Source organism: Pseudomonas sp. RL (assembly GCF_000647775.1).
Classification (GTDB): Bacteria; Pseudomonadota; Gammaproteobacteria; order Pseudomonadales; family Pseudomonadaceae; genus Serpens; species Serpens flexibilis.
Genome location: NZ_JBOY01000050.1, coordinates 1 through 51,808, shown reverse-complemented (window position 1 = coordinate 51,808; position 51,808 = coordinate 1). Strand labels below are relative to the sequence as shown.

Annotated in this window: 49 protein-coding genes; 22 read left to right on the top strand and 27 right to left on the bottom strand. The window is 65.7% G+C overall.

Annotated features, from left to right (window positions below):
• Both AS93_RS0109155 and AS93_RS0109150 read left to right on the top strand, forming a co-directional pair.
• Positions 1 to 1,580, top strand: a 1,580-nt coding sequence (locus tag AS93_RS0109155) for an efflux RND transporter permease subunit (protein WP_027590338.1), incomplete at its 5' end; no start/stop codon positions are given.
• The gene (locus tag AS93_RS0109150; protein ID WP_027590337.1) at positions 1,580 to 3,013 is read left to right on the top strand and encodes an efflux transporter outer membrane subunit; all 1,434 of its coding nucleotides are present in this window, start codon (positions 1,580 to 1,582) and stop codon (positions 3,011 to 3,013) included. The genes AS93_RS0109155 and AS93_RS0109150, both read left to right, overlap by 1 nt.
• 106 nt (positions 3,014 to 3,119) lie before the next feature.
• Here the strand turns inward: AS93_RS0109150 and AS93_RS0109145 are convergent, their stop codons facing one another.
• The 4 genes from AS93_RS0109145 to AS93_RS0109130 form a co-directional block, all read right to left on the bottom strand.
• On the bottom strand, positions 3,120 to 4,112 hold the full coding sequence (locus tag AS93_RS0109145; RefSeq protein WP_027590336.1) for a DctP family TRAP transporter solute-binding subunit: 993 nt from the start codon (positions 4,110 to 4,112) through the stop codon (positions 3,120 to 3,122).
• 293 nt (positions 4,113 to 4,405) lie between these two features.
• On the bottom strand, positions 4,406 to 4,801 hold the full coding sequence (locus AS93_RS0109140; RefSeq protein WP_051587413.1) for a diacylglycerol kinase: 396 nt from the start codon (positions 4,799 to 4,801) through the stop codon (positions 4,406 to 4,408).
• A gap of 90 nt (positions 4,802 to 4,891) precedes the next feature.
• Positions 4,892 to 5,608 (bottom strand): PIG-L family deacetylase, encoded by a 717-nt coding sequence (locus AS93_RS19060; protein ID WP_162172922.1) that lies wholly within the window; start codon positions 5,606 to 5,608, stop codon positions 4,892 to 4,894.
• 230 nt (positions 5,609 to 5,838) lie between these two features.
• Complete coding sequence (locus AS93_RS0109130) at positions 5,839 to 6,834, bottom strand: D-cysteine desulfhydrase (RefSeq protein ID WP_027590334.1); 996 nt, start codon at positions 6,832 to 6,834, stop codon at positions 5,839 to 5,841.
• A gap of 142 nt (positions 6,835 to 6,976) precedes the next feature.
• On the opposite strand from AS93_RS0109130, the gene AS93_RS0109125 reads away from it, so the two are divergent.
• The 3 genes from AS93_RS0109125 to AS93_RS0109115 all read left to right on the top strand — a co-directional run bounded on the left by AS93_RS0109125 (position 6,977) and on the right by AS93_RS0109115 (position 9,357).
• The gene (locus tag AS93_RS0109125; protein WP_027590333.1) at positions 6,977 to 8,089 is read left to right on the top strand and encodes a DUF3182 family protein; all 1,113 of its coding nucleotides are present in this window, start codon (positions 6,977 to 6,979) and stop codon (positions 8,087 to 8,089) included.
• The gene (locus tag AS93_RS0109120; protein ID WP_027590332.1) at positions 8,073 to 8,825 is read left to right on the top strand and encodes an alpha/beta fold hydrolase; all 753 of its coding nucleotides are present in this window, start codon (positions 8,073 to 8,075) and stop codon (positions 8,823 to 8,825) included. Before AS93_RS0109125 ends, AS93_RS0109120 begins: the two co-directional genes overlap by 17 nt.
• A gap of 76 nt (positions 8,826 to 8,901) precedes the next feature.
• Positions 8,902 to 9,357 (top strand): PA2169 family four-helix-bundle protein, encoded by a 456-nt coding sequence (locus AS93_RS0109115; RefSeq protein WP_027590331.1) that lies wholly within the window; start codon positions 8,902 to 8,904, stop codon positions 9,355 to 9,357.
• Between the two features lie 33 nt (positions 9,358 to 9,390).
• Here AS93_RS0109115 and AS93_RS0109110 read toward each other — a convergent pair whose 3' ends face one another.
• From AS93_RS0109110 to AS93_RS19935, 5 genes are all read right to left on the bottom strand, one after another.
• Positions 9,391 to 9,834, bottom strand: coding sequence for a YetF domain-containing protein (locus AS93_RS0109110; RefSeq protein WP_027590330.1), 444 nt, complete (start codon positions 9,832 to 9,834; stop codon positions 9,391 to 9,393).
• An 11-nt stretch (positions 9,835 to 9,845) separates the two neighbouring features.
• Positions 9,846 to 10,367, bottom strand: a complete 522-nt coding sequence (locus AS93_RS0109105; RefSeq protein ID WP_027590329.1) for a hypothetical protein — start codon at positions 10,365 to 10,367, stop codon at positions 9,846 to 9,848.
• A gap of 98 nt (positions 10,368 to 10,465) precedes the next feature.
• A complete protein-coding gene (locus AS93_RS19055; RefSeq protein WP_051587411.1) occupies positions 10,466 to 10,753 on the bottom strand; it encodes a DUF3509 domain-containing protein in 288 nt (95 codons plus the stop codon).
• Positions 10,754 to 10,873: 120 nt separating this feature from the next.
• Entirely contained in the window at positions 10,874 to 11,368 is a 495-nt protein-coding gene (locus AS93_RS0109095) for a DUF4142 domain-containing protein (protein ID WP_037008781.1), read from the bottom strand.
• On the bottom strand, positions 11,365 to 12,024 hold the full coding sequence (locus AS93_RS19935) for a Yip1 family protein (protein WP_081798268.1): 660 nt from the start codon (positions 12,022 to 12,024) through the stop codon (positions 11,365 to 11,367). The genes AS93_RS0109095 and AS93_RS19935 overlap by 4 nt, the downstream gene beginning before the upstream one ends.
• Positions 12,025 to 12,183: 159 nt before the next feature.
• On the opposite strand from AS93_RS19935, the gene AS93_RS0109085 reads away from it, so the two are divergent.
• Entirely contained in the window at positions 12,184 to 12,639 is a 456-nt protein-coding gene (locus AS93_RS0109085; protein WP_027590327.1) for a hemerythrin domain-containing protein, read from the top strand.
• A 4-nt stretch (positions 12,640 to 12,643) separates the two neighbouring features.
• Here the strand turns inward: AS93_RS0109085 and AS93_RS20825 are convergent, their stop codons facing one another.
• A complete protein-coding gene (locus AS93_RS20825; RefSeq protein ID WP_081798266.1) occupies positions 12,644 to 14,326 on the bottom strand; it encodes a DNA-binding protein in 1,683 nt (560 codons plus the stop codon).
• Positions 14,327 to 14,496: 170 nt separating this feature from the next.
• Here AS93_RS20825 and AS93_RS19040 point away from each other — a divergent pair, with 170 nt between their 5' ends.
• Entirely contained in the window at positions 14,497 to 15,510 is a 1,014-nt protein-coding gene (locus tag AS93_RS19040) for a site-specific integrase (RefSeq protein ID WP_081798265.1), read from the top strand.
• Between the two features lie 46 nt (positions 15,511 to 15,556).
• On the opposite strand, the gene AS93_RS0109070 is transcribed toward AS93_RS19040, so the two are convergent.
• On the bottom strand, positions 15,557 to 16,504 hold the full coding sequence (locus tag AS93_RS0109070; protein WP_027590326.1) for a LysR substrate-binding domain-containing protein: 948 nt from the start codon (positions 16,502 to 16,504) through the stop codon (positions 15,557 to 15,559).
• 162 nt (positions 16,505 to 16,666) lie between these two features.
• Here AS93_RS0109070 and AS93_RS0109065 point away from each other — a divergent pair, with 162 nt between their 5' ends.
• Complete coding sequence (locus tag AS93_RS0109065; protein ID WP_027590325.1) at positions 16,667 to 17,293, top strand: hypothetical protein; 627 nt, start codon at positions 16,667 to 16,669, stop codon at positions 17,291 to 17,293.
• Here the strand turns inward: AS93_RS0109065 and AS93_RS0109060 are convergent.
• Positions 17,290 to 17,673: a Rho termination factor N-terminal domain-containing protein gene (locus AS93_RS0109060; protein ID WP_027590324.1), complete on the bottom strand. Its 384-nt coding sequence runs from the start codon at positions 17,671 to 17,673 to the stop codon at positions 17,290 to 17,292. The genes AS93_RS0109065 and AS93_RS0109060 overlap by 4 nt on opposite strands.
• 141 nt (positions 17,674 to 17,814) lie before the next feature.
• Between AS93_RS0109060 and AS93_RS0109055 the strand changes: the two genes are divergently transcribed.
• The 8 genes from AS93_RS0109055 to AS93_RS0109030 all read left to right on the top strand — a co-directional run bounded on the left by AS93_RS0109055 (position 17,815) and on the right by AS93_RS0109030 (position 26,274).
• A complete protein-coding gene (locus tag AS93_RS0109055; RefSeq protein WP_027590323.1) occupies positions 17,815 to 20,280 on the top strand; it encodes a glycogen/starch/alpha-glucan phosphorylase in 2,466 nt (821 codons plus the stop codon).
• 154 nt (positions 20,281 to 20,434) lie between these two features.
• The gene (locus AS93_RS20240; RefSeq protein WP_074467522.1) at positions 20,435 to 20,617 is read left to right on the top strand and encodes a general stress protein; all 183 of its coding nucleotides are present in this window, start codon (positions 20,435 to 20,437) and stop codon (positions 20,615 to 20,617) included.
• A gap of 143 nt (positions 20,618 to 20,760) precedes the next feature.
• The gene (locus AS93_RS21215; protein WP_139182030.1) at positions 20,761 to 20,898 is read left to right on the top strand and encodes a PSPA7_2676 family Cys-rich small protein; all 138 of its coding nucleotides are present in this window, start codon (positions 20,761 to 20,763) and stop codon (positions 20,896 to 20,898) included.
• 3 nt (positions 20,899 to 20,901) lie between these two features.
• Positions 20,902 to 21,390, top strand: coding sequence for an MgtC/SapB family protein (locus AS93_RS0109050; protein ID WP_027590322.1), 489 nt, complete (start codon positions 20,902 to 20,904; stop codon positions 21,388 to 21,390).
• Positions 21,391 to 21,432: 42 nt separating this feature from the next.
• Positions 21,433 to 22,323, top strand: coding sequence for a Ku protein (locus AS93_RS0109045; protein ID WP_027590321.1), 891 nt, complete (start codon positions 21,433 to 21,435; stop codon positions 22,321 to 22,323).
• Between the two features lie 30 nt (positions 22,324 to 22,353).
• Positions 22,354 to 24,858, top strand: coding sequence for a DNA ligase D (gene ligD, locus AS93_RS0109040; RefSeq protein ID WP_027590320.1), 2,505 nt, complete (start codon positions 22,354 to 22,356; stop codon positions 24,856 to 24,858).
• 155 nt (positions 24,859 to 25,013) lie between these two features.
• Complete coding sequence (locus AS93_RS0109035; protein ID WP_027590319.1) at positions 25,014 to 25,874, top strand: SDR family oxidoreductase; 861 nt, start codon at positions 25,014 to 25,016, stop codon at positions 25,872 to 25,874.
• The gene (locus tag AS93_RS0109030; RefSeq protein ID WP_027590318.1) at positions 25,867 to 26,274 is read left to right on the top strand and encodes a GFA family protein; all 408 of its coding nucleotides are present in this window, start codon (positions 25,867 to 25,869) and stop codon (positions 26,272 to 26,274) included. Before AS93_RS0109035 ends, AS93_RS0109030 begins: the two co-directional genes overlap by 8 nt.
• Positions 26,275 to 26,283: 9 nt before the next feature.
• Here AS93_RS0109030 and AS93_RS0109025 read toward each other — a convergent pair whose 3' ends face one another.
• The 4 genes from AS93_RS0109025 to AS93_RS0109010 form a co-directional block, all read right to left on the bottom strand.
• Complete coding sequence (locus AS93_RS0109025) at positions 26,284 to 27,042, bottom strand: class I SAM-dependent methyltransferase (protein WP_256214727.1); 759 nt, start codon at positions 27,040 to 27,042, stop codon at positions 26,284 to 26,286.
• On the bottom strand, positions 27,039 to 28,157 hold the full coding sequence (locus AS93_RS20585) for a hypothetical protein (RefSeq protein WP_139326683.1): 1,119 nt from the start codon (positions 28,155 to 28,157) through the stop codon (positions 27,039 to 27,041). The genes AS93_RS0109025 and AS93_RS20585 overlap by 4 nt, the downstream gene beginning before the upstream one ends.
• Positions 28,158 to 28,305: 148 nt before the next feature.
• Positions 28,306 to 29,007: an RES family NAD+ phosphorylase gene (locus tag AS93_RS0109015; RefSeq protein ID WP_027590315.1), complete on the bottom strand. Its 702-nt coding sequence runs from the start codon at positions 29,005 to 29,007 to the stop codon at positions 28,306 to 28,308.
• Positions 29,001 to 29,414, bottom strand: a complete 414-nt coding sequence (locus tag AS93_RS0109010; RefSeq protein WP_027590314.1) for an antitoxin Xre-like helix-turn-helix domain-containing protein — start codon at positions 29,412 to 29,414, stop codon at positions 29,001 to 29,003. The genes AS93_RS0109015 and AS93_RS0109010 overlap by 7 nt, the downstream gene beginning before the upstream one ends.
• A gap of 139 nt (positions 29,415 to 29,553) precedes the next feature.
• On the opposite strand from AS93_RS0109010, the gene AS93_RS0109005 reads away from it, so the two are divergent.
• Positions 29,554 to 30,042 carry a VOC family protein gene (locus AS93_RS0109005; protein ID WP_027590313.1) on the top strand — a complete coding sequence of 163 codons (489 nt, stop codon included), beginning with the start codon at positions 29,554 to 29,556 and terminating at the stop codon, positions 30,040 to 30,042.
• Between the two features lie 22 nt (positions 30,043 to 30,064).
• Here the strand turns inward: AS93_RS0109005 and AS93_RS0109000 are convergent, their stop codons facing one another.
• The gene (locus AS93_RS0109000) at positions 30,065 to 31,570 is read right to left on the bottom strand and encodes a 2Fe-2S iron-sulfur cluster-binding protein (RefSeq protein ID WP_027590312.1); all 1,506 of its coding nucleotides are present in this window, start codon (positions 31,568 to 31,570) and stop codon (positions 30,065 to 30,067) included.
• Positions 31,571 to 31,712: 142 nt separating this feature from the next.
• Between AS93_RS0109000 and AS93_RS0108995 the strand changes: the two genes are divergently transcribed.
• Both AS93_RS0108995 and AS93_RS0108990 read left to right on the top strand, forming a co-directional pair.
• The gene (locus tag AS93_RS0108995) at positions 31,713 to 32,117 is read left to right on the top strand and encodes a DUF1924 domain-containing protein (protein WP_027590311.1); all 405 of its coding nucleotides are present in this window, start codon (positions 31,713 to 31,715) and stop codon (positions 32,115 to 32,117) included.
• Between the two features lie 9 nt (positions 32,118 to 32,126).
• Entirely contained in the window at positions 32,127 to 32,648 is a 522-nt protein-coding gene (locus tag AS93_RS0108990; protein WP_027590310.1) for a diheme cytochrome c, read from the top strand.
• A gap of 9 nt (positions 32,649 to 32,657) precedes the next feature.
• On the opposite strand, the gene zapE is transcribed toward AS93_RS0108990, so the two are convergent.
• Positions 32,658 to 33,767 (bottom strand): cell division protein ZapE, encoded by a 1,110-nt coding sequence (gene zapE, locus AS93_RS0108985; protein ID WP_027590309.1) that lies wholly within the window; start codon positions 33,765 to 33,767, stop codon positions 32,658 to 32,660.
• A 144-nt stretch (positions 33,768 to 33,911) separates the two neighbouring features.
• On the opposite strand from zapE, the gene AS93_RS0108980 reads away from it, so the two are divergent.
• The 3 genes from AS93_RS0108980 to glgB are packed head-to-tail and all read left to right on the top strand — an operon-like array spanning position 33,912 to position 41,471.
• On the top strand, positions 33,912 to 35,921 hold the full coding sequence (locus tag AS93_RS0108980) for an alpha-1,4-glucan--maltose-1-phosphate maltosyltransferase (RefSeq protein ID WP_051587410.1): 2,010 nt from the start codon (positions 33,912 to 33,914) through the stop codon (positions 35,919 to 35,921).
• Positions 35,922 to 35,931: 10 nt separating this feature from the next.
• A complete protein-coding gene (treS, locus tag AS93_RS0108975; protein WP_027590307.1) occupies positions 35,932 to 39,240 on the top strand; it encodes a maltose alpha-D-glucosyltransferase in 3,309 nt (1,102 codons plus the stop codon).
• Complete coding sequence (gene glgB / locus AS93_RS0108970; RefSeq protein ID WP_027590306.1) at positions 39,237 to 41,471, top strand: 1,4-alpha-glucan branching protein GlgB; 2,235 nt, start codon at positions 39,237 to 39,239, stop codon at positions 41,469 to 41,471. Before treS ends, glgB begins: the two co-directional genes overlap by 4 nt.
• Positions 41,472 to 41,484: 13 nt before the next feature.
• Here glgB and AS93_RS0108965 read toward each other — a convergent pair whose 3' ends face one another.
• The 9 genes from AS93_RS0108965 to treY all read right to left on the bottom strand — a co-directional run.
• Entirely contained in the window at positions 41,485 to 42,444 is a 960-nt protein-coding gene (locus tag AS93_RS0108965) for a lysylphosphatidylglycerol synthase domain-containing protein (RefSeq protein ID WP_027590305.1), read from the bottom strand.
• Positions 42,441 to 43,649: a cardiolipin synthase ClsB gene (gene clsB / locus AS93_RS19035; RefSeq protein ID WP_051587409.1), complete on the bottom strand. Its 1,209-nt coding sequence runs from the start codon at positions 43,647 to 43,649 to the stop codon at positions 42,441 to 42,443. The genes AS93_RS0108965 and clsB overlap by 4 nt, the downstream gene beginning before the upstream one ends.
• Positions 43,646 to 44,422, bottom strand: coding sequence for an endonuclease/exonuclease/phosphatase family protein (locus AS93_RS0108955; protein ID WP_037008779.1), 777 nt, complete (start codon positions 44,420 to 44,422; stop codon positions 43,646 to 43,648). Before AS93_RS0108955 ends, clsB begins: the two co-directional genes overlap by 4 nt.
• The gene (locus AS93_RS0108950) at positions 44,419 to 45,333 is read right to left on the bottom strand and encodes a DUF72 domain-containing protein (protein ID WP_027590303.1); all 915 of its coding nucleotides are present in this window, start codon (positions 45,331 to 45,333) and stop codon (positions 44,419 to 44,421) included. The genes AS93_RS0108955 and AS93_RS0108950 overlap by 4 nt, the downstream gene beginning before the upstream one ends.
• A 3-nt stretch (positions 45,334 to 45,336) precedes the next feature.
• Positions 45,337 to 46,656, bottom strand: coding sequence for a zinc-dependent alcohol dehydrogenase (locus tag AS93_RS0108945; RefSeq protein WP_027590302.1), 1,320 nt, complete (start codon positions 46,654 to 46,656; stop codon positions 45,337 to 45,339).
• Positions 46,657 to 46,684: 28 nt separating this feature from the next.
• Positions 46,685 to 47,098: a CBS domain-containing protein gene (locus tag AS93_RS0108940; RefSeq protein WP_027590301.1), complete on the bottom strand. Its 414-nt coding sequence runs from the start codon at positions 47,096 to 47,098 to the stop codon at positions 46,685 to 46,687.
• Positions 47,099 to 47,229: 131 nt separating this feature from the next.
• Complete coding sequence (gene glgX / locus AS93_RS0108935) at positions 47,230 to 49,368, bottom strand: glycogen debranching protein GlgX (protein WP_027590300.1); 2,139 nt, start codon at positions 49,366 to 49,368, stop codon at positions 47,230 to 47,232.
• Positions 49,365 to 49,652, bottom strand: coding sequence for a DUF2934 domain-containing protein (locus tag AS93_RS19030; protein WP_037008778.1), 288 nt, complete (start codon positions 49,650 to 49,652; stop codon positions 49,365 to 49,367). The genes glgX and AS93_RS19030 overlap by 4 nt, the downstream gene beginning before the upstream one ends.
• Positions 49,645 to 51,808 (bottom strand): malto-oligosyltrehalose synthase (treY, locus tag AS93_RS0108925; RefSeq protein WP_027590299.1); only part of this gene is annotated, 2,164 nt, incomplete at its 5' end. The genes treY and AS93_RS19030, both read right to left, overlap by 8 nt.

The following is a 51,808-nucleotide window of genomic DNA, read 5'->3' as shown; positions in this document are numbered from 1 at the left end:
GTGCCGGCAAGCACCTGCAGGGCAGGGTGCTTGCCGGCTATGCGCGCAGCCTGGACTGGGCGTTGCGCCACACCCGTCTGATGCTGCTCCTGCTGCTGGGTACCATCGCGCTGAACGTCTATCTCTACGTGGCAGTGCCCAAGACCTTCCTGCCGCAGCAGGACACCGGCCTGCTGATGGGCATGATCCGCGGTGATGACGGCCTGTCCTTCCAGGTCATGCAGCCGAAGATGGAACTGTTTCGCCAGGCGGTGCTGACCGACCCGGCGGTGGAAAGCGTGGCCGGCTTCATCGGTGGCAGTGGCGGTATCAACAACGCCTTCATGATGGTGCGCCTCAAACCGCTGGCCGAACGGCGCATCGGCGCGCAGGCGGTGGTCGATCGCCTGCGTCGCGAGCTGCCGAAGATCCCCGGCGCGCGGCTGTTCATGATGGTCAACCAGGACCTGCAGATCGGCGGCCGCCAGCGCAGCACGGAAAACGAGTTCGTGCTGCTGGCCAGCGACCTGGATGACCTGCGTATCTGGCTGCCCCGGGTGCGCGAAGCCCTGCGCGCGCTGCCACAGCTCACCGATATCGATGCCAGCGAGGGCGAGGGCGCCCAGCAGATCACCCTGCAGGTGAATCGCGAAACCGCCAAGCGCCTGGGCGTGGACATGGCCATGGTGACCAGCGTGCTGAACAACGCCTTCAGCCAGCGGCAGATTTCCACCATCTACGACACCCTCAACCAGTACAGCGTGGTGATGGAGATCGATCCGCGCTATGCCCAGCATCCGGAAGCCCTGGACCGGGTGCAGGTGATCGCCGCCGATGGCAGCCGCGTGCCGCTGTCCGCGTTTTCGCGCTGGGAGCGCAGCCTGGAAGAGGACCGCGTCAGCCACCAGAGCCAGTTCGCCGCGGAGAGCATCGGCTACTCGGTGGCGCCGGGTTACAGCGCCGATCAGGCCGTGGCGGCAATCAACGAGGCGGTGGCGCGGGCCGGCCTGCCCACCGAGGTGCAGGGGTTGATCGGTGGCACCGGCGGCATGCTGCAGCAGACCCAGCAGGGCCAGCCGCTGATGATTCTCGGCGCCCTGGTGATCGTCTACATCGTGCTGGGCGTGCTCTACGAGAGCTACGTGCACCCGCTGACCATCCTCTCCACACTGCCCTCGGCCGGGGTCGGCGCGCTGCTGGCCATCCAGCTCACCGGCGGTCAGTTCAGCCTGATCTCGCTGCTCGGCCTGTTCCTGCTGATCGGCATCGTCAAGAAGAACGCCATCCTGATGATCGACCTGGCCCTGCAGCTGGAACGCGAGGGGCGCGACTCGCTGGCCGCTATCCGCGAGGCCTGCCTGCTGCGCTTCCGGCCGATCCTGATGACCACTCTGGCGGCCATCCTTGGCGCCGTGCCGCTGTTGCTGGACAGCAGCGAAGGCGGCGAGATGCGCCAGCCGCTGGGCCTGGCCATCGTCGGCGGACTGCTGCTCAGCCAGTTGCTTACCCTGTACACCACGCCGGTGGTGTACCTGTATTTCGACCGCCTGCGCCAGCGCTTCGGCCGCCGGCGCGTGCACACCGCAGTGGATGCCGCCTGATGAACGCTTCCTTTCGACTTCTGACCCTCGCCCTGCTGACCAGCAGCCTTAGCGCCTGTGCCCTGGGTCCCGATTACCAGCGTCCCGAACTGGACGTACCCGAGCAGTACCGCCAGGTGCAGGGCTGGAAGCCGGCAGCCCCCGCCGATGCCTTGGAGCGCGGTGCCTGGTGGTCGCTGTACGACGACTGGGAGCTGGATGCGCTGGTCGAGCGCCTGAACGTGTCCAACCAGAATTTGGCGGCTGCCGAGGCGCAGTATCGTCAGGCGCGCGCACTGGTACGCGGCGCGCGCGCAGCCTTCTATCCGACCGTCAGCGCCGGCGCCGAGGTCGGGCGCAGCTCCATCGGGTCGGGCTCCCAGCAAGGCGTGACGTCAGATAGTCGACGGGATTCCTACGATGCCAATCTGGGCCTGAACTGGCAGTTGGACCTGTGGGGCCGGCTGCGTCGCACCCTGGAGTCGGAACGCGCCAGCGCCCAGGCCAGCCAGGCGGACCTGGCCGCCGCGCGGCTCAGCCTGCAGACCGAACTGGTGCAGAACTACCTGCAGTTGCGCGTGCTCGATGAGCAGCGCCGCTTGCTGGAAGCCACGCTGGAGGCCTACCAGCGATCGCTGAGCCTGACCGAAAACCAGTACCGTGCCGGCATCGTGCCGAAATCCGACGTCAGCCAGGCGCTGACCCAGCTGAAAAGCACCCTGGCCCAGGCCGTCGATCTGGAATGGCAGCGCGCCCAGCTGGAGCATGCGATCGCCGTGCTGATCGGTCTGCCGCCCGCCGGCTTCTCGATTGTCGCTCGCACCGGGCTCCCCGCATTGCCGAATATTCCGCCGGCGCTGCCGTCGCAACTACTGGAACGTCGCCCGGACGTGGCCTCGGCCGAGCGCAGCGTGATGGCAGCCAACGCCGGCATCGGCGTGGCGAAGACCGCCTGGTTCCCCGATCTCAGCCTTTCAGCGCTGGGCGGTTACCGCAGCAGCAGCTTTGCCGACTGGATCAGTCTGCCGAATCGCTACTGGTCCCTGGGACCGGCGTTGGCCCTGGAGCTGTTCGATGGAGGTGCCCGGCGCGCCGAGCTGGAACGGGCCGAGGCGGCCTACGACCAGACGGTGGCCCAGTACCGGCAGACGGTGCTGGATGCCTTTCGGGAGGTGGAGGACGCCCTGGTCGAGTTGAGTGTGCTGGAGCGCGAGCAGCAGTTGCAGCAAGAAGCCGTGGCTGCCGCGCGCGAATCCTTGCGTCTGATTGGGAACCAGTACCGGGCCGGCACCGTAGACTTCAACAGTGTGGTGATCGTGCAGGCGGCTGCGCTGAACAACGAGCGCAGCGCATTGAGCCTGCTGGGCAACCGCCTGCGTGCGAGCGTACAGCTGATCGCCGCGCTGGGTGGTGGTTGGGAAAGTGGGGAACTGAGCGACCCCGAGCGGCCTTGAAAGCGGCGAAGTAGGAGGGCATCGCTTTGTCTGGCCGCCAGCGGAGCGCGACCTCAGCGTAACGGTGGACAAGGAACACGTTGTCCACCCTAGTTGCCGACGGGGCCTACTCCTCGCGCAGATTGGATGCTCGCGCGGCCCTGAGCACGTCGGGGCCGATGTCCGCTTCGAAATGCCTCCACACCGGTTCCATGGCGACCCGCCAAGCCTCGCGTTCTCGAGGGCTCAGGCTGATGATCTGGCTGTGCCCGGACTCCGCCACGCGCTGCCGGTCCAGCGCATTGAGCCGGGCGGCCTCCCGGTTCACCGCATAGCTCACCTCGTCGATGATGGCTTCCAGTTGCGTGCGGATCCGGTGCGGGATGCCGTACCAGAAGCGCGCATTGGTGACCAGCATGTAATCCAGCACGCCATGGTTGCTCTCGGTGATGTACGGCTGCACTTCGTGGAAGCGCTGGCTGTAGACGTTGGACCAGGGGTTTTCCGCTCCCTGCACCTGCCCGCTGGCCAATGCATCAAACACCTTGGAGAAGGCCAGACGGGTGGTCAGCGCGCCTACCTGATTGAACTGGGTCTCCAGAACCTCCGACTGTTGAATACGGAAGTTCAGACCGGCTGCGTCTTCAGGCAGGCGTAGCGGACGGGTGGCGGACAGCTGCTTCATGCCGTTGTGCCAGTACGCCAGCCCCAGGATGTCGTGCTGCTCCATCGAGTACAGCAACTGCCGCCCCTTGGCGCGCTTCTGGAAGCGGTCCACCGCGTCCAGGTCATCGAACAGGAAGGGTAGATCGAAGACCCGCAGCTGGCGGGTATAGGTCTCGAACTTGGCCAGCGAGGGGGCCAGTAACTGCACCTTGTTGTCACGCAGGGCGGCCAGTTCTTCGGCGTCGCCGTAAAGACTGGAGTTATGGAACACCTCAACCTGCACCTGGTCGCCCAGGCGTTCTTCGACCAGTTGCTTGAACAGCAGTGCCCCCTTGCCCTTGGGGGTGTCTTCGGCGACCACGTGGGAGAATTTGATGAGGATCGGATCGGCTTGCGCCTCGACGGCACCCGCCAGGGTGGCGATGCCGAGACAGACGGCCAGGACTGTCTTGATCACGGAGTTTCCTTTTTTGTTCTGGGGATAGGAGCTCCGGCCGGAACCTGCGGTCACGGTCGGGCGGGTGCATTTCGCAAGGCCTGTGCCAGGTTCCGTAACTAATCCTGATTTCGGCGGAGAATGATTCCGTTTTGGCGGCGAACGCACGTATCGAAGGGTGAGCGCGGGTTTTCAGCTGAACAGACGAGTCAGGTAGTTGGCGAGCGTTCGCCGCCGGACTAACAAAAATGGGCGTATTTTCGCCACGTTGCGCCTCATGCGCCCGACATCGGGCACACGAGGACGCGACCTCAGAGCAGGATGGTGCTCCAGACCAGCGCGATCAGGCTGAGTGCCAGGAATTGCGCGGCGCTGCCCATGTCCTTGGCGCGTTTGGCCAGCGGGTGAATGTCCAGGGAAATGCGATCCACCGCGGCCTCAATGGCAGAGTTGAGGATTTCCACGATCAGTCCCAGAAACACCACCCCTACCAGGATGGCGCGCTCGGCGCGGGTAACATCCAGCCAGAAAGCGAGGGGGATCAGCACCAGATTGATCAGGACGAGTTGTCGGAAGGCAGCTTCCCCCGTAAAGGCCGCCTTCAACCCGGCCATCGAATAACCGGTGGCATTGAGAATACGCGCCAGGCCAGTACGGCCCTTGAGCTGTCCGGCATCCACGGCCGGCGCGGTTTTCAGCTTCTCCATGAAGACTCCAACAAGGGCAAGCGAGCCCGGAAAAATGAACGCAAGTCTAGCGGAGTTGCCCTTTCCTTGGCAGGGGCATCCAACGCCCGATCAGAGAATGAACAGCTCGTAATGCAGTTGCAGATGCCAGCGCTCGTCGGACCGGTACGCAAGCCAGTCCATCGGTCCGGATGTCTGGAATTTGATGGCGTGGCGCTTGCGCGCCAGCGTCGGATGATCAAGTACCAGCTTGCATGAACGCCGCCAGGGCAGGTTGCCATCCTCGCCGGATGCCCATTGCCAGGCCTGGATAGGCATTTCCACCAGACGAGTCCCCAGCATTTCGCAAGCCGCGTGTGCACCACGGCCTACTGTCTCGCGGTCCGGATCACCATCCAGCCGCCAGGGGGCAAAGACCACGTCACCGGGGCGCAGGTAGCGCAGCAGGAAGTCCAGCAGGCTGTCGGGGCGCAACTGGTTCGGCATAAATCGGCCGCGCACCCATTTCATCTGCAGTGGCGGAATGCCCAGGCGGCGCAGCGAGTCGGAATTTTCCAGCGCTTGCGCGACGCTGCGTCCCTGCGGCAGATCGTCCGGGCCATAGGCTTCGTCAGTCACTGAGATCAGCTGCAGGGCATGACCGCGCAGGCTGAGAATCTGCAGCAGACCGCCGCAGGCAAGCACTTCGTCAAAGGGATGTGTCGCCAGAATCACGGCCCGCTGGAAGGGGCGTAGCAGCGTGTCGAATTCGATCAGCGGTATCCGATCCAGCTGATGGCAACCGACAGCCTTCCAGGGAGGGGCCTTGGTGGCGTTGCGCGAATGCATGTCCATTTCCATTCGACCTCCATTGGTGCGAGGTCCGCCTTGCGCTTGCCGCAACCCGGCCGCCGTCAGAAACGGACCCACACCCGTATTGGCGGCCAGCGGCGGAAAAACTTGATCCGCTCTTCCTTGATCCCGTGGCCGCGTTGAAGGTGAGGCAGGCGCTGACGGACGAAGTTCGCCCAACCCACGCGGTGATGACACTGAAATGACAGACGGCCTTGCGAGCAAACTCAGCCCGCGGCGGGGTGATAGGCGAACAGGGCGGGTGTACCACCGGTATGTACGAATAGCACCGGACCTTCTGCAAAACGAGTCAGGGCAATGCCGTCGAGCAGGCCGTCCATGGCCTTGCCGGTGTAGACCGGATCGAGCAGCAGCCCTTCACACCGCGCAAGCTTGTGCAGTGCCGCCTGGGTTCCCTCGTTTGGCTCGCCGTAGCAGGGGCCGTGGTACTCGTCCCACAGCTGCACCTGTAGCGGGTGCGGCACATCGACGCCCAGCAGGGCCGCGCAGCGCTCGATCAGCCCCATGACCTTGGGGCGCTGCGCATCTGCCGGCCGCGACACGGTGATGCCAATGACCGGAAGTTCCGGCATTCCGTGGGCCAGTGCCAGGCTCAGACCTGCCTGGGTCCCCGCGCTGCCGGAGGCGACAACCACGGCGGCGAAGCGCAGCCCGAGGGCGTGAATCTGCTGCGCCAGCTCCAACCCGGCGCGCACATAGCCCAGGGTACCCAAGGCATTGGAACCGCCCACGGGCAGCACATAGGGTCGCTTGCCCTGAGCACGCAGGCGCTCGGCCAGCGCTTCCAGCTGGGCGTCCGGATCGCCCAGCGTGGCGACCGTTTCTACCGTTACGCCGAACAGGTCCAGCAGCAGTCGGTTGCCATTGCCCAGGTAGCAGGCCTGTGTCGCGCCCAGGGGATTCTCCAGGAGGGCGTGGCATGCCATGCCCTGCCGGGCGGCCAGAGCGGCTGTCTGGCGCACGTGATTGGACTGTATGGCTCCAGCGGTCACCAGGCAGTCGGCGCCGGCCCGCAGCGCATCGGCGCCCAGGTATTCGAGCTTGCGAACCTTGTTGCCGCCCATGGCCAGAGGGGTGAGGTCATCACGCTTGACCCAGATGTCGCAGTTCATGTGGGCGGAGAGACGCTCCAGGCGTTCCAGCGGGGTGGCGGAGGGCACTAGCTCCAGGCGGGAAAAGCGCTGCAGGGCCGCATTCAGCATGGTGGTGACTCCCAGGGGCGATCGCCGTTGACTATAGGCAAGCCATCGTCGGCGTTGACCCGTCCATGACGAACTGGCCCCGGTCGTCATGGTCATTCACTCACGCACAGCCTCTTTCGTGCCGCTTGCAGGGAGAACTGCCATGCCCGTCACCCCACGGCCGATCGTTCTGTCCCACATCAATAACCCCAGGGCGCCACGGCACCAGCGCGAAACCACCCGGTTCATCGCCCGCTGGCTGGCCAGCATTCGCGGTCTGGAATACGGCGGGGACTTCGATCCGCGCCTGCACGCCGGACACCGCTGTTATTTGGTGCCTGCTCAGACCCTCAAGGGACCAGAGGAGGCCCGCGCCCTCAACGTGCACGGGCCGGACGATCTGTTCGGCGGCTATGTGGAGCGGGATTTCATGGCCAGCAAGATCATCGCCCATCCGCTGGTCTCGCCTCGGGCCATCCACCCCGAAGGCTGGAGCGAGGCTTTTGCAACCCGAGTGCACGAGTGCGCGCTGCCGGGGTTCAGCGTGTTTTCCCGGGACGATGCCGAAGTGGCTGTGCGCCAGCTACTGCCGCACGGCACCGTACGCGTCAAGGCGGCGCGGGCCAGCGGCGGCCGGGAACAGTGGCAAATCTCCGCTATGGATGAGCTGCACGCCTGGTTCGGCGAGCCAAATGGAGACGCGATGCTGGAAGGCGGGGTGGTCTTCGAGCAGGACCTGGCCGAATGCCAGACCTTCAGTGTCGGTCAGTTATCCATTGATGGCCGGCTGCTAAGCTACTTCGGCACCCAGCACGTGACGCCGGACCATGCCGGGGAGCTTGCCTATGGCGGCTCCGACCTGGTGGTGGTGCAGGGCGATTACGACGCGCTGCTTACGCTGGACCTGGCCGACCCCGTGCGCCTGGCCATCGCCCAGGCCCGCTGCTTCGATGCAGCGGCGGATGCCTTGCTGCCCGGTTTCTTCGCGTCGCGGCGCAACTACGACACGGTGCAAGGCCTCGACCTGCAGGGTCAGATGCGCGCCGGGATACTCGAGCAATCCTGGCGCATCGGCGGCGCCACCAGCGCCGAGGTGGCCGCCCTGCAAGCCTTCATCGACAACCCGCGACTGCGTGCAGTGCGCGCCTCGTCTTTCGAGCGTTTCGAGGATAAACCGTTGCCCGCCAACGCCACGGTGATCTTCCGTGGCAAGGACGCTGAAGTGGGTTTTTTGCTCAAGTACGCCATGGTGGAACCCTATGACGGCCCGAAGTGAGACGATCCAGATCCAGGTGGAGCAGGAGTTCATGGAAGGGACATTCCTCACCCCACGCACCCATGTGCCAGGCGTTCTGTTCGTGCACGGCTGGGGCGGTAGCCAGCAGCGCGACCTGGCGCGCGCCAAGGGCATCGCCGGGCTCGGCTGCATCTGCCTGACCTTTGACCTGCGCGGCCACGCCAGTGCCGAGGCGCGCCTGTGCCAGGTGTCGCGGGAAGACAATCTGCGCGACCTGGTGGCCGCCTACGACCGCCTGCGCGGTCACCCGGCGATCGACACCGATGCCATCGCCGTGGTGGGCACCAGTTATGGCGGCTACCTGGCGACCATCCTCACCAGCCTGCGTCCGGTCAAATGGCTGGCCTTGCGCGTGCCGGCCATCTACCGGGACGCCCAGTGGGGAACACCCAAGCGGCAGTTGGACAAGGCCGACCTGGCCCACTACCGCAGCCATCCGATACCGGTGGCGGACAACCGGGCGCTGCGAGCCTGCGCCGAGTTTCGCGGCGATGTGCTGTTAGTTGAATCCGAGCATGACGAACACGTGCCCCACGCGACCCTGATGAGTTATCGCACCGCCTTCCGCCAGGCGCATTCCCTGAGCCACCGGATCATCGATTCCGCCGACCATTCGCTCAGCGATAGGGTCGCGCAGGAGTCGTACACCAACATCCTGGTCAACTGGATCACCGAGATGGTGGTGGGCGAGCGCCTGCGTCTGGTACGTGACTGACCGGTGATCCCGGGCATAGAACCCGCCGGCCGCGCGAGCAGTCAGGGAAAGGGCAACGTACTTCCCAGGAGGCACCATGACCGATAACAAGCAGACCGTTTCCGTACTCAATGACTTGATTGAAACCTGCAAGGACGGCGAGGCCGGCTTTCGTACCTGTGCCGAGGATGTCCGCCGCCCCGAGCTCAAGAGCCTGTTCCATACCCGTGCGCAGCAGTGCGCTGAGGCCGCGGCGGAGCTGCAGCAACTGGTCCGCCAGCGCGGCGGCAACCCGGAAACCGACACCAGCGTTGGCGGCGATCTGCACCGTCGCTGGGTCGATCTGAAGTCGCTGATCACCGGCAAGGATGACGAGTCGATCCTCAACGAGTGCGAGCGCGGTGAGGATGTCGCCAAGCGCAGCTACCAGAAGGCCCTGGAAAAGGGACTGCCGGAAGACGTCAGGGCCATTGTGCAACGCCAGTATGAAGGCGTGCTGCGCAACCATGACGAAGTGCGCGCCCTGCGCAACGCGGCGCGGGCCAACGGCTGAGCGTCTGACGAGGGGGTGGTGGCATTGCCACCCCTACGAATAGGGGATGATCGAGATCTTCCCGTTGGGTTCGAGGATCGCGTACTTGATCTGCTCCATGTGCTCCAGTCCCAGGCCCTGTCGGGCCGCCTGAAGAATGTCCTCATCCTGGAGGCGCGCCTCCACCATGCGCGCCCTGAGCGGGCGACCATGTTCGACCAGCAGCGTCGGCGTGCCATCCAGCCATCGCTGAGTCCCCTTGCTGCGCAGCTTGAGCATCGACAGCCCGACGTCGAGAACCACCAGCGTGCAGATCGCCAGCAGGCTGTTGGAAAAGGAATGGTCATCGCCCAGTAGGGCTTCCTGGGTGGCTTCGCCAATCACCAGCAGCAGGATCAGGTCGAACGGGGTGATCTCCGCCAGCGAGCGGCGCCCCGCCAGGCGAAACAGCACCATCAGGGCGAAATAGAGGGATGCCGCACGCAGCACCACGTCCATGGTCACCTCCTTCAGGGATAGATGAACTGCCAGAGCCGCAGTCGGTGCTCGCCGAACCGTATCGTCAGGTGGGTCGCTCCCGTCCGGTCCGGTCGCAGGCTGAAGTGCAGGGTTGCGCGGCCGTCCCGGTCAGCGCGCACCGCCAGGCGCAGCCCACCTTGTGCGCTACCCGATTCCAGCGGGTGCGGTTCAAGCGCCTCGATCCGGTGGGTATCCAGGAACGGCGCCTCCAGCACGACCTGCAGTGTGGCGCCCGGCTCGCCCTGCAGGGCAAGTCGCAGGGGACTGCGTCCGCCCTGGCGGAGAAAGCGCTGGTCATCGACCTGCAGGGTGCCGTCGGGCGTTGTCAGGCGTCGGTCGCTCAAGGGACCATTGGAAAACAACCCCAGCAGGGCGAGCACGACCAGAACCAGCAGGCACGCCCAGCCGACCCGCTCCACTTTCCAGGCCTTGCGCTGGAAGGCGATGTCATCCTCGACGGGATGATCGCGGGGTCTGAAGTCATCCTCTGGCGCTTCGGGAGATCGCGGCATGTCCCGCTCCTAACGGACACTGCTCGTTGGGCAAGCGCGACGGCGAATGATTCCAAGGAAGGGCCGGATGGGGGCGGCACACCGCCCCGTTCCGGTGATCAGAAGTAGGGCAACTGGAGGCGTTTGTGGAAGTAGCCGATATGGCTTTTCTGCAGGGGACCCTGGTGAGCAAGCAGGTCGCGGCGAACGCGCTCCAGCACATCGTTGATGAGCACGGGATTGCGTTGCTCCTGCGCCGTCACCACCCGACGCAGCACCTGGAGGTCGTCGGAGCGCCGATGAAGCGTCAGGACCAGTGAAGCATCCGGTCGGAGTTCGCGGGTGATCCGGTAGTCCTTGGAGAGCACTTCGATCAGGTAATCGATAGGGCTTTCTTGTTTTGACATGTTGCCGTCCCTCTGTGATTCAGCAGTGACTCATTCACTGTAGCAGGGGACTGAGCCTCCCCAGGCCCGAGCGACCGGCTGCAGCCCACGCAGCGCCTGGTTTCCAGCGGGAGGTCGGGCTTATTGGTCACTGGCCAGCTTGCGGGCCATTTCCAGGTGCTCCTCCAGCGCGGGCAGTTTTTCCTTGGCGAACGCCTGCAGCTCCCGGTCGTCGAGGCTCTGCGACGCTTCTCGGAACAGCTCGACCACTTGCTCATGGGCATTGACCTGGTTCCGGGCGTAGGCGTCATCGAAGTTCTCGCCCTCACGCAATTCAAGGAGCATGGTCTTTGCCTTGTCCATGGCATCGGGAGCGTCGGCAACCTCGAGCTGCTTGCGGCTGGCCAGGGCCTTGAGGTCCTCGTTGGCTGCCGTGTGATCCTTGATCATCCGCTCGGCGAAGCGCTTTACCTCCGCGGAACGGCTTTCCTCCAGGGCCAAACGGGCAGCTTCGATCTCCGCCATGCCGGCAGCCGACGCCTTGTCGACGAAGTCCTGTGCTCTCATATCCGCCCAGGCCGACGCAGCGGTAAGCAACAAGGAAAGCCCGGCAACGGGCAACCAAGGGTGTTTCATGGTGCGTTCTCCTGCGATGGGGTCATGGAATCGTCGAGAGGGAGCGCCGGCTCCGTCCGGTACTCACTGGTCATGAAGGTCTCCAGCCAGAACTCCAGGAACATGAAGGCCGTGGTCAGCAGCGCCAGGAAGCCGAAACCGAGAAGGCAGGCGGTGTAGAACAGGGACTCCCGCCGCGTCATGCGCATGAAGACCGGCACCCCGACGAATAGCAGGAACGTGGATGCGCCGCTGGTCAGTACCGCCACGATCAGCAACAGCCAGCGTTCCGGATGCAGGGCAGCCAGGCCTCCCAGCATCAGGGGTACGGCCACGACGGTGTTGAAGGTCAGGCTTTCCGGCAGCGTCGGACGCGACGCCGTGCGGTACAGCACCCAGCGGGTCAGCACTGCCATCACCAGAACACCGCACAGGAAGGCCAGATAGCACATCAGCGCCAGGTTGAATCCGCTGCGCGGGTCCAGGTAGCGAACATGGTTCTCGCCGAAGAAGCTCCAGCCGACCTTGACCGCACCGATATAGGTGCAGATTGCCGGCAACAGCGCTAGTCCGAGCAGGACGGGCGCGAACCCCCACGGGTGACGATCAGCCCTTTTGCGAATATCCAGCCAGGCACCTGCTGGAGCGTGCAGCAGTCGGGGCAGCGTGTTCAGCATGATCTGACCTCGCAGCACGGATGACTGATTGACGACCCTGGGACCGATAGGTTCATGAGACCGGGCCGGGAGGCAGCCATCCATCCCGGTACACGAACCGCTGGCGTGGCCTGGCGGTCTGCTCCCTACCGTGAGGGTGATATGACGTGGAGAGACCGAATGAATGCCATCGAGCTGCTCAAACAAGACCATGAAACCGTGCGCAAGCTGCTGGAACAGCTGAGTGCGACCACCGAACGGGCGGTGAAGACCCGTCAGGAGCTGCTGCACAAGATCGAACTGGAGCTGTCCATCCACACCCAGCTGGAGGAGCAGCTTTTCTATCCCGCCTACAAGCAGGCAGGCGGCAAGGATGCCGCCATCATGGATGCCGAGGCCCGCGAGGAGCATCGGACCGTCGAGGCGCTGGTGCTGCCGGACCTGTTGCAGACCGACCCGGCAAGCCTTCCGTTCACCGGCCGGGTGAAGGTTCTCAAGGAACTGCTCGAACACCACATCGAGGAAGAAGAGGGGGAACTCTTCCCCGAAGCGACCAAGCTGCTGGGCAAATCGCGCCTCGAAGAACTCGGACTGGAGATGGAAAGCATGAAAAAGGGGCTCAAGAAAGCCTCGTGAACCGTCAGCGCAGCCGCACCTGCCGGCTGCGCTCCACCAGCAGGGCGCAGGCACTGGAGGCGCCGGCCCAGAAGCCGTCCAGGGATTCGCGCCCTGGCTCGATCAATTGCCCGCGGGGGTCCAACAGCACGCCTCCAGCCGCCTTGAGCAGAGCCAGCGCGGCGCGCAGGCTTCGTTGCGGCACGCTCTGGCTGCCCAAGGCGCATACCCCGTCACCGGCGGCAACGCGCGCCAGGCGGTAGGCGGGATGCGGCACCAGCATCAGCTCCGCCGGCGCACTCCATTGCCGCAGCCGCTCGTCCGCCCGATCTGAAAGCACCTGCGCGCCCTTATCCAGCCGCAGGCGAGGCAGGGCAGAGGTCACCGGAGTACCGTTACGCAGCAAGCCCTCCAGCCCAGACGCCCAGGCGATGCAATCGGCCTGCCCCTGTTCGTCGCTCGGCGCCATGACCAGTGCCAGCACGGGCTTGCCATCACGCAACAGCGCGATGCTGAAGGCGCCGCCATGCAAGGCGGCACCCACGCAGCCGTCTACCAGCCAGACCGCCCGCTGGCTGCCTTCCGCCTGGCAGGGCAGCAGGGCTTCAAGGCGCTCTTTCAGATGCAACTCGGTTTCGCGCTCCGTGCGCAGGCGTTCGGCATCGCTGGGAAATGCCTGCTGCAGACGCTGGCCCGCATCCGTGGCCAGTGGCAGGACCGCCTCCAGCAGGGGGCGGCAGTCGTCTGGGCGTAGCGCCAAAGCCCGGTACAGGTCCGGTGTAGTTGCCGTTCGGCGAGACAGTTCCACGTGCGCCTGCCGCAAACGCTCGGCGTCTTCCATGCGCGCGACCCCCAACTTCTCCACCTCCTGTTGCGCAGTCTCCAGGCGCACCTGTAGCACCTGCACGGAGGTTCCGGCCTGGGCAAGGCGCTCTTGCAGGGCAGGCAACTCCGCAGACAGGCGCTCCTGCTCACGCCGCAGTTGCGCAGACTCGGTAAGCAGCCGCTCATTGTCCCGGTGCAGGCGAGTCAGCTCGTCCTGTTTGACCAGCAGGCTCTGCTGCGCCTGACGCAGCTCCATCTGCAGCTGCTGCAGTTGGGTTTCATGCCGGCGCTGGTCCTGCTCACGCTGTTCACGGCTGGCCTGGCGATAGTGCTCCAGCGCATCCCGTGCGTGCTGATGCTTTTCTTCCAGCGAGCGGATCTGGCCGTCGCGGTCCTCCAGGCGCGTCTGCAGGTCCTGGGTGGCCTGCAGGGCGCGCGCCAACTCCAGTTCGCGTTGTTGCAACTGGTCGCGCAGCTGATTGTTTACCTGGCCCTGCTCGGCGAGACGGCTGGCCAACTCGCCGTGCTGCGCCTGCACTTGACTGACCCGCGCCTCGCTGTCCTGCAGGCGCTGCTGCCATTCCAGGCGGTCGCGGGCCAGCTCGGCGCGCTCCTCGGCCACGCCCTCGGCGGCTTCCTCTTCCAGCGCCTCGGCCAGACGCGCCACGAGTTGTCCGAGCCGCTCGCTGATCGGCGTGCCAGGCTCGGTCTGGATGGTCAACCCCCGACCCTCCAGCTCCTTGAGGCAACGGTGGATGGTGCTCTTGGACCCGGTATTGCCGAGCTCGACGCGGATGGCGTCGATGCTGGGGTGCTCGCCACGGGCGAGCAGTGCATCCCTTGCCTTCTGCACCAGTGCCCTGTTGATGCCGCTGCGTGCCATGTGTGCTCCTATTATTTCGTAGCGTTTATACGTATTACGTAAATACATACCAGTATGGCTATATTCTGCGCAACATGCAGCCTAGAATAAAGATAAGATAATGGAGGCTTATCACAGGTCAGGGCCGTTCTCAGGCACAGCTGACCTCACAGCGGTACAGGGGAGAGGACATGAGCGAGGTCGAGCGCTATCTGCAGGCCGGCACCCGGGAGAACACCCGGCGCAGTTACCAGGCCGCCATTGAGCACTTCGAGGTGAGCTGGGGTGGCTTCCTGCCCGCGACCAGTGACAGCGTGGCCCGCTACCTGGCCGAGCATGCCGGAACGCTTGCGCTCAACACCCTCAAGCTGCGTCTGGCGGCCTTGTCGCAGTGGCATGTCACCCAGGGCTTTCCCGATCCCACCAAGGCGCCGCTGGTACGCCAGGTACTGAAAGGCATCCGCAGCCTGCATCCAGCCCGGGAAAAGCAGGCTGCGCCGCTGCAGCTGCAACAGTTGCAGCAGGTGGCTGACGATCTGGAACGCCAGGCAGAAGAGGCCCTTCAGGATGGAAACCGAGCGGCCCTGTTGCGCGCCCGCCGGGATCGCGCGCTGCTGTTGCTGGGCTTCTGGCGGGGCTTTCGCAGCGATGAGTTGTGCCGCCTACAGGTGGAGCACGTCCAGGCGGTGGCCGGCTCTGGCATGACCCTATACCTGCCGCGCAGCAAGGGCGACAGAGACAATCTGGGCGTGACGCATCAGGCGCCGGCCTTGCGCCGGCTCTGCCCGGTACAGGCCTACCTGGACTGGATCGGTACCGCCGGGCTGACCAGCGGCTCGGTATTCCGACGCATCGACCGCTGGGGGCGTCTGGCCGGAGAGGGACTCAACCCCAACAGCCTGATCGCCTTGCTGCGGCGCATCCTGGAGCAGGCCGGCATTCCGGCCGAAGCGTATAGCAGCCACTCGCTGCGTCGCGGCTTCGCCACCTGGGCCGCCGGCAGCGGCTGGGACCTGAAGGCGCTGATGCAGTATGTCGGCTGGAAGGACATGAAGTCGGCACTGCGTTATGTGGATGCCACGGTGTCGTTTGGCGGGCTGGCGGTTGAGCAACGGCCGCGGCTGCCCAGGCAGGTGCCGCCTGCCGGGGTAAAGCCGCCCCTAGAGGGTCCCCATCAGGCCCCCGCGGATGGAGAGCCCGGATAACAGCCTGCGCGATGGGGTTGCAGATGGCGCTGACCGATAACGCGACCTAACGCCCGCGCCCCGCCTCGGCATAGAAATCCTGATCCAGAACTCCCGGCAGAGTGAGCAGAATGAAGTCGATCAGGCTGCGCACCGAAGGCAGCATGCCGCGCGGGCTCGGGTAGGCAAGTCCCAGCGCACTGGTTCGGCCGTTCCACTCGGGAAGGACACGTGCCAGCAGGCCCTCGCGAAGGGTGGCCTTGAGCAGGGTGCCGTGGAGCAGAGCGACCCCGGTGCCGTGAATCGCTGCCTCCAGTTGCACCCGGATGTTCCGGGTTACTAGCGCCGGATTGTGGCGAACCACCACCGGTACTGCGCGCTCACGAAACAGCTCCCAGTAACCGGAACCCTGGGACACTTCCTCCGGACGGCAAATGGAGGGCAGCCCGCTCAGCTCGTCGATCGACCGGGGCGTTCCATGGCGGGCCAGGAAATCCGGGCTGGCCACCAGGATCGGCGAGGACCGTCCCAGCTCGCGAATGACCACGCCACTCGGCTCACTGTCCTTGCCTGGCGTAATGACGCGTAGAGCGATATCGACCCGGTCGGCGAACAGATCCACATCGCTGTCACCGGCCTCGATCACCACCGAAACCTTGGGGTGTGCACGCAGGTACTCCGGCACTACGTGCGCCAGATAACTTTCGGCGAGCAGCAGCGGCGCACTGATGCGCACGACGCCAGCAGGCTCGGCCTGCAGCTCGGCCAGGCATTCGTAGGTCGCGCGCAGGCTTTCCAGGGTCGCCTGGCAGTGTCGGTGGAAATGCTGGCCCGCCTCGGTGAGCACCACCGTGCGGGTGGTGCGGTGGAGCAGCGCTACGCCCAGCTGTTTTTCCAGGGCCGTTACCCGGCGGCTCAGGCGCGACTTCTCGATGCCTGCGGCTCGCGAGGCGGCGCTGAATCCCCCGTGCTTGACTGTGAGGGCGAAGAGTTCGAGATCGCTGAGATTGCTCATGACGGTTCAATAAGAGACAAAAATGCAACACACCTTAGCATTTCGAGTCCATTGTCTACAGAAGCCTTGTAAGTATAGTGACCGGCCCAATCCGGGCAGGTACTCCCCCGGGTAGTCATGAGGTATGCGATGTTCGATAGAAGGTTCGATGAGAAGACAGTCGTGTCGGCTATCCTGGGCGCCTGGCTCGGCTTTGGCGCCCTGGCCACCTATTCGCTGTTCGTGGAAGGCAACGTCAATGTCTACGCCGAGAATGGCATCCTGGAAACCCTGCAGGCCGTCCTGCTGGCGCTGTCCTGCCTGATGTTTCTCGCTACAGCGATCTGGGAGAAGGGCACGGGACGCCTGGTGGTCCTGTTCTGCGCCTTGCTGTGCTATGGCTTCGTACTGCGCGAAGTCGACGTCGAAACCCTGGATATTCCGGATCTGCTGATCCTGCTGGGCTCGGGTAGCGGCCGCAACCTCTCGCTGGGGATCGGGCTGATCCTGTTGTGCCTGTGCGCGCTGTTCGCCGGCTTTCGCGCGCAGTTGCGCTGTGGCCTGGACTTCGCCCGCTCGCGCGCCGGCCTGCTGCTGCTGAGCGGGCTGGGCTTCCTGCTGCTGGGCGATGTGTTCGAGAAACAGGTGCTGGGCAGCATCCCGCACCATGTGTTCTTCGAGGAAATGTCCGAGTTGCTGGGGGATGTGATGATCCTGCTGTCCGCCGTCGCCTCGGGTTCCTTCCTGCAACGCGAAGCGGCGACCGCGCGGCGCAAGATCGCGCTGGCCACCGGGGCGGTACGCAGCTAACCCGTCTGCTTCAGCGCCTCGATCAGCTCAGCCTTGCGCATTGTCGAACGCCCGCGAATGTCCTTGGCCCGCGCTTCCTCCATCAGCTGAGCGCGGGTCTTCTCCTGCCGCTCAGGCGCCGAGCGGGCACGGGGTACGCCACGCCGGGTGGCCACGGCCCGCCGGGCCGATTCCTCACGATCATCGGCCTTGGCCGCAGCGCTCTTCCTGCGTCCGGAGCCACCGGCGCGCTCGCCGCCGCCGGACTGCTTGTTGACTGTCGCCCAGGCGCGGGCCTCGGCTTCATCCTCGGAAACGCCCTTGGCCTTGTAGCTGTCCTCGATGTGCTCGGCCTTGCGCTCCTGTTTGGCTGTGTACTTGTCTTTACTGCCACGAGGCATGGTGGTGACTCCAGGAACAAACCCCTTCGATCCCCTCTCCGCGCCCTCGGTTTGCCCGGCCGGACAGGCGGGGCGGGAACCGTCAGCCCGCATCGGCTTTCAGAATGACAGTCCATCCCGATTCGCAGCGAGGAACGCACCATGTCCCAGCCCGCCGACCAGCCCAGCGAAGGTGTGGAGGCCTTTCGCGCGCGCATCCTCGACAAGCTCAAGTACGCCACCGGCAAGGACATCACCTCGGCGTGCCCCCATGACTGGTTCGAAGCCACCGCGCTGGCGGCGCGCGACCACATCATCGACCGCTGGGAAGACGCGGCGTTGCAGATCGACCGCAGCGAGGAGAAGCGCGTCTATTACCTGTCGCTGGAATTTCTCATCGGTCGCCTGCTGGTCGACAACCTGAGCAACCTGGGCCTGCTGGACACGGCCCGTGCGGCACTGCACGACCTGGGGGTGGACTTCGAGGAGATCCGCGAACTGGAACCGGATGCCGCGCTAGGCAACGGCGGCCTGGGCCGATTGGCTGCCTGTTTCATGGAAAGCATGGCCACTCTGGGCGTGGCGGCCCACGGCTACGGCATCCGCTACGAGCACGGGCTGTTCCGCCAGGTACTCATCGATGGCTGGCAACACGAGCACACGGAAACCTGGCTGGAGTTCGGCAACCCGTGGGAATTCGAGCGCTCCGAGGTCAGCTACACGGTGGGCTTCGGCGGCAGCGTGATGAGCACCGGCGACAACGGCAACAGCCGCCAGGTGTGGTTGCCCAACGACACCGTTCGGGCGATTGCCTACGACACGCCGATCATCGGCTGGCGACGCCACAGCGTGAATACCTTGCGCCTGTGGCGTTCGCGCGCCGAGCGTTACCTGCAGCTGGAGCGCTTCAACGCCGGCGACCACCTGGGGGCGGTGGCCGAAGCGGTCAAGGCGGACAGCATTTCCCGGGTGCTGTATCCGGCCGATGTCACCGAGGCCGGCCAGGAGCTGCGCCTGCGCCAGGAGTACTTCTTCGTCTCCGCCTCGCTGCAGGACCTGCTGGGCCGCCACCTCAGCCACTACCCGCTGGAACGCCTGCCGGACATGGTGGCCATTCAGCTCAACGACACCCACCCGGCCATCGCCGTGGCCGAGCTGATGCGCCTGCTGGTGGACGAGCACGGCGTTGAATGGGCCGAGGCCTGGCGCTTGACCGTGGCGACCCTGTCCTACACCAACCACACGCTGTTGCCCGAGGCGCTGGAATCCTGGCCGGTGTCGCTGATGGAGCGACTGCTGCCGCGCCACATGCAGATCATCTACCTGATCAACGCGGAGCACATCGACGCGCTGCGCGCCAGGGACATCCATGATTTCGGCCTGCTGCGCGCCGTGTCGCTGATCGAGGAAGACCAGGGACGCCGGGTGCGCATGGGCAACCTGGCCTTTCTCGGCAGCCACAGCATCAATGGCGTATCGGCGCTGCACACCGACCTGATGCGCCAGACCGTGTTCCGCGAGCTGCACGGGCTGTACCCGGAGCGCATCAACAACAAGACCAATGGCGTCACCTTCCGGCGCTGGCTGTACCAGGCCAACCCGGCCCTGACCGGCCTGCTGGTCGAGCGTCTCGGCGAATCGGTACTGGATGCGCCCGAACAACGGCTGCGCGACCTGGAGGCCTGGGCCGAGAAGAGCGGGTTTCGCAAGCAGTTCATGGCCATGCGCCAAGGCAACAAGGCTGCCCTGGCGCGACTGGTCAAGGAATGGCTGGGCATCAACCTGGATACCCGGGCGATCTTCGATGTGCAGGTCAAGCGCATCCACGAGTACAAGCGCCAACTGCTCAATCTGCTGCACTGCGTGGCGCTCTACCAGGCGATCCGCAACGACCCGACGGTGGACTGGGTGCCGCGGGTGAAAATCTTCGCCGGCAAGGCGGCGGCCAGCTACTACCAGGCCAAGCTGATCATCAAGCTGGCCAACGATATCGCCCGTACCATCAACAACGACCCCACGCTGCGCGGGCAGCTCAAGGTGGTGTTCCTGCCCAACTACAACGTCAGCCTGGCGGAAATCATCATCCCCGCCGCCGACCTGTCCGAGCAGATCTCCACCGCCGGCATGGAGGCCTCCGGCACCAGCAACATGAAGTTCGCCCTGAACGGTGCCCTGACCATTGGCACCCTGGATGGCGCCAACGTGGAAATGAGCGAGCAGATCGGCCGCGAACACATGTTCATCTTCGGCATGACCGCCGACGAGGTGAACCTGCGCCGCCATGCCGGCGAGCTGGACATGTCAGGCCTGATCGCCGGCTCGGAGCGCCTGCGCGAGGCGCTGGAAGCCATCCGCGGCGGGGTGTTCAGCCCCGATGAGCCGCATCGCTATGCGGCCCTGATACAGGGCCTGCAGCACCAGGACACCTTCATGGTGTGCGCCGACTTCGACGCCTACTGGGCGGCGCAGCTGCAGGTCGAGGAATACTGGCGCCAGCCCGACCGCTGGTGGCGTTCGGCAATTCTGAACTGCGCGAGGGCCGGCTGGTTCTCCTCGGATCGCACCATTCGCGAGTACGCGGCGGATATCTGGAAAGTGAGTCCCAGCCTGCCGCCGGAACAAGGCTGAACCGACCAGTCGTCTTGTTACCGCAAGCCACGCAGGGCAGGCTCTTAACAACAAATCGCTATAGAAATACCTCGAACTTACGCGAAATCACGCTTTCAGAGGCTATGGGTGCGCCAAGCGCCCGCATTAAATCCTGAACACGAGGACATCGAAAATGGCTCAGCATCAAGGCGGTAAAGGCAACTTCGCTGAGGATCCACAACGGGCCTCCGAAGCTGGCAAGAAAGGCGGTCAAGCCAGTGGCGGCAACTTCAAGAATGACCCGCAACGCGCCTCGGAAGCAGGCAAAAAGGGTGGACAGCAAAGCCATGGCGGCGGTCGCAGCAGCAGTAGCTGATTGAGTGCCATGGGCGGAAGCTGGACGCTTCCGCCCCGGATGCGGTTCTCCAACGTCCCTTTGTACCCCTTTCGCAAAACCTCTCGCCGTCTCGGCAGTCCAAAACCATGATCCTGAACAGAGGCCAGGCCCTGGAGGTCATCATGTGCTTGCGTTGCCTGCTTGTCGGCTGCCTGTGGACACAACCAACCCGTGTCCGCCTGGGATCCGAAACCCTGCTGTGCCAGCGCTGCAGTCGCTGCGCCAGCAAGCGCTACCGACCCGATGATGGACAGGCATGATGAATGGACGTATGGGCAGTGCTCGTCGAGACCCTGGCGGATGAGTTAGGCGACACCACCGATCTGGAGCATGCCACGCGCATCGTGTTGCGCCTTGCCCTCGCCGCGCTGTTCGGCGGGCTGCTAGGTTTCGAGCGCGAACACCATGGCAAGGCCGCCGGGATACGCACCCATATGCTGGTCGCGGTGGGCAGCGCGCTGTTCGTCATGGCACCGAGTCTGAGCGGCTCCGAGGAAGACGCCATGAGCCGCGTCATACAGGGCATCGTCGCCGGCGTGGGCTTTCTCTGTGCCGGGACCATACTCAAGAGCGACAACGACCGCGACGTGAAGGGCCTGACCACCGCCGCCGGCGTCTGGCTCACCGCCGCCATCGGCATTGCCACCGGCCTGGGGAGTGCGCTCCTTGCCCTGCTGGGCACGCTGCTGGGGCTGTTCATCCTGAACATCGTGCCGCGCCTGGTCGACCGCTGCGAACGCCACAGGGACTAGCGTCAACCGCCAGCGGAGCCGGGAGCGGGGAGGTTATCCGCAATGCCACGCTCAATCTGGAAAGGCGCAATCAGCTTCGGCCTGGTGCATATCCCGGTCGGTCTGGTATCCGCGACCTCGAAGCAGGGCGTCGACTTCGACTGGCTGGACAAGCGCAGCATGGACCCGGTCGGCTACAAGCGCATCAACAAGGTCACCGGCAAGGAAATCACCAGCGAGAACATCGTCAAGGGTGTGCAGTACGAAAAGGGCCGCTACGTGGTGCTCAGCGACGAAGAAATCCGCGCCGCCCATCCGGAGGCCACGCAGACCATCGACATCTTCTCGTTCGTCGAGCGCAGCGCCATTCCGCTGCAGAACATCGACACCCCGTACTACCTCAGTCCCGAACGGCGCGGCGAGAAGGTCTATGCGCTGCTGCGCGAAGCGCTGCGCCAGAGCGACAAGGTGGCCCTGGCGCGGGTGGTGCTGCACACCCGCCAGTACCTGACGGCACTGATGCCGCTTGAGGACGCACTGGTCCTGGTCAAACTGCGCTGGCCCGCCGAGGTGCGCAGCCTGGCCAGCCTGGAACTCGGTCCGGCAGTCACCAAACCCTCGCTGGCGAAAAGCGAACTGGAAATGGCTCGACGCCTGATCGAGGACATGGCCGGCGACTGGCAACCCGACGACTACCGCGACCAGTTCCAGGACCAGATCATGGATCTCGTGGAGGAGAAGGCCCGCAAGGGCAAGATCCACGAGGTGGAGGCCGTGCCCGGCGAAGCCGAAACCCGGCGCAGCGCCGATGTCATCGACCTGACCGAACTGCTCAAGCGCAGCCTGAGCGAACGGGGTGGAGCGGCCAAGGGCAAGGAAAAAACTAGCGGCAAAACGGGCGACGACGGCGAGGAAAAACCCGCGGCGTCGCGCCGACGTCGCAAGGCCCAGTAGAGGTTCCACTGATTACCAGCAGGCGAGGCGATGAACAGCAAACTCGACGAGTACCGCCGCAAGCGCGACTTCAGTATTACCGCCGAGCCGGATGAGCAGCCCCTGCGCAAGCGGCGTGGCAAGAGCGCCCTGAGTTTCGTTATCCAGAAGCACGCTGCCCGGCGCCTGCACTACGACTTCCGCCTGGAGCTGGACGGCACCCTGAAGAGCTGGGCAGTGCCCAAGGGTCCGAGCCTGGACCCCCGCGACAAGCGCCTGGCCGTGCATGTGGAAGACCATCCACTGGACTACGGCAGCTTCGAGGGCAGCATTCCGGCCGGGCAGTACGGCGCGGGCGATGTGATCGTCTGGGACCGCGGCATCTGGCAGCCCCATGGCGATCCGCACGCCAGCTACCAGAGCGGCAAGCTCAAGTTCAGCCTGCAGGGCGAAAAGCTCGCCGGCGACTGGACCCTGGTGCGCACCCATCTGCGCGGTAGCGGCGACAAGGAACAATGGCTGCTGATCAAGGAACGCGACCCGCAGGCGCGCTCCGCCGACGAGTACAACATCGTCGAAGCGCTGCCAGACAGCGTGCTCAGCGAGGCGAGCATTCCGGCCAAGCCGAGCAAGCCGGCGAAATCCCCGGCCCCGCGCAAGAAGCGCCCGGCAGGGCCTGCCGTGCCGCTGCCCGACATCCTCAAGCCGGCCCTGGCCACCCTGGTGGATCGCCCACCGCCCGGCGACTGGCATTACGAGATCAAGTTCGACGGCTACCGCATCCTGGCGCGCAAGCAGGGTCGGCACGTGCGGCTGTACACCCGCAACGGCCATGACTGGACCGAGCGCCTGCCGCTGCAGGCCAAGGCGCTGGCGACGCTCGATTGCGGTGACGCCTGGCTGGACGGCGAAGTGGTGGTGCTCGGCGACAACGGTCTGCCGGATTTTCAGGCGCTGCAGAACGCCTTCGAGCGCAACGCGCCGAAGGACATCATCTTCTACCTGTTCGACGCCCCCTTCCTGAACGGCGAAGACCTGCGCGAGCAGCCCGTGGAACAGCGCCGCACCGCCCTCAGGGCCGTGATGGAGAACAACCGCAGCGCGACGCTGCGCTTCTCCGAGGACTTCAGCGCCGCGCCCCAGGACATCATCGAAAGCGCCTGCGCGCTGAAACTCGAAGGCATCATCGGCAAACGCGCCGGCAGCAGCTACGTGTCGCGGCGCACCCCGGAGTGGATCAAGCTCAAGTGCCGGCTGCGCCAGGAATTCGTGATCATCGGTTTCAGCAAGCCCAAGGGCAGCCGCTCCGGCTTCGGTGCACTGCTGCTCGGCGTGCACGAGAAGGGCCAGCTGCGCTATGCCGGGCGCGTCGGCACCGGTTTCAACGAAACCCGCCTGCGTGAACTGCATGCGCGACTCAAGGAGCGGGAACGCCCGACTCCGCCGCTGGACGAGCCGCCGACCGGCGCCGATGCCCGCGATGTGCACTGGGTCGAGCCGGAGCTGGTGGCGGAAGTGGAGTTCGCCGAGTGGACCCGCGAAGGCGTGGTGCGCCAGGCCAGTTTCATCGCCCTGCGCAGCGACAAGCCCGCCAGGGAGATCGGCCATGAAACCCCGCAGCCGGCGGAAAACCTGTCCCCGCGCCGCGACGGGAAAGTCGTAGTGGCCGGCGTGCCGATCAGCAATCCGCAGCGGGTCATCGACCCGGAAAGCGGCGGCAGGAAGCAGGATCTGGCGCGTTTCTACGCCGATATCGCCCACTGGATCCTGCCGTTTCTCAATGACCGCCCGGTGTCGCTGGTCCGTGCGCCGGACGGCGTGGAGGGCGAGCAGTTTTTCCAGAAACACGCCGAACGCCTATCGATTCCCAACATCCGCCACCTGGACCAGAGCCTCGACCCCGGCCACCCGCGCCTGATGGAAATCGACTCGCTCAAGGCGCTGATCGGCGCGGTGCAGATGGGCACCATCGAGCTGCACACCTGGGGCGCTACCCACGACGCCATCGAAACCCCCGATCTGTTCGTGCTCGACCTGGACCCCGACCCGGCGCTGCCCTGGCGCAGCATGCAGGAAGCCACCCAGCTGTGCCTGTCGGTGCTGGACGAACTCGGGCTGGACGCCTACCTGAAGACCAGCGGCGGCAAGGGCCTGCACATCATCGTGCCGCTGCAGCGCAAGTCCGGCTGGGACGAAGTGAAGACGTTCAGCAAGGCCTTTGCGCGTTTCATGGCGCAGCAGTTGCCGGACCGTTTCAGCGCCACCTCCGGCCCGAAGAACCGCATCGGCAAGATCTTCATCGACTACCTGCGCAACAACCGCGGCTCCAGCACCGTGTGCGCCTACTCGGTGCGGGCACGCCCCGGCCTGCCGGTATCGGTACCTATTGCCCGCGACGAACTGCATGACCTGCACGGCGCCGCTCAGTGGACCATTTTCAACCTGCGCGAACGCCTCGACGCGCTCAACGGCAACCCCTGGGACGGCTACGCCAACCGCCAGACCCTCACGCCGAAGATGTGGAAACAGCTCGGCGCCAAGCCACCCCGTACCTGAACGTAGGGCGGACAACGCCTTTCTTGTCCGCCAACCGGCACCGAACCACTGGTCTGGCGCGCAACGCCCCAGACCACCGCGCATCCCCAACCCCGAACCCCATGCTCCCATCCCAGTCGGGTTTCCAAACACATCTGCAAAACGGGGAGCCCGCCATGACCGACCAGAAGCAAACCCTGCCGCCCCAGCACCAGGACCAGCGCCCCGGCTCCGAAGAGGAGATGACCCCGCAGCCCGTCTACCTGTCCGATACCTATCGCCCGGCCGGCAAGCTCAAGGACCGGGTCGCCATCATCAGCGGCGCCGACAGCGGCATCGGCCGGGCGGTGGCGGTGCACTTCGCCCTCGAAGGCGCGAGGATCGTGCTGCTCTACCTCAGCGAGTACCAGGACGCCGAGGTCACCAAGCAGGAAATCGAGAAGCATGGCGGCGAGGTGATCGACTTCGCCGGCGACGTGGCGGGCGAAGACTTCTGCCGCACCGTGGTCGAGGAAACCCTCAGGCAATGGGGGCGCATCGACATCCTGGTCAACAACGCCGGCGAACAACACCCGCAGAAGAATCTCGAAGACATCAGCCCGGAACAGTGGGAAAAGACCTTCCGCACCAACATCTTCGGCATGTACCAGCTCACCCGCGCCGTGCTGCCGCACCTGAAGAGCGGGGCGACCATCATCAACACCACCTCGATCACTGCCTACAAGGGCAACCCGATCCTGCTGGACTATTCCTCCACCAAGGGCGCGATCACCGCCTTCACCCGCTCGCTGGCCATCAACCTCGCGCCAAAGGGCATCCGCGTGAACGGCGTGGCGCCGGGCCCGATCTGGACCCCGCTGATTCCCTCGACCTTCTCGGCAGAACAGGTGGCCACCTTCGGCACCGATACCCCGTTGAGCCGCGTTGGCCAGCCCGCCGAAGTGGCGCCGGCCTTCGTCTACCTGGCCAGCGACGATGCCTCCTACGTCTGCGGGCAGGTGATTCATGTGAACGGGGGGAGCGTGGTGAATGGCTGAGGGTGACGCTGCACGATTCAGCGGCGGCTGTTTGTGCGGCAAGGTCCGCCTCGTGGCCACAGGCCAACCATACCGGGTGGGCCTGTGCCACTGCCTGGACTGCCGTAAACACCACGGCGCGTTGTTCAGCGCCTCGGCGATCTTCCCGCAGGCCGCAGTCCGCATCGCAGGCGAAACCCGACACTACGCCGGGCGGGCCTTCTGCCCCCACTGCGGTTCCTCCGTGTTCGCCCGCACCGGCGACGAGATCGAGGTGCATCTCGGTGCGCTGGATGCACCCGATCAACTGATGCCGACCTACGAGAGCTGGGTGATCCGACGGGAACGCTGGTTGCCGGTGTTTCCGCTGGGTCGGCGATATGAGCGGGATCGGGAGGAGAAGGGGCGGTGTGAGGGGTAGCGGCGATACCTACACCCGCCCAACCCGCCCATTGATGGGCCAGCAAATCTCCCACTTCGCCTCGGCAGCGCCCCAGAGCTGCGCAATATCGCTGGCAAAGCGCTGCAACACGTCTTCCTTTCCTGCCTCGCGGGCACGGCGCACCGCCGACCAGGTCGAGAGATAGCCGAGGAACTGTTCCAGGTTCCAGTCGAGGCGGATCTGCAGCGCGGGTAATTCGACCGGCGCGAACGGGAAATCCAGCGTGGCATAACCGCTGTCCACCAGCTTTCGTTCCTCCGGCCAGTAGGGGCCAATTTCCTGCGCGTAGAACCTGTCGAAGCGGGCACCCAGCTCGCCTTCCAGATGCAGGACGCCGTAGCTGATCAACGCCACGACGGCCTCGGGCACCGCGATGCGGCGCACTTCGGCGTAGAACGCCGGCAGGTCGAACCAGTGCGCGGCCTGGGCGGCCGTCACCAGGCTTGCGCAACGGTCGGGGAGGGGCATGGCTTCGGCAGGGGCGCAGCGGTAGGTCAGGTTTTCCCGTGGGAGGGCGTGGGCGATCTGCTCGGCGCTCGGGTCAATGCCGGTCACGGAGGTGAAATGCTCGGCCAATTGGTGGGTGAGCTGGCCGTTGCCGCAGCCGACATCAATGGCAAGGTGGGTATTGGGGGAGATGGAGGCCAGGAAAGCCGCCAGCTCAGGAGGATACTCGGGGCGGAAGCGGGCGTAGGCTTGGCCGCCCTGAATAAACCAGTTTCGTGAGACGTCCGGGTGCTCCTTCACTGGCATGCTTCCGAGGTAGTAATTGCAGCCGGCTTGAGCTTGGCGGCTGACCTAACGGCCAGACTGCCCGTAGCCTTCAGAATAGCCACCTTGAGCACGGGAAATACCGCGCTCCAGAAAAGCCCTATAAGGGCAAACACTCCGGTGAGAATTGCGCCAATCAATGTTAAGGCTGCATCGCTCAGCTGCATGGTGAGTTTGATCAGGCGGCTCTTTCCAATTACATCCAGGGCCACCAGCATTCTCTTCTTTACTGCCTCGCTGGCGCGACTCAATGCTCGCAGTTCTGCTGGCGTATCCGCATGATGCAGGATTTTCATGGTGATAACTGTGCCCACGGAACTGCGCATCTTGGTCAGATCGCTTACCCAGTCCTGCAAGGCGTTTAGTTTTTTCATATCGACAGCTTCGGTGAGCATACGGGGATTCTTCCAGGTGCCATCTGATATCTTCGCAATATCAACCATGTTGTCTGCAAGTTGCGTTAGATGTTTGGTCATCGGGCGAGTAATGCTTCCGGCCTTGCGAGCAGCCTTGGCCAGCCCCGCACCTGCCTTTACACCGGCAGTACTCCCCCCCGTAAACACAGCAACCCCTGTGGCAGCCAGACCCACAGTGGCAAGCGCAATATCAATCTGGTCCGCATCCTCACTGACCAAGGTCCGCACATCCCCAATGGGAGTTATTTCAACAGCCACGTCACACAGTTTTGCCGCCGACAATGGGCATTGATTAGGAGTGGTAATACAACTCCAGCACTGTTTGGAACCAGCCAATAATCCGCGTTCCTTCGCCTTGCGCTCCTTGATCCGCAAGATCACGTCGGGGTTGAGAACAATGCCTTGTTCGCTGGCGTAATATTCAATTTCGTCAATTATTAGCCAATCTGCTGGAGTTGGATTGAGCGCTTGGATAATTCTTGCATTAAGTCCCTCTGGTGTTGCACGCTTGGCCAGCTCTTTTTCAATTTCCTTTTGTAGAGACTCGATCGCTCTTTCTGAGTAAAAACTTACAGTGGGATTATTGACCATTAAATGCAATTGCCAGAGGACAGCAGCAAGAGATAAAAGAGCCACCGCTATCCAGAGCAGCCGCTTCACCGACTTAAACGTCATGTCTTCCCTTATGTTGTACTGGGATAATGGCTAGAAGCTATCACTAGGCGTTCCTACAGTCCATGGACTCTTACGGCGCGAATGCCGATGTAGGTCACCCAGCCCCCATGCAGAAATCAAATTCGGTCAGCAACTGCACGCAACGCACCTATCGCATCTCCAGCCCCGCCAGCCGATTCACCCCGACGATCCGCTGGTTCCAGATCATCTCGTAATGTGCCGTCTGCAGAATCGCGGTGACCGGCCTGGGCGTCAGCAACGCCCAACAATGGTTGCCGGGGGAACGGACCGAGTGGTAGCGCAAGCCGGGGCAGCCGCTGCGTTTCAGCGCGTGGCCCAGCTGGCGGGCGTGGCTGTAGTCGTCGGGGGCGTAGATGGGATCGGAGAGCGGCATGGCGGTGGCGTCCTGCATGCCGGCGTCGTTGAAGCGACAGGTGAGGCCTCGAAAGACGAAGCGCTCGTAATTGAGTCCCGGCACCTGCGACCAATAGCGCTCCTGGTGGAAGCGCACCTCCGCGATGGCGGTGGTCAGGGTGTCTGCCAGGTAGAGCACGCCGAAGCTGCCGTCGCTGAAGCGCGAGCCTTCGGGGTTGACGTGGGTGAAGGGGGCCGTCGCGTAGGAGCAGCCGGGAATGCCGAAGGGGATTTCCTCCCGCGCGATCAGCTCCAGGCGGCCGACCTCGTTCTGCAGCCGGGGATTGGTCAGCGCCTGCAGCTGGAACAGCGCCTCGAAGTCCTCGGCATCGGCCACGTCGTCGAACAGGTGGATGGGCGGGAACTTGGAATTGACCAGCCGGTAGGCTTGCAGCGGCGCGCCGGCCGCCGTGGCGAGGCTGTCCAGCCTCACCATTGCGCGCCGCGCAGGGCGTCGATGCGCCGGTAGGTTTCGTAGAGGGAGATCATGTCGCCCTGGGCCATGATCTCCAGCGGCGCACGCCCGTTGAAGAAGGCGTTGTGGTTGGCCATCGCCGGGAAGCCGTAGACGTTGTCGGGGTTGTCGAACAGCAGACGCAGCGCAGCGTGGATATTCAGCACCATGCTGATGCGTTGCAGCTGGTCGGTGTCCAGGCCGACGCTCCAGGCCGGGTCGCGCTGCCGGGCGCGGGTGTAGGTGCTGCGCGAGATGCGCAGGATGCGACAGGCCTGTTCCGAGGACGCCTGCCATTTGTCCAGAATGTTCAGGGCCGCGCGCAGGCCGGTGACGCCTTGCTCTTTCGAGAGGTCGCGGGCGGGATGTACGGTTGCGAGGGTGGCCATGCCGAACTCCATCATTGATTCCGTAGGCGCAATACTAGGCGAACTGCGTCCTCAGATCAAAAGCGAACGACCGAAGGGGAGGCCGGTCAACCCCTGCAACTGGAGTTGATTGCTCGATCCCTTAGCGCGGAGAACCAAGATGAACAGCAAGAACAGAATCTGCCTCTGGTATGACGGCACCGCCCTGGAGGCGGCGACGTTCTACGCGCAGACCTTTCCGGACAGCGCGGTCGGCGCGATCACCCACGCCCCGGGCGACTATCCGGCCGGCAAGCAGGGCGATGTGTTGACCGTCGAGTTCACTGTCGCGGGCATTCCGTGCCTGGGACTGAACGGCGGGCCGGCGTTCACCCACAGCGAGGCGTTCTCGTTCCAGATCGCCACCGATGACCAGGCCGAAACGGACCGCCTGTGGGAGGCGATTGTCGGCAACGGCGGCCAGGAAAGTGCCTGCGGCTGGTGCAAGGACAGGTGGGGACTGTCGTGGCAGATCACGCCGCGGGTCCTGACGGCCGCGATCGCCGATCCGGATCCCGCGGCCGCCAGGCGCGCCTTCGAGGCCATGATGGGCATGCACAAGATCGACATCGCGGCGATCGAGGCGGCGCGGGGCCGGACGACACCTTGAAGCACCGCCCGGCCTCGCCCCCTTAGTACTCCACCTGCAGCTCGGCGCTGTTCGGCTCGGCCTGGCAGGCCAGCGTCCAGCCCTGGCGCACCTGCTGCTCGCTGAGCACCTGGTTGCTGCGCATGGTCACGCTGCCGGCCACCACCCGGCACTTGCAGGCGGCGCAGATGCCCGAGCGGCAGGCGCTCGGCGGTTGCAGGCCCGCCTGCTCCATGGCGTCCAGCAGCACCTCGCCGCTAGCGACCTTGAGCTCGTGGCGCTTGCCGTCGAGCTCCACGCGCAAGTGACTACTGTGGCCGCCTTGCGCCTTTGAACTCGCAACCGCGCCAAAGCGTTCCAGATGGATGCGCGCCTCGGCGACGCCCAGCTTTTCCAGCGCGGCGCGCGCCGTGTCCATGAAGGCCTGGGGCCCGCAGATGTAGCAGTCCGCACCGCGCCAGTCGACCAGTTGCGTGGCGATGGCCCGCGCATCCGGCAGTCCCTGGCTGGCATCGAACCAGGCATGCAGTACCAGCCGCTGCGGATAGGCCCGCTGCAGTTCCGCCAGTTCCCCGGCAAAGATCACCGAGTCGGCATCCCGGTTGGCCTGGAACAGGCACACCCGACCGCTGCCCTGCGCCAGCGCCGCGCGCAGGATCGCCATCAGCGGAGTGATGCCGCTGCCGGCGCCGAGCAGCAGTAGATCCGCGTCCAGGCTGCGCGGCACGAACTGCCCGGCCGGCGGCAGCGACTCGATGACGTCGCCCGGCTTGAGGTGATTGAGCAGCCAGGTCGAGGCCCGTCCACCAGGGACGCGCTTGACCGTAATGCGCAACTCAGCGTCGTGCGACAGCGAATAGCAGCGCAGCAGTGGCTCAGCGCACGGCACCTTCAGCGTGAGGAACTGCCCCGGCTGCGCGGCGAAGCGGGCGCGCTGCTCGGCCGGCGCCCGCAGGACGAACGAACAGGCATCGGCCGTCTCGCTGTGCCGCGCGACGACCTGCAGGCGCGTGAAGTCGCCAGCCGGCGCGGGGCTCGGCACCGGCGCCACGCCGCGCAGCATCGGCCCCACGGATTTGCGGCGAAACAGCAGGACATAGGCGATATGCAGGCCGATCAGCCACAGCCCCAGGTTGGCGAAGAACTCGTGGACCTCTTCGGGGTCGCCGAGCCAGCCGACGAAATTCAGATCGCTGGCGGCGCCAAACAGATCCGGCTGCACGCCGGGGAGGGCGGCCAGCACGTCGCCATTGTCGACCATGCCCAGGCCGATCAGGCTGGCCAGCGCGAAACTCGCCAGGGCGCCGAAGGTCAGCCAGGTGCCGACTGCGGACAGGCTCGGCGTGCGGCGCTCGGCCTTCGGCGGCAGCAGCGTCGGAAAGCCGCGCAGGCGCAGCGGTGCGATCAGCAGGCGCGCCACCAGCAGCACGAGCAGGCCGTAGCCCAGCCAGATATGCAGCAGTTCGGCATCGTCGCCGCTCAGATAGACGGCGATAAAAAATCCGGCCAGTAACCAGTGGAACAAGCGAAAGCGATTGAAGGCAGCCACGGCGGCGATCCTCTACGAATGGATTGCCCTCCTTGTAAGCCCATCACCTGAAGCGAAGCTGAATGCCCGGGCCAGAGCGGTTCAGCTTCGCTTCAGGTGGCGAGCCTAGGCTGCACACCCATCCCTTCCCGGAGAACGCACCATGAAAGCCCACTGGATTGCCCTTGCCTGTTGCCTGAGCCTGCCGGCGCTGGCTGAAACCGCACACCCGCTGCTGCCGGGCTACGCCGCCCAGGCGCGCCAGCAGGACCCGGCCTTTGCCGGCTTTTCCGCCGAACGCGGCAAGGCGTTGTATTACGCGGAGGAACAGCGCAACGGCAAGACCATGAGTTGCACCACCTGCCACACCGACGATCCTCGCCAGACCGGCAAGACGCTGGCCTATCGCAAGGTCGAACCGCTGGCACCGGTGGCCAATCCGGCGCGTTTCACCGATGCGAAGAAGGTCGAGAAGTGGTTTCGCCGCAACTGCGACGATGTCTTCGCCCGCGAATGCACCGCCCAGGAGAAGGGCGACTTCATCACCTGGATCAACAGCCTGAAGTAGGAGCGCGCCATGAATATCGCCCGCATGGCGACCGTCGCCGGAGTGACACTGACCCTGGGGCTGGTTGGCTACAGCTTCGCCGATGACGATGATGACCACGACCGGCGTTACAAGCGTCCCAAGCGCCTGGCGGTGCCGAGCGATGCCCCGCTGGTCTGGAAGGAGGAGTGCGCCGCCTGCCACATGCTCTACGTGCCGGGCCTGCTGCCGGCCGATGCCTGGCGTCAGCAGATGAGCACCCTCGACGAGCACTACGGCAGCAATGCCACGCTGGAGCCGGCGCTGGAACAGCAGATTCTCGATTTCCTGGTGCGCGCCTCGGCGGCCAACCGCCTGCCGGTGGAACCCTCAACGACCGCCGGCGAGCCGCCGCGCATCAGCCAGACGCGTTGGTTCGAGCACAAGCACGACGAGGTCAGCGAAGCCAAGTTCCGCCGCGAAGCGGTCGGCGGCCGCGCCAACTGCGTGGCCTGCCACCGCGATGCCGAACGCGGCGATTTCGATGACGATCGGGTGAAAATTCCGCGCTGAAGAAGGTGGTCAGCGCCCGAAGCGCTCCAGCTGCATTTCCCGCAACCGGCTCAAGGTGCGCCGGAACGGAAACGCCAGATAGCCTTGCTCGTACAACTGCTCAAGCGGTACGTCCGCTTCGATGTACAGCGGCACGCCCCGGTCGTAGCACTCATCCACCAGGGCGATGAAGCGCCGCACCGCGTTGTCGTTGCGGGCGAGGGCGGGCAGGGTGCGATCGCCGGCCTGCACCTGTTCGCTGGCATCCTCGGTGCCCCGGGCGATGCGCCCCTCGCGTTGCTCACCACCCAGCACGGGCACATCGCCCAGCAGGATTGCGGGGAAGCGGTCGCACAGGGCGATGTAGTCCTGGGACGCCCAGGGCGCTTCGCACAGCGCGGCGAAGGAGGCCCAGAGCGTGGTATTGCTGCGGGCAATCACCTCCAGGGGGCGGCCGTTGAGTTCCAGCGGCGCGTGCTCGGCCAACTTTCCGCCGGCCAGGGTGGAGAACAGGCCGGGCAGGACGGACGGCTGTTGTGGCTGGCGCACCCAATAGCGCTGGCAGGGCGTGCCCGGATGCAGGCGGTGATCCTGACTGCCGTCCATGCTGACCACCTGCATATGCCGCTCGATGGCCTTGATGGCCGGCAGGAAGCGCTCGCGGTTGAAACCGTCGGCGTACAGCTGCCCGGGCGGCTGGTTGGAGGTGACCACCAGCACCACGCCGTTGGCGAACAGTTTCTGCAACAGGCCTCCGAGCAGGATGGCATCGCCGATGTCGCTGACGAACAACTCGTCGAAGCACAGCACACGCACCTCGGCGGCCAGTTCGTCCGCCAGGCCCTGCAGCGGATCGGCAGTGCCGGTCAGCTGGAACAGGCGGCGGTGCACCCAACGCATGAAATGATGGAAATGCTGGCGGCGCGAGGGCAGCTGCAGGGCGTGCTGGAAGCGATCCATCAGCCAGGTCTTGCCCCGCCCCACCGGCCCCCAGAGGTACACGCCGTCGACCGCCTCTCCGGCGTGCAGGGCCCGCATACAGTCGTCGAGCAACGCCACGGCGTGCCACTGAGCCGGGTCGGCAACGAAGCCCTGATGGTCGATGGCGTGGCGGTACAGGGCAGCAAGCGGCGAGGGCATGGAACGGCATCCCGGAGAACGAAAGGGCGAAGTATACGGGCGGCAGCGGCCCGCCGGCCTGCCTGAACTTTCCCACCCATCGCGGTTCGGTAATAGAGCCCCGGGTGAGCGGGGGCCAAACCTGACGGCAAGGGAACGACACCGATGCTGGACAAGCCTTTCGCTGCATCCTGGCGCCTGAGCGGCCGGGTCGGTCTGCAGGAAGCCCTGACCTTACCGCGTATCGCCATCGAGAACGTCGAGCCGGTGGTGGAAGGTGGGCGCTTTGCCGCCAAGGCCATCGTCGGCCAGCCGGTGACCATCAGCGCGGTGATCTTCACCGACGGTCACGAACTGATGGCCGCCGAACTGCTCTGGCGGCATGCCGAGCGCTCCGACTGGCACAGCCAGCCAATGACCCTGCTGGGCAACGATCACTGGCAGGCGCGCCTGCTGCCGAGCGAGACCGGCCGCCTGGTGTTCGCCATCGAGGCCTGGTGGGACGACTACGGCACCTACTGCAGTGAACTGCAGAAGAAACACGCCGCCGGCCTGCAGCTGGACTTGGAGCTGGAGGAGGGCCGCCGCCACCTGCGCGGCGCGATCAACCGCGCCAACGGCCAGCAGGCCGAGCAGTTGCGCCAGCTCAGCGAGCTGCTGGAACAGACCGAGGAACAGGACGCCCGGGTGGCGCTGCTGCTCGATGACCAGACCCGCCAGGTGATGGCCGACACCAGCGAGCGCGCCTTCCGCCTGCGCAGCCTCGACTATCCGCTGGAAGTGGAACGCCCCCTGGCGCAGTTCGCCAGCTGGTACGAGCTGTTCCCGCGCTCGGTGACCGACGACCCTCAACGCCACGGCACGTTCCGCGATGTGATCGGGCGCCTGCCTGAAATCGTCGCCATGGGCTTCGACGTGGTGTATTTCCCGCCCATCCACCCCATCGGCCACACCCACCGCAAGGGCCGCAACAACAGCCTGACGGCGGCGCCGGACGACCCCGGCAGCCCCTACGCCATCGGCAGCGAGGAAGGCGGCCACGATGCCATTCACCCCGAGCTGGGCAGCCTGGAGGATTTCCGTGAACTGGTGGCCGTGGCGCGCTCCCTGGGCCTGGAGGTGGCTCTGGATTTCGCCATCCAGTGCTCGCCGGATCACCCCTGGCTGCGCGAACACCCCGAGTGGTTCAGCTGGCGCCCGGACGGCAGCCTGCGCTATGCGGAAAACCCGCCCAAGAAGTACGAGGACATCGTCAACGTCGACTTCTACGCCGAAGGCGCCCAGCCGGGCCTGTGGCAGGCCCTGCGCGACGTGGTGGCCTTCTGGGTTGAGCAGGGCGTGACGCTGTTCCGGGTCGACAACCCGCACACCAAGCCGCTGCCGTTCTGGGAATGGCTGATCGCCGATATCCGCGGTCGACATCCGGAGGTGATCTTCCTGTCCGAAGCCTTCACCCGCCCGGCAATGATGGCGCGCCTCGGCAAACTGGGCTTCAGCCAGAGCTACACCTACTTCACCTGGCGCAACACCAAGCGCGAGCTGGCCCAATACTTCAGCGAGCTGAACGAAACCCCGTGGCGCGACTGCTACCGGCCGAACTTCTTCGTCAACACGCCGGACATCAACCCGTTCTTCCTGCAGAGTTCGGGGCGTCCCGGTTTCCTGATCCGCGCCGCGCTGGCCACCATGGGCTCTGGGCTGTGGGGCATGTATTCCGGCTTCGAGCTGTGCGAGGGCGAGGCGATTCCCGGCAAGGAGGAATACCTGCACTCCGAGAAGTACGAGATCAAACCGCGCAACTACCGCCAGCCCGGCAACATCGTGGCCGAGATCGCCCGGCTCAACCTGATCCGCCGCAACAATCCCGCGCTGCAGAGTCACCTGGGCTTCACGCCCTACACCGTCTGGAACGACAACATCCTGTACTTCGGCAAGCGCAGCGAAGACCTTTCCAACTTCATCCTGGTGGCCATCAGCCTGGATCCGTACCACGCTCAGGAGGCGCATTTCGAGCTGCCGCTGTGGGAGTTCGGCCTGCCCGACGAGGCCAGCATGGACGGCGAGGACCTCATGAACGGCAAGCGCTGGACCTGGCACGGCAAGGTCCAGTGGATGCGCATCGAACCCTGGGTGCTGCCATTCGGTATCTGGCGCATCCGCCCCCACGGAACCTGAGGCAAGGAACATGGCGAAACGACCCCGGCCGCGCCCGGCGGCCTTCATCGACGACCCGCTCTGGTACAAGGACGCCGTCATCTACCAGGTGCACGTGAAGTCCTACCACGACGCCAACGGCGACGGCATCGGCGACTTCCAGGGCCTGATCGAACGCCTGGACTACATCGCCAGCCTGGGGGTGAACACCATCTGGCTGCTGCCGTTCTACCCCTCGCCACGCCGCGACGACGGCTACGACATTTCCGACTACCGCGCCGTGCACCCGGACTACGGCGACATGGCCACGGTGCGGCGCTTCATCGACGAGGCACACCGTCGCGGGCTGCGGGTGATCGCCGAGCTGGTCATCAACCACACCTCCGACCAGCACCCCTGGTTCCAGCGCGCCCGGCTGGCGCGCAAGGGCTCGCGCATGCGCGATTTCTACGTGTGGTCGGACACCAACCAGAAGTACCAGGGCACGCGGATCATCTTCCTGGACACGGAAACCTCCAACTGGACCTGGGACCCGGTGGCCAAGCAGTACTTCTGGCACCGTTTCTACTCTCACCAGCCGGATCTGAACTTCGACAATCCCATGGTGCTGCGTGGCGTGCTGAGCATCATGCGTTTCTGGCTGGACCTGGGCATCGACGGCCTGCGTCTGGACGCCATTCCCTACCTGATCGAGCGCGATGGCACCAACAACGAGAACCTGCCGGAAACCCACGAGGTCCTGAGGAAGATCCGCGCCGAGATCGAGGCCAACTACCCCGACCGCATGCTGTTGGCCGAGGCCAACCAGTGGCCGGAGGACACCCGCCCGTACTTCGGCGAGGGCGACGAGTGCCACATGGCCTTCCACTTCCCGCTGATGCCGCGCATGTACATGGCCATCGCCCAGGAAGACCGCTACCCGATCACCGACATCCTGCGCCAGACGCCAGAGATTCCCGAGAACTGCCAGTGGGCAATCTTCCTGCGCAACCACGATGAGCTGACCCTGGAGATGGTCACCGACCACGAGCGCGACTACCTGTGGAACGTCTACGCCGCCGACCGCCGCGCGCGCTTGAACCTGGGCATCCGCCGCCGCCTGGCACCCCTGGTGGAGCGCGACCGCCGGCGCATCGAGCTGCTGCACAGCCTGCTGTTCTCCATGCCCGGCACACCGACGCTGTACTACGGCGACGAGATCGGCATGGGCGACAACATCTACCTGGGCGACCGCGACGGCGTGCGCACGCCGATGCAATGGAGCAGCGACCGCAACGGTGGCTTCTCGCGCGCCGATCCGGCCAGCCTGGTGCTGCCGCCGATCATGGACCCGCTGTACGGCTATCAGAGCGTCAACGTGGAAGCCCAGCTGCGCGACCCGCACTCGCTCCTGAACTGGACACGGCGCATGCTGGCGGTGCGCAAGCAGCAGAAGGCCTTCGGCCGCGGCGAGATGAAGATGCTGGCGCCCAGCAACCGGCGCGTGCTCGCCTACCTACGCGAATACACCGGCGTCGATGGCAGGCACGAGATCATCCTGTGCGTGGCCAACCTGTCGCGGGCCGCCCAGGCCGCCGAGCTGGAGTTGTCCGCGTTCGATGGCAAGGTGCCGGTGGAGATGCTCGGTGGCAGCGCCTTTCCGCCGATCGGCGAACTGCCTTATCTCCTCACCTTGCCGCCCTACGGCTTCTACTGGTTCCTGCTCGCCGAGGCCACGCAGATGCCCGCCTGGCACCAGCCGGCGCTGGAACGCATGCCGGAGCTGATGACCCTGGTGATCAAGCGCGACCTGCAGGAGCTGCTCGAACCGCCGCTGCGCGAAACCCTGGAAAACGACATCCTGCCCACCTACCTGGCCAAACGGCGCTGGTTCGGCGGCAACCCGCAAGGCCGCCTGCACCTGCTCTACCTGCAGCCGCTGACCAGCGAAGCCTATGCGCTGTGCGAGCTGGAGGTGCTGGGCAACGACGGCCCCGCGCACTACCAGCTGCCGCTGGCCTTCCTCGGCGACGGGCAGGCGGGCACCAGCCTGGCCCAGCGCCTGGCCCTGGGACGCCTGCGCCGGCGCCAGCGGGTTGGCCTGCTCACCGACGCCGTGAGCCTGCCTGGCTTCACCCACGACGTGCTGCAGGCCCTGCGTGCGCAACGCGAGATGAACTGGCGCCACACCCGGCTGATCTTCCACGGCACTGCGAAGCTCGCGGAGCTGGAGGTCATTGAGGATGAACCCATCGAACCGATGACGGCCGAGCAGTCCAACAGCTCGGTGCTGATCGGCGAACGCATGGTCCTCAAGGTGATCCGCCGTATCCGTCCCGGCATCCATCCGGAGGCCGAAATGGGCGGCTACCTGACCGAGCAGGGCTTTCCGCACATCGCGCCGCTGCTGGGCGAGGTGCGGCGCATGGATTCCGAAGGCACTCCGCACACCCTGATGCTGCTGCAGGGCTACCTGGACAGCCAGGGCGACGCCTGGAACTGGACGCAGAACAACCTGGAGCGCGCCATCCGTGACGAACTGGCCGGGGGCCTGTCCAGCCAGGAAAATCAGTTCGGCGCGCTGGAGGAGCTGACCGCCTTCGCCCATATGCTGGGTCGGCGCCTGGGCGAGATGCACCGGGTACTGGCGCGCCCCTCGAACAATCCCGCGTTCGGTGCCCGCGCTGCCGACAGCGCCCTCTGCAACACCTGGGCGGCGGACATCGCCGAGCAACTGCGCGAGGCGCTGCGCGTGCTGGACAGCCAGCGCGGGCAACTACCGGCCGAGGTGCGCACCGAGGCCGCCTGGCTGAGCGAGCAGGGCGACGCGCTGGAGGCCCTGGTGAAGCGCCTGGCCCGCCAGGTGGCGGGAGGCCTGGTGATGCGCGTGCACGGCGACCTGCACCTGGGGCAGGTGCTGGTGGTCGGCGGCGACGCCTACCTGATCGACTTCGAGGGCGAGCCGGAGCGCAGCCTGGAGGAGCGCCGTGCCAAGCACAGTCCCTACAAGGACGTCACCGGCGTGCTGCGCTCCTTCGATTACGCGGCCGCGCTGGCCATGCGCAACGCCCAGGGCAGCGACAGCTCCGAGGAAGCGGCCCGGGCCCGGCGCGCCATTGCCGACAGCTACCTGCAACAGTCACGCACGGCCTTCCTCGCCGCCTATCGGCGAGCGGCCGCCGAACTGGCGCACACCTGGAAGGAAGCGGGCGGCGAAGAGGCGGCCCTGGCCTTGTTCGGCATCGAAAAAGCCGCCTATGAACTGCGCTATGAGGCGCGTTACCGGCCAGACTGGCTGGAAGTCCCGCTGCACGGATTGGTCGATCTGTGCAGCCCGCTGCTGGAGAAATCGCACCCATGAACGACCTGGCCCCCGCCGTGCAGCGAGCCACCGAACGTGCCGCCATCGAGGCCCTGGAGCAGGGCGAGCACGGCAATCCGTTTGCCTTTCTGGGCCCGCACCGCGACGGCGACGGTGCCTTCATCCGCGCCTGGCTGCCCGGCGCGCAGCGTGTCGAGCTGCTGGCGGCATCCCGGGGCGCCCCCACGGGCGACGGGCCGCCGGACGGCGAGTTGCTGGGCGAGATGGCACAACCCCACCCCGGGTTGTTCTGTCTGCGCATCGAACCGCCCCGCGATTACCGCTACCGCATCCATTGGCCAGACAGCGTGCAGGAAACCGAGGACCCCTACGCCTTCGGCCCGCTGCTGGGCGATCTGGACATCTACCTGTTCAGCGAGGGCAATCACCGTCAGTTGGGCGAGGTGTTCGGCGCCCAGCTGGCGCGGCACGAGGAGGTGGACGGCGTGCGCTTCGCCGTCTGGGCGCCCAATGCGCGGCGGGTGTCGGTGGTCGGCAACTTCAATGCCTGGGACGGGCGTCGCCATCCGATGCGCCTGCGCCACCCCTCTGGCGTGTGGGAGCTGTTCATTCCCCGCCTCGGCGTCGGAGAGATCTACAAGTACGAGATCCTCGGCCAGGAGGGCCTGCTGCCGCTCAAGGCCGACCCTCTGGCGCGCACCAGCGAGCCGCCGCCGGCCACCGGTTCGGTGGTGGCCGCGCCGCTGGATTATTCCTGGAACGATGCCGAATGGGTGGAACAACGACCGCAGCGCCAGGCCCATGACCAGCCACTGGCCATCTATGAAGTGCACGTCGGCTCCTGGCGGCGCCACGGCGAACGGGACGGTCGGCAACTGAGCTGGGCGGAACTGAGCGAACAGCTGATCCCCTATGTGCTGGACCTGGGCTTCAGCCATATCGAGCTGTTGCCGATCATGGAGCACCCGTTCGGCGGCTCCTGGGGCTATCAGCCGCTGGGCCTGTTCGCCCCCACCGCCCGCCACGGCAGTCCGCAGGATTTCGCCGCCTTCGTGGACGCCTGCCACCGCGCGGGGTTGGGGGTGATCCTCGACTGGGTGCCGGCGCATTTCCCCACCGACCCCCATGGCCTGGGCCGGTTCGACGGCACCGCGCTGTACGAATACGCCCACCCATTCGAGGGCTTTCACCGCGACTGGGACACCTACATCTACAACCTCGGACGCACCGAGGTGCACGGTTTCATGCTCGCCTCGGCCCTCCACTGGCTGCGCACTTTCCATATCGACGGGCTGCGCGTGGACGCCGTGGCCTCGATGCTCTACCGGGACTATTCCCGAGAGCCCGGCGAATGGATTCCCAACCGCCACGGCGGCCGCGAAAACCTGGAGGCCATCGACTTCCTCTGCCACCTCAACGACGTGGTGAACCTGGAGGTACCCGGCGCGCTGGTGATCGCCGAGGAGTCCACTGCCTGGCCCGGGGTCAGCCGGCCGACCCGCGAAGGCGGGCTGGGCTTTGCCTACAAGTGGAACATGGGCTGGATGCACGACAGCCTGCGCTACATCGCCGAAGACCCCATCCATCGTGGACATCACCACGACGAACTGACCTTCGGACTGCTCTACGCCTTTTCCGAACAGTTCATCCTGCCCATCTCCCACGACGAGGTGGTGCACGGCAAGCGCTCGCTGCTGGACAAGATGCCCGGCGACCGCTGGCAGCAATTCGCCAATCTGCGGCTGTTCTTCAGCTTCATGTGGACGCACCCGGGCAAGAAGCTGCTGTTCATGGGCTGCGAGTTCGGCCAGTGGCGCGAGTGGGACCATGATCAGGAACTGGACTGGTACCTGTTGCGCTACGGCGACCATGTCGGCGTGCAGAGCCTGGTGCGCACCCTCAACCAGCTGCATCGCGAAGAGCCGGCGCTGCACCGTCTGGACGGCAATAGCGCAGGTTTTCGCTGGGTGATTGGCGACGATCACAGCAACAGCGTCTACGCCTGGCTGCGCCACGACCGGGACGGCGCGACCCTGCTGGTGGTGCACAACTTCACCCCGGTGCCGCGCAACGCCTACCGCATCGGCGTGCCGCTACCCGGCCGCTGGACAGTGCTGCTCAACAGCGACGACGAGCTGTACGCTGGCTCTGGCGCCGGCAGCCGGGGCGAACTGCAGAGCGAGGAGCAGGCCAGCCATGGCGAAGCCCATTCGCTGATCCTCGACCTGCCGCCGCTGGGCAGCCTGGTTCTCAAGCCGGCTGAGAACTAGCGCCGTTTCGGCGTCAGCGCGATGCCTGGAATCGTGCGCCCGCCCGGCGCTCCAGCAGCAGATAGAGCGCGCAGGCCACCAGCAGGGGCAGCAGGAAGTACAGCGCCCGGTAGCCGATCAGCGCAGCCAGCAGGGCGCTGGCCGGCATCTGGTGCTGCAGCATGGCGAGAAAGATGGCTTCCAGTACGCCCAGTCCGGCGGGGATGTGGGTGACTACGCCGGCGATGGCACTGATCAGCAGAATGCCCAGCACCGTGGCAAAGCCGGCGCGCTCGGGCAGCAGCAGGGTGATGAGCAACGCCATCAGGCACCAGTTCAGGGCGCCCATGCTGGCCTGCAGCAGGGCGAAGCGCAGCGAGGGCAGGGTAATGCGGTGGGCGCGCCAATGCCAGGTGCGATGGGTGGCGAAGCGGCAGGCCAACAGGTAGGCGACGCCGGCCAGCAGCAGCAGTACGCCGACAATACGTAACCCCTCGCTACCCAGACGCCAGTGCTCCGGCAATTCCAGCAGCCCCAGCGCGAAGACCAGGCCGGCCATCAGTATGTAACCCAGCCAGTTGGTGATGATGCTGGTGCTGAGAATCCGCGTGATGGTGGACAGGTCCAGGCCCAGGCGGGAGTACAGGCGGTAGCGCATGGCCACACTGCCGACCCAGGACCCCAGGTTCAGGTTGAAGGCGTAGCAGACGAACGCCACCCGCAGCACCTGCCGCGTGGGCAACTGGTGCCCGGTGTAGGTACGCCCGAGCAGATCGAATGCGCTGAACAGCAGATGGCTGACCAGTACCAGCGCCACGCCCAGGACCAGCGTTGCCAGGCTGAAGCCGCGCAACGCCTGCCAGACTTCACGCCAGTCCACATGGCGAATCAGGTTGAACAGCAGCACGGCCAGCAGGCTGACCAGCGCCAGGGTAACCAGCCGCCGCAACAGGCGCCGGCCGCGCGGCACGCTGCGCACTGTCTCGTTGTTCATGACTTGCCGGACCCGCAAGCGACCGTGTCCGGCGATTCCGCTGCGGCGGTGGTCAGCCTGGGACGGTGGGCCGGGAACCAGCCCAGCACGGCGGGGAAGTGCCGGGCGGCGTGGAAACCCAGAAACATCAGCGGCGCGCGCCACCAGTAGCCACGCCGCAGCACCTGGCGAGTGACCGGCTTGCAGCGGGTCTCAGCCAGCTCGCTGAGGTGGGCGAACAACCGCTGGTTGAAGGTTGGATCGCGGATGAACAGGTTGGCCTCCAGGTTCAGGGACAGGCTCAGCGGATCGAGATTGCTGGAGCCCACCGTGCTCCATTCCCGGTCGGCCAGGGCCACCTTGCCATGCAGCGGCTTCTCGCAGTACTCGTAGATCTGCACGCCGTCGCGCAGCAGATAGTCATACAGCAGGCGCCCCAATACCCACACCCAGCGCATGTCCGGTTGTCCCTGCAGGATCAACGACACCTGCACGCCGCGCTGGGCGGCGTTGCGCAGCTCGCGCAGCAGCCGGTAGCCGGGGAAGAAGTAGGCATTGGCCACCAGCAGTCGCTCGCGGGCGTTGCGGATCGCCGCCATGTACTGGTCCTCGATGTCGTCCTGGTGGGCGTCGTTGTCGCGGATCGCCAGCAGCATGGCACTGCGCCCCTGGCTGCCGGGGCTGGGACGCAGCCCGGCCCCCGGGGTATCGACGCCACACTGGGCCAGCAACTCCACGGCGGCGCGGTGGATGTCGGCCACCACCGGGCCGCGCACCTCGACGGCGTAATCCTGCTTGGCCATGGGACCGAACTCCTGCAGGTGATCCAGGCAGAAGTTGATGCCCCCCACATAGGCGACCTCGCCATCGACCACCACGATCTTGCGGTGCAGCCGGCGGAACAGGTTGGTGCGCATACCGAACATCTTCGGGCGCGGGTCGAAGAGGTGCACGCGCACGCCGACGCGGGTCAGGGCTTCGATGTAGGCCTTGCCCAGGTCGGCGGTGCCGTAGCCGTCGGCGGTCACCTCGATGCGCACGCCGCGCTCGGCCGCTTCGATCAGCGCCTGTTGCAGCGCCTGGCCGACCGGGTCCTCGAAGATGATGAAGGTTTCCACCAGCACCTCGTGGCGCGCCGCGCGGATCGCCTCGAATACCCGAGGAAAGTAGTCCTCGCCATTGATCAGCAGCTCCACCTGGTTCTGCCCATGCCAGACCCCGGTCATAGATGCACCTCCACAGACAGCGGCGCATGGTCGGACAGATGCGACCAGGGGCGACGGGTCAGCGCCCGTGCCTCATGCCCGCTGGCATTGCGCAGATAGACCCGATCCAGCGGCAACAACGGCCAGCGCGCTGGAAAGCTCTTCGCTGGCGCGCCGTAGGCGCGGGTGAACACCTCGTGCAGGCCGCACTCGGCCAGCAGCGGATCGGCCGTGCGGCGCCAGTCATTGAAATCCCCGGCGACGATCACCGCCGCGTCGCCGGGCAGCTCCGCCAGCAGGCCGCACAGCAGACGCAACTGGCGACGGCGGTGACTCTCCCGCAAGCCCAGGTGCACGCAGATGGCATGCACCTCGCGGTCACCGGGCACGTCCAACTCGGCATGCAGCAGGCCGCGCACTTCATGATCGCCGATGGACACGTCATGGTTGTGGAACGCCAGGATCGGAAACTTGGAGAGCAGGGCGTTGCCGTGGTCGCCATCCGGATACACCGCGTTGCGCCCGTAGGCGAACTCCGGCCACATGCTGTCGGCCAGGAATTCGTACTGCGGCGTCGGTGGCCACTCCTTCCAGCGCAACGGATGACGGTGATGGGTGCCATGCACTTCCTGCAGGAACACCAGCTCGGTGGACAGGGTGCGCACCGCATCGCGCAGCTCCGGCAGGATGAAGCGCCGGTTGAACACATTGAAGCCCTTGTGGGTATTGACGGTCAGCAGCCGCAGCCGGTGCACCGCCGGCCGCTGGCTGTGGCGCAGCGATTCGGGACTCATGACCGCGCCTCCAACTGGCCCGGCGCGTACTCCAGTCGATCCGCCAGCCCCAGCCGTTCCAGCAGGGCGCGTGCGTCATAGGGCGCGCGGACCTTGATGTCGTTGTCGAAGTAGCAGTAGGCATCCCGGGGCTGGCGCTCGACCGCACGGTGCGGATCAATCAGGTGGGCGTCCTCGGGCTGGTCGCCGTGGGTCCACAAGCGAATGCGCGCGGCCCAGCGGTCCAGCGCCTCGTCGCTGTAGCCGCTGGCATAGAGCTCTTCGTCGCCATGCAGCCGCAAGTAGAGGAAGTCGCTGGTCACATCTTCCTGATAGGGCCATTTGCCGGCGGTGTCGGCCACCACCAGGGCGACCCGGTAGCGGCTCAGCAGCTCCACGAAGGCCGGCACCACGAAACTGCGGTGGCGGATTTCCACGGCGTGGCGCAGCGGACCCTCGCGGGTGAACTCCAGCGAACCTTTGCGGCGCAGCGTGCTGTCGCACTTCATGGCACAGGCGCGCGCGGCCTCGGCATCCTGAGGCAGCAGATCGAGGAAGTGCTCGAACTGCCCGGCATCAAAGCGAAAGCTGGGGGGAAACTGCCAGAGCATGGGCCCCAGCTTGTCTTCCAGGCGCAGCACCCCCGACGCGAAGAAGTTGGCCACCGGGGTTTCCACGTCGCGCAGGCGTCGCACATGGGTAATGAAGCGCGGTGCCTTGACACTGAACACGAAGCCCTCGGGCGTGTCGGCGTACCAGCCGGCGTAGCGCTCGGGCGTCTGCAGGGCATAGAAGGAACCGTTGATCTCGATGCTGCCCACTGTGCGCGAGGCATAGTGCAGCTCGTTCTTTTGCGCCAGACCTTCGGGATAGAAGTCGCCCCGCCAGGGCGCGTAGCGCCAGCCGGAAATGCCGATGCGTATCTCGCTCATCGCTCAGGAGCGCTTGGGCGCCGTCATCGCCGGGGGATCGCTGGCCGGGAAGGAGTCCTCGATGGCGTCATCCAGCAGCGCCTCACCGTGTACCTGCTCCTCATCGCCCGTGCGTGCCTGCTGCCGCTGGGGATGCAGCTCCACCTTCACCCAGCCGCTTTCCCGCCGGTCGAATGCCTGGAAGGCAGCAATGGCATCGCCCATGGGTTTGACCTGGGTGAGGATCTGCACCGGATCGATCGCTCCGGACAGCACCAGCTCGATGAGTTTCGGGATGTAGCGCCGGTGCGGGCAGTTTCCCATCTTGATGGTGAGGTTCTTCATCATCGCCATGCCGATGGGGAAGCTGCGTGCCTGCTCCGGATACACACCGATGATGGACAAGGTGCCGGCCTTGGCCAGGCCTTCCACGGCCCACTGCAGCACTTGGCTGGGCGCGTCGCCGGGATGCCAGTTGTCACCGTCAGGGTGGGTGTGCGGCGCCACGCTGGCGACTTCCTCCCGGAAGTGGCCGGTCTCCCCGTGCCGTGCGGCCTGATGGGGCTGCTCGGCATCCACGCCCACCGCGTCGATGGCGCGGTCCACGCCGATGCCGGCCGTCAGCCGGCGCAGGGTGGCGACCGGGTCTTCCTTGTCGAAGTTGATCACCTCCGCACCCTGCTGGCGGGCCATGTGCAAACGGTCTTCCAGGTGATCGATGGCAAAGACCTGCCCGGCGCCCAGGAGCAGGGCGCTGGCAATGGCGAACTGGCCCACCGGGCCACAGCCGAACACCGCCACGGTGTCCCCCGGTTTGATTTCCGCCAGTTCGGCGCCGAAATAGCCGGTGGGAAAGATGTCCGACAGCAGGATCGCCTGGTCGTCGCTGATCTTGCTGGGCAGCTTCACCAGCCCCACGTGGGCGAACGGCACGCGCACCTTTTCGGCCTGCATGCCATGGAACGGACCGGTGCTCTTCGGCCCTCCGAAGAAAGCGGTGCCGGCCTGCGGACCGTTGGGGTTGGCCACATCGCACTGGGAGTAGTAGCCGGCACGGCAGTACACGCAGTTGCCACAGGCGATGGTCGAGCCGATCACCACCCGGTCGCCGATTTGCAGGTTGCGCACGTCAGCGCCCAGCGCCTCGACGATGCCCACGCCTTCGTGGCCGAGAATGGTGCCCGGCACCATGCCGGTCATGGTGCCCCGCACCATGTGCAGGTCGGTGCCGCAGATCGCCGACGCCGTGATCCGCACGATGGCATCGGTGGGTGCCTGCAGCGTCGGTTCCGCTACCTCTTCCAGGCGGATGTCGCCCACGTCATGGAATACCACGGCCTTCATGATCAGTCTCCCGGCCCGGCAGGGCGCCTCAGTGCGCCTTGGCAACGCCGCGCAGCACCGTGTCGCTGGCGCGCTGGCTGTGGATGCTGGCGATGTTGCCCAGGGACACCACGCCGATCAGCCGCTTCTCGCGGTTGAGCACCGGCAGGCGGCGCACCTGGATATCGGCCATGTTCTGGGCCACGTGCTGGACGTCCTCGTCCTCGAAGCAGTAGCGGATGCCACTGCTCATCACCTGGCGCACCGGCGTGTCGGGCGACAGGCCCTGGGCCACCGCGCGGATGGCGATGTCGCGATCGGTCAGCATGCCGACCAGTCGGTCGCCTTCATGCACCAGCAGGGCGCCGCAGTCGATGCGCTGCATCAGGCTGGCCGCCTCCTGGATGCTTTGTTCGGGAAGGATGGTCTGCACGTCGCGGGTCATGACTTCGGAAATCTTCATGACGAGGTCCTCCGGATTGCTGGAATGCGAGCCTGGCGGATGTTTGTCCGCCCCCTCTAGCGTCCGACTAGGGCGACGCAGGACGGTTCAGAACATCGGGGGCCGCCTGTCCAGTGGCATCTGCACGCCGCTTACCTCGCTTCGCGCTGCAGCTCCAGCAGCAGCAGCGAGCGGCCAGTCACCAGGAATTCGCTGTGAAAGGCATGCGATTCCCCGCCCCGCAGCTCGGGCCGATTGGTGTCCAGCAGGCAGTTCCAGCCGGCGCCCTGGGCCACCTCGGGCAACCGGAAGTTCACCGCGTCGTCATGGGCATTGACGATCACCAGCAGGGTCACATCGGCGCCCTTGCGGCGAATGCCGGTGGGTTGTGCGCGTCCATCCAGCAGCATGCCCATGCAGCGGGCGTTCGCATCGTGCCAGTTTTCCTGGCCCATCTCGCTGCCGTCGGGCACCAGCCAGGCCACGTCCTTGACGCCCAGTTCCTCGTTGTAATTGCCCACCAGGAAACGCCCGCGGCGCAGGATGGGGTAGCTGCGGCGCAAGGCGATCAAACGACGGGTGAAGGCCAGCAGTTGCTGGCCTTCCTCGTCCAGCTCCCAGTTGATCCAGGACAGCTCGTTGTCCTGGCAATAGACGTTGTTGTTGCCCTGCTGGGTGCGGCCGAACTCGTCACCGGCTACCAGCATCGGCGTACCTTGCGAGAGGAAGAGGGTAGCCAGCATGTTGCGCATCTGGCGCAGGCGCAGGGTGCGGATATCCGGATCGTCCGTGGGGCCTTCGCAACCATGGTTCCAGGAGTAGTTGTTGTCGGTGCCGTCGCGATTGCCCTCGTCGTTGGCCTCGTTGTGCTTGTGGTCGTAGCTGACCAGATCGCGCAGGGTAAAGCCGTCGTGGGCAGTGACGAAATTGACCGAGGCGTAGGGGCGGCGACCGCGCTGGTCGAACAGGTCGCCCGAGCCGGTCATCCGGCAGGCCAGCTCGGCGAGCATGCCGTCATCGCCGCGCCAGAACGCCCGCACGCAGTCGCGGAACTTGTCGTTCCACTCCACCCAGCCGGGTGGAAAACCGCCGACCTGGTAGCCCCCGGGACCGCAGTCCCAGGGCTCGGCGATCAGCTTGACCTTGCTCAGCGCCGGGTCCTGGCGGCAGGCCACCAGGAAGCCGTGGCGCTCGTCGAAGCCGTGTGCATGGCGGCCGAGGATGGTCGCCAGGTCGAAGCGGAATCCGTCCACGCGCATGTCGGTAGCCCAGTAGCGCAGCGAGTCGGTGACCATCTGCAGCACGCAGGGATGGCTGAGGTCGAGGGTATTGCCGGTGCCGGTGTCGTTGACGTAGAAGCGCCGGTTGTCGGGCATCAGCCGGTAGTAGGTGGCGTTGTCGATGCCACGCATGCTCAGCGTCGGGCCCAGCTCGTTGCCTTCGGCGGTGTGGTTGTAGACCACGTCGAGAATCAGCTCCAGGCCGGCATCATGCAGGCGCGCGACCATCTCCTTGAACTCGTTGACCTTACCGCTGGCCAGGTAGGCCGGGTGCGGGGCGAAGAAGGCGATGCTGTTGTAGCCCCAGTAGTTGTTGAGGTCCTTGTCCAGCAGGTGCTGATCGTTGACGAAGGCGTGCACCGGGAGCAGTTCCAGGCTGGTAATGCCGAGGGAGCGAATATGGCGCAGCAGCTCCGGGTTGGTCAGTCCGGCAAAGGTGCCGCGCCGCTCCTCGGGCACCGCCGGGTGGCGCATGCTCAGCCCGCGCAGGTGGGCTTCGTAGATCACGGTGCTGTCCCAGGGCACACGCACCGTCTGCTGGTCGCCCCAAGTGAAGGCCGGGTCGAGGATCTTGCACTTGGGCACGAAGGGTGCGCTGTCGCGGGTGTCGAAACTGAGGTCGCCGTCCGGCGAGCCGATGGTGTAGCCGAACAGCGACTCCGACCATTGCAGTCGACCGACCAACTGCTTGGCGTAGGGGTCGATCAGCAGCTTGTGGGGGTTGAAGCGATGGCCGGCCTCTGGTTCGTAGGGCCCATGCACCCGGTAGCCATAGATCTGCCCCGGGTGAGCGTCGGGCAGGTAGCCATGCCAGATTTCATTGGTGTATTCGGGCAGCTCGATGCGTTCCAGCTCGCGCCGGCCGGAATCATCGAACAGGCACAGTTCCACCTTGGTGGCATGGGCGGAAAACAGGGCGAAATTGACGCCAAGACCATCCCAGGTGGCACCGAGCGGGAACGGGTGCCCTTCGGTGACCCGGGAGTGTTGACGGGGTCTGCGACTGGTCATGGTGAGCCCTCCTTGGTCTGGTCGTCAGCGCGGTTGTTCATTCTTCCGCCGGCTACTGCTGGCGCCGCGCCGGGGGCCGCCGGCGGCGTTTCGACCGTCTCGGCCGCTGCCGCGCGGGGCCGGCTGCGGGAGACCCGCGCCTTGGGGGTAGGGGTTTCCACACGCACGGTCTCGCTGGCCAGCCGGCTGGCCAGTGTCCAGTGGCGGTCCTGTTCTCCATCGGGACGCCCCTCGGCCTCCCAGATCTGGTAGGCCAGCTCTCGTATGCGCTGTTCGTCACTCATGGTTGCTCTCCTGAACATGCAGCACCTCGACCGGAAACCCTCCGAGCACATCGCTCAGGGCCAGGCGACCCTGCTCGGGCGCCAGCATCCGACCTGCAAACAGGCCGGACAGGGTGGTCGCGGTCAGTGCCTTCGGCAGTTCGACGGCGGTGTCGCACCAGCGTTCCCCTGGCACCAGAGGAATGGTCTGGCCGTTCAGCAGGTCGGCGGCCAGGCGCGGCACCACCACCACCAGCCAGTCCTGGCCGTGGCGGCGCGCGAAGGCCAGCGCCCGGTCGGCGTGGGTGCCGACCAGCGACAGCGGCTGGTAGTCGCCGGCGTGGAACAGCTCAGGCAGGCGGGCGCGCAGAGCCAGGACCCGTGCAATCAGTTGCTGCTTGACGTGCCCATCCGGCCAGCGGGCCAGCAGTTCGGACAGGCCGGCCGCCTGGGCGAGGGCGGCCTGGCGCGCATCGAAGTCCACCGGTTGGCGGTTGTCCGGATCCACCAGACTGAAGTCCCAGAACTCGCAACCCTGGTAAAGATCGGGGACGCCCGGGGCGGTCAGCTTCAACAGGCATTGCGCCAGTCCGTTCAGCGCGCCGGTCGGCGCCAGGGAGCGAGCGGCCACGGCGATACGCTCACGCAGTTCGGCGCCCGCCGGAGCTTCCAGCAACTGGCGCAGGAAATGCCGACTGGCCTCTTCGTAAGGCGCGTTGGGCGCACTCCAGCTGCTGCTCAGCTTGGCTTCGCGCACGGCCTTCTCCTGCCAGCGCAATAGCCGTTCCAGATACGCCTGTCGGCCCTCTTCGTCGTCCGTCTCCAGCGCCAGCGGCCAGCTGGCCAGCAACGTCTGGTAGAGCATCAGCTCGTCGCCGGGGGAGGGCGCCGGCACACCGTTGAGTTCGGCACGCAGCGGCTCGGCCAGGCGCAGCCAGACATTGACCTCGTCGATGAACCAGGCGGCGCGTTCGCTGAGCACCGCCAGACGCGCGCGAGTGTCCTCGCCGCGCTTGTGGTCGTGGGTGGCAGTGGCCAGCAGGTTGTCCGGAAAGCGTGCGGCGCGTTCGCGGCAGGCATCGTGGAACGCCTGTGGCGGCGCGCAGAAATGCTGCGGATCAAAGCCGACGTCGTTGCGTGACAGCAGGCGCGCCGATCGGTAGCAGGCGGTGTCTTCCACGGCCTTGGCCGCCGCCGGCGCGGTGAGTTGCTGGAAACGGGTGAGCATCTTGCGCCGCAGCTTGCGCACCGGGCCACGCGGCAGCTCACGCAGCGGTTGGCCGCCCAGCCAGCGATCGAGGTGATCCAGCAGCGGCCAGTCGGCTTCCGGCAGGCTCCGGCGCGCGCCATGCAGGGCCATGCTGAAGAACCGCCTGTCCTCGGCGGAGCGGCCACAGACCGTGACATAGGTGCGGTACACCGGAAAATGCATGATCAGCGCCGTCAGCGCGCGGCGCAGCGAACCCAGCGTCAGGTCGCGGGTGGCCAGGTCCTGGCGGGCGATGAGCAGCAGGCCCTGGGCCACGGTTTCCAGGTCGCCGGCCAGGGAACCCTGCAGCATCAGTTGACGGGCCTGGACCACCTCGGCGGCGAAGTCCAGGTCGCGGCCGCTGGCGTCGCGCCAGAAGCTGGTCAGCGGCACCTCGCCGGCCGGGTCATGCTGCAGCAGCGACAGCTGGTTCATGAACTCGTAGCCGGTGGTGCCGTCCACGCCCCAGTCGCCCGGCAGCGATTCCCCGGCCCCCAGGATCTTCTCCACGTAAATGGGCAGGTGGTGCCCCGGCCGCAGGCGGTCGACGCGCCGGCGCAACCGACGGCAGTAGGCGCGGGGATTGGCCAGGCCGTCCACATGGTCGATGCGCAGGCCATCGATCAGGCCTTCCTCGATCAGCGCGAACAGCGTGCGATGGGTGGCCTCGAAGACCTCGGCGCGTTCGACCCGCAGACCGCCCAGCTCGTTGATGTCGAAGAAGCGCCGCCAGTTGATGTCGTCCGCCGCAGTGCGCCAGCTGGCCAGGCGGTAATGCTGGCACTCCAGCAGCGCATGCAGGCGCTGGAAGCCTTCCTCGCCATCCACGCGGTACGCGTCGATGCCCCGCTGTAACGCCGTGCGCACCTCAGGCTCCCGGCACAGCTGGCACAGTTCCCTGCGCAGCCCGAGGGCGCGGTGCCGGCCC

What these genes read in the sequence shown, in the direction of transcription:
- AS93_RS0109085 (WP_027590327.1), top strand. Translation starts at nt 12,184, where the DNA reads ATGAATGCCATCGAGCTGCTCAAACAAGACCATGAAACCGTGCGCAAG.
- AS93_RS0109115 (WP_027590331.1), top strand. Translation starts at nt 8,902, where the DNA reads ATGACCGATAACAAGCAGACCGTTTCCGTACTCAATGACTTGATTGAA.
- AS93_RS19030 (WP_037008778.1), bottom strand. Translation starts at nt 49,652, where the DNA reads ATGAGTGACGAACAGCGCATACGAGAGCTGGCCTACCAGATCTGGGAG.
- AS93_RS0109150 (WP_027590337.1), top strand. Translation starts at nt 1,580, where the DNA reads ATGAACGCTTCCTTTCGACTTCTGACCCTCGCCCTGCTGACCAGCAGC.
- AS93_RS0108990 (WP_027590310.1), top strand. Translation starts at nt 32,127, where the DNA reads ATGAATATCGCCCGCATGGCGACCGTCGCCGGAGTGACACTGACCCTG.
- AS93_RS0109060 (WP_027590324.1), bottom strand. Translation starts at nt 17,673, where the DNA reads ATGCCTCGTGGCAGTAAAGACAAGTACACAGCCAAACAGGAGCGCAAG.
- AS93_RS20585 (WP_139326683.1), bottom strand. Translation starts at nt 28,157, where the DNA reads ATGACGTTTAAGTCGGTGAAGCGGCTGCTCTGGATAGCGGTGGCTCTT.
- AS93_RS19060 (WP_162172922.1), bottom strand. Translation starts at nt 5,608, where the DNA reads ATGCATTCGCGCAACGCCACCAAGGCCCCTCCCTGGAAGGCTGTCGGT.
- treS (WP_027590307.1), top strand. Translation starts at nt 35,932, where the DNA reads ATGGCGAAACGACCCCGGCCGCGCCCGGCGGCCTTCATCGACGACCCG.
- AS93_RS0108950 (WP_027590303.1), bottom strand. Translation starts at nt 45,333, where the DNA reads ATGAGCGAGATACGCATCGGCATTTCCGGCTGGCGCTACGCGCCCTGG.
- AS93_RS0108955 (WP_037008779.1), bottom strand. Translation starts at nt 44,422, where the DNA reads ATGAGTCCCGAATCGCTGCGCCACAGCCAGCGGCCGGCGGTGCACCGG.
- AS93_RS0109070 (WP_027590326.1), bottom strand. Translation starts at nt 16,504, where the DNA reads ATGAGCAATCTCAGCGATCTCGAACTCTTCGCCCTCACAGTCAAGCAC.
- zapE (WP_027590309.1), bottom strand. Translation starts at nt 33,767, where the DNA reads ATGCCCTCGCCGCTTGCTGCCCTGTACCGCCACGCCATCGACCATCAG.
- AS93_RS0108940 (WP_027590301.1), bottom strand. Translation starts at nt 47,098, where the DNA reads ATGAAGATTTCCGAAGTCATGACCCGCGACGTGCAGACCATCCTTCCC.
- glgX (WP_027590300.1), bottom strand. Translation starts at nt 49,368, where the DNA reads ATGACCAGTCGCAGACCCCGTCAACACTCCCGGGTCACCGAAGGGCAC.
- AS93_RS0109130 (WP_027590334.1), bottom strand. Translation starts at nt 6,834, where the DNA reads ATGCTGAATGCGGCCCTGCAGCGCTTTTCCCGCCTGGAGCTAGTGCCC.
- AS93_RS21215 (WP_139182030.1), top strand. Translation starts at nt 20,761, where the DNA reads ATGTGCTTGCGTTGCCTGCTTGTCGGCTGCCTGTGGACACAACCAACC.
- AS93_RS0108995 (WP_027590311.1), top strand. Translation starts at nt 31,713, where the DNA reads ATGAAAGCCCACTGGATTGCCCTTGCCTGTTGCCTGAGCCTGCCGGCG.
- AS93_RS19040 (WP_081798265.1), top strand. Translation starts at nt 14,497, where the DNA reads ATGAGCGAGGTCGAGCGCTATCTGCAGGCCGGCACCCGGGAGAACACC.
- AS93_RS0108945 (WP_027590302.1), bottom strand. Translation starts at nt 46,656, where the DNA reads ATGAAGGCCGTGGTATTCCATGACGTGGGCGACATCCGCCTGGAAGAG.
- AS93_RS20240 (WP_074467522.1), top strand. Translation starts at nt 20,435, where the DNA reads ATGGCTCAGCATCAAGGCGGTAAAGGCAACTTCGCTGAGGATCCACAA.
- AS93_RS0109125 (WP_027590333.1), top strand. Translation starts at nt 6,977, where the DNA reads ATGCCCGTCACCCCACGGCCGATCGTTCTGTCCCACATCAATAACCCC.
- AS93_RS0109105 (WP_027590329.1), bottom strand. Translation starts at nt 10,367, where the DNA reads ATGCCGCGATCTCCCGAAGCGCCAGAGGATGACTTCAGACCCCGCGAT.
- glgB (WP_027590306.1), top strand. Translation starts at nt 39,237, where the DNA reads ATGAACGACCTGGCCCCCGCCGTGCAGCGAGCCACCGAACGTGCCGCC.
- AS93_RS19935 (WP_081798268.1), bottom strand. Translation starts at nt 12,024, where the DNA reads ATGCTGAACACGCTGCCCCGACTGCTGCACGCTCCAGCAGGTGCCTGG.
- AS93_RS0108980 (WP_051587410.1), top strand. Translation starts at nt 33,912, where the DNA reads ATGCTGGACAAGCCTTTCGCTGCATCCTGGCGCCTGAGCGGCCGGGTC.
- ligD (WP_027590320.1), top strand. Translation starts at nt 22,354, where the DNA reads ATGAACAGCAAACTCGACGAGTACCGCCGCAAGCGCGACTTCAGTATT.
- AS93_RS0109095 (WP_037008781.1), bottom strand. Translation starts at nt 11,368, where the DNA reads ATGAAACACCCTTGGTTGCCCGTTGCCGGGCTTTCCTTGTTGCTTACC.
- AS93_RS0109120 (WP_027590332.1), top strand. Translation starts at nt 8,073, where the DNA reads ATGACGGCCCGAAGTGAGACGATCCAGATCCAGGTGGAGCAGGAGTTC.
- clsB (WP_051587409.1), bottom strand. Translation starts at nt 43,649, where the DNA reads ATGACCGGGGTCTGGCATGGGCAGAACCAGGTGGAGCTGCTGATCAAT.
- AS93_RS0109030 (WP_027590318.1), top strand. Translation starts at nt 25,867, where the DNA reads ATGGCTGAGGGTGACGCTGCACGATTCAGCGGCGGCTGTTTGTGCGGC.
- AS93_RS0109035 (WP_027590319.1), top strand. Translation starts at nt 25,014, where the DNA reads ATGACCGACCAGAAGCAAACCCTGCCGCCCCAGCACCAGGACCAGCGC.
- AS93_RS19055 (WP_051587411.1), bottom strand. Translation starts at nt 10,753, where the DNA reads ATGTCAAAACAAGAAAGCCCTATCGATTACCTGATCGAAGTGCTCTCC.
- AS93_RS0109055 (WP_027590323.1), top strand. Translation starts at nt 17,815, where the DNA reads ATGTCCCAGCCCGCCGACCAGCCCAGCGAAGGTGTGGAGGCCTTTCGC.
- AS93_RS0109015 (WP_027590315.1), bottom strand. Translation starts at nt 29,007, where the DNA reads ATGGTGAGGCTGGACAGCCTCGCCACGGCGGCCGGCGCGCCGCTGCAA.
- AS93_RS0109010 (WP_027590314.1), bottom strand. Translation starts at nt 29,414, where the DNA reads ATGGCCACCCTCGCAACCGTACATCCCGCCCGCGACCTCTCGAAAGAG.
- AS93_RS0109045 (WP_027590321.1), top strand. Translation starts at nt 21,433, where the DNA reads ATGCCACGCTCAATCTGGAAAGGCGCAATCAGCTTCGGCCTGGTGCAT.
- AS93_RS0109110 (WP_027590330.1), bottom strand. Translation starts at nt 9,834, where the DNA reads ATGGACGTGGTGCTGCGTGCGGCATCCCTCTATTTCGCCCTGATGGTG.
- AS93_RS0109050 (WP_027590322.1), top strand. Translation starts at nt 20,902, where the DNA reads ATGGACGTATGGGCAGTGCTCGTCGAGACCCTGGCGGATGAGTTAGGC.
- AS93_RS0109005 (WP_027590313.1), top strand. Translation starts at nt 29,554, where the DNA reads ATGAACAGCAAGAACAGAATCTGCCTCTGGTATGACGGCACCGCCCTG.
- AS93_RS0109140 (WP_051587413.1), bottom strand. Translation starts at nt 4,801, where the DNA reads ATGGAGAAGCTGAAAACCGCGCCGGCCGTGGATGCCGGACAGCTCAAG.
- AS93_RS0108965 (WP_027590305.1), bottom strand. Translation starts at nt 42,444, where the DNA reads ATGAACAACGAGACAGTGCGCAGCGTGCCGCGCGGCCGGCGCCTGTTG.
- AS93_RS20825 (WP_081798266.1), bottom strand. Translation starts at nt 14,326, where the DNA reads ATGGCACGCAGCGGCATCAACAGGGCACTGGTGCAGAAGGCAAGGGAT.